We start from the raw sequence: 57,671 nt of genomic DNA, 5'->3' as shown, positions 1-57,671 counted from the left end.
CCGTCATGATCAACACGGTCACCGGGGACAACTCCATCACCGTGCGGATGACCGGGGTCAAGACAGTCGAGGTGGAATCTGTGCCGGGTGGTCGGTGGGCCGAGAATCCACCGACCCGGATCACCCTCACCGACGACAACTGTGTCCCCTCGTCGGGTGCTCCGGGGTTCACCACCTCGGATACCCGGATCATCCGGGATCTGAACGGTACAGAGATCGACCGACAGACCCGGACCACCGTCTACGACCCCTCGCCGATCATCCAGTGCGGCTGAGTCCGGTCGAGCTGGATTGACGGCCACTGGTGAGCAGGAAGGCCTGACTGAACACCTCATCGGCGGAGAGCTCGAGGGCGACGCAGATGCTGTTGAATTCGTCGAGGGACATTGATCGTTTGCCCCGCAGGTAGAGGCTGATCTGGCTGGTGGAGATGCTGACCCGTTTGCCGAGTTCAGCCTGTGTAACCTGGCGTCTGGCGAGAGCTTCGCGCAATTTGGCGGCGATTTCCGTGCCCAAAGCGGCAGGGCGGCTTCGCGGTTGACTAGACATAGGACTGAGTATCACACATGACGCACGGTTTGTTGGGCTGTCACTGTCATTAACCGCGAAGTTCGGCCCATATCCATGAATTCAGATCCATTCGGGGATGCGGACCAAGTTAGCGTCACCCTCACGTGGGGGTGCCTCGAGGTGCTTCCCCAGCATCCGGGATGCGCACGTTCTCCGGATACGGGGAACCGGCGTGGGAACGGCTCCGCGGTGGCTCCCCGCCCGGGTGCAGCTGCCGGGAATGGAGGTGGAGGCGGGCCTGCTGGCGAGCGCGTTCGGCGTGTCCGTGGGGATCTTCCCGGTCCGCGTGGACACGATCAGCTCGCTCGGCACGGGACACCATCCGGGTCCGCTGAAGGCGTTGGATGCGTCGGTCAACGAGGCCCGGGCGGACGTCCCTGACCGGATTCCAGGGGTGCACGCGATCCCGACAAGATCAAACGGCGGTCCGATAATCCTCGGCTCGTGCACGATATCGACGACCACCCCCTGCCGCACTGTCCCGAAACGAACCCGATCTATGAGGGCACGGTGTGGCCGGAGGAACTGATCCGCGGATCGGAAAGCCTCCTGTGCAAACTGCTCGACAGGCTCGGCGACGATATCGACGTGTACGCTCGCGGCCAAGACCTCGCTCTACGAGCGTAGCCTCGGCCTCGAATCCGTCACGGTTGTGAGCCCCATGGTCCTTCCCGTCGATTTCGGGTGGGGTTGCCGGCGAGCCTCCAAACGGAGCGGCGGGCCCGGCCCGCGGCCGGGGAAGTAACCGATATCAGGCACCGACCTGCACCCGTTCTCGTAAGGGGGAGAGATGGGTGACGCGGAGGAGACGACAGTGGGGAGCGCGAAAGTGGAGACGGCGAGCGGTACGTGGGAGGGGCAGGCGAGTGGCACAGACCTCCGCAAGGTCCGCCGAACGCTGATGTCCGTCGCCCTGTTCCTCGGGGTGCTGACGGTCTTCTACGCGGCACTGACTTTCTTCGCCCGCTCGTGGGAGGCCACGGCGGCCGGTCTCGGCGGGGCCGTCGGCATCGCCCTGGTCGCCTGGCTGCTGTCTCGCCGCTGGCCGGGGCAGGCCGTTCCCTCCCAGTCCGCCACGAGATTCGTCAACATCACCTCGGCTCTCGAGGGAATCGCCATCACCGTCGCCTTCATACTGGGGATCGTCGACCTTTGGTGGCTGTTCCTGCCGCTCGTGCTCACCTCGGTGGCCCTCCACTTCATTTCCATGCTCATCGCCTACCGCAGGGCCGTCGACCGGTTCGTCGTCCCGGTCACCCTCGCCGCCACCGCACTCGCGTGGAGCGCGGGAACGACGGACTTCTCCAACGAGTGGGCGATCGCCGGAGGAATGCTGTCGGGGTGCTGCGCGGGCTACGCCCTGACACTCCTGTCTCTCGCGAGAAAGCTCGGTGCTGCGGAACAATCGGACGACGCCGCCGACTCGCGCGCGTGACGGACTCCCGGCCACCCGCGCCTCGTTCGGGGGCCGGCGCCGCTTCCGTCGCTTGTTGCACCGGGGCGGGGCCTGCGCCTGTTCCGCCCTGTACCCGCCGTCGGGTCGGAAGGATGATGGTGATGGTCCGGTGTCGCTGCTCCGGTGGGCATGTCTACGGTCATGACTGGCATGAACGCTCTGGTCCGCGGCACAAGCCAACCGGCATCAGACGATCTGACGCTCGCCCCGTACCTTCTGACGGAACCCGACACGTTTTGACGCTCCCCTCGGCGGGAGCCACAGAATCGTCCGCCTGGGGCCGTCAGCCTCACCCGACTGTACCGGCGAACCACCCACCCCGACAGCCGGAAACCTGAGCTGACAAGCAAAAACGCCCATTTCGATCCACGGCCCGACCTGACCGGGCTCTGTATCAAAATGGGCGTCCAACTGGAGCCGATGACGGGAATCGAACCCGCGCCACCTGCTTGGGAAGCAGGAGTTCTACCATTGAACTACATCGGCATCGGTGTCACGCTCTCGCGCAACTACCGGACCATGATAACACGGCCTGAACGGGTCGTGAACACGGTCGCCGGCGGTCAGATCTTGATCGGCGGGTGCAGGCGTTTCATCGTCCAGCTCCGGTCGCGGCGCGCCACCAGTGCGGTCAGCACCATGCTGAGCGTGAATACGAGGAACACCGCCACGACGGCCTGCGGCAGACGGTGGTCGACGTGACCGTACATCAGCTGCCGGAAGCCGTTGACCGAGTAGGTCATCGGGTTGATCGGGTGCAGCCACTGGAACAGTGCGGGTTCGGTCTCCACCGGGTACAGGCCACCCGAGGCGAGCAGCTGCAGCATGAGCAACGCCATCGCGACGACCTTTCCCGCTCCGGGGCCGAGGGCGGCGTTGAGCAGCTGGTTCACCGCGGTGAACATCAGTGACACGAGGACGCAGAAGGTGAGCAGGCCGATCGGGTAGACCGGTTCCAGGCCGACCCCGTAGCGGGTCACCAGGAAGATCGCGGTGGCCTGGCCGACCGCGATCAGGGCCGCCGGGAGGAACCCGTCGAGTGCGGCGCGCAGCGGCGCGACGCCGCTCGCGACCGCCCGGTTCTGCAGCGGTCGCAGGATCATGAAGATGATCAGGCCACCGATGAACATCGCCAGCGAGAAGAAGAACGGGGCGAGACCCGCGCCGAACGTGTGGGAACCCACATCGTTGGTCGTCCTCAGGCTGACCGGCCCACCGAGGACACTGGCGACCCCCCTGCGTTGTTCGGTGTCCCACTTCGGCACGGCCCGGGAGCCCTCGGTCAGCTTCGTCGCCAGTTCGTCCGAGCCGTCGCTGAGCCGGTTGCTGCCGTCGACCAACCTGGTGGTGCCGTCGACGAGGAGTCCGGCGCCGTCATCGAGTTTCTGCAGGCCGTTCTGGAGTTCCCCGGTACCGGTGACCAGGCGGGAGGTGCCGTCCTCGTGCAGCTTTTCCAGGCCGGTGTCCAGCAGTTGCATACCGTCGTTGAGCTGGGTGACGCCGTTCTGCAGTTCCCCGAGCTTGCCGGGGAGGACGGACGTGCCCTCGGTTAGCTGGTTGAAGCCGGAGCGGAACGGGGCCTGCGGGTCGGAGAGCTGGTAGGCGAGCTGGCTCGTGCCGTTCGCGAGCTCGTTGAGCTGAGCGGTCGCAGGGGCGTTCTGGCCGAGTGCGTTGTGGTCGATGTCGAAGGCGACCTGGTCGAGTTGGCGGACGACGTTCTGCACGTCGGGGTTGGGGACCTGGCGGAGCTGGTCGGCGAGCTGCCGGATGTTGCCCGACGCGGTGGTCTGGATGTCGGTGACCTGGGACAGGGACGCGTTGAGCTGCTGGACCCCGGCGTCGATGCGGACCGCGCCGTCGGCGAGCTGGTCCATGCCGCCGCCGAGCTGGTCCACGCCCTGGGCGAGGGCGGTGAGCTTGGTCGCCGCGCCCTCGACCTGGTCGTTGAGCTGCCGGGTCCCGTCGGCGAGTTTGTCCGCGCCCGCGCCGAGTTTGACGACGTTCGCGTCCACCTTCGCCGCGCCCGTGCTGAGCTTCGTCGTCGCCGCCAGCGCGGAATCCAGTCCGCCGTCGAGCTTCACCGCGCCCTCGTTCAGTTGGATCGCGCCGTCGTTGAGTTTCTCCGCGCCGTCGTGCAGTTGTGTGGCACCGTCCGCGGCCTTCTCCAGGCCGGCGCCGGCGGACTGGATGCCGATGAGGACCTTGTCCACCGCCTCCTCGCCGATCCGGTCGGAGATCGCGGGCAGCATGGTGCGCAGGACGTTCTCGCCGATGAGTGTCGAGAGGTAGCCGTTCGAGTCGTTGTAGGTCGTCTGGATCACGGCCCTGCGGGCGTCGCCGGTGGTGGGGGAGGCGACCGCCTCGGAGAAGTCCGGTGTCAGCTGGACGGAGAAGTAGTACCTGCCGTCCCGCACGCCCTCCTCGGCCTCCTGCTCGGAGACGAAGTCGAAGTGGACCCGGTCCTCCTTCTTCAGCTGGTCGACGATCTGGTTTCCGGCGTTGATCTCCTCGCCGTCGACCTCGGTGCCGAGGTCGCTGTTGACGAAGGCCACGGGCATCTTGTCGACGTGGCCGAAGGGATTCCAGAACGCCCACAGGTACAGCGCCGAGTACATCAGCGGCATGAGCATGAGGACGACCATGGCGATGCGTCCGAGTTTGGAGCGCAGGAACCGGCGCAGCTCCGTACCGAGTGTGAATCCGGCGATCATAGTTCCGCCTCCTTGGCGATACGGTGGATGCGGTCCAGGTCGGAACCGGCGTGACTGGGTTGGAGATGCGACGCATCCGTGAACAGTTCGATCAGTGTGTAGTCCGGCAGGAAATCGTCGGGGAGCCGGTTGACGGCGTTGACGACGACGGGGATGTCCTCCGCGAGCCGACTCAGCACGGTCACGAGGATCAGTCGGTCGTCGAACTCGTGGACCTGCTCGAGGTCGTCCATGACGAGCATGCCGATCTCCGCGCCGTTCGCGGGCCGCAGGGCCAGTGCGATCCGGATGAGCAGCCGGTCGAGGCCGGAGATCTGGGAGACGTAGGCGTCGAGGGGCGGGAGATCACGCTCGCCGAACACGGGGCGGCAGACCGATTCGTAGTAGTCCTGGTCGGCCCGCGGCGCCCACATGATCCACGGTGTGGACCACGCACGGTGCTCGGTCAGGATCACGCGGATGCGGACGTCGCGGTCGAGCAGGTCGATGTCGTCGACTCCGGCGATGGCGACGCGTCTGCGGATCACCGAGGGCTTCGTCTCCCCGAGCACCTCGAGGGTGCCGGTGCGGGGTTTCATCCGTCCGGAGATCGTCAGGGCCAGGGCGGTACGCCCGCCGCCGCCCCTGCCGGAGAGCACGGTCAGGCCGGTGCCGGGGATCTCCACGTCGAGGGGCCCGTAGACGGGGCCCTCCTCACCACGGACGGAGATGTCGTGTGCGATGACCGCGGGGTGGGGTTCGCCGCCCTCGGGTGTGGCGCGTTGTCCGACGGTGCGTGATGACGTCGTGGCCTTTCCGGTCGACTCATCGTCGTCCCGGTGGGGATGAGGTTCGGAGGTTTCGGGGATTTCGGAGGACATGTGCGCTCCCGATGGGACAGAAGGAGGTGACGTGAATGGAACTGACGCTACAGTAGTACAACCGGAGGTTGAACTTCCACTTAGGGTCATTTTCCGAGATCAACCCGTCTCCGGTCCCCGTCGGGACGCCAACCGATAGACTCGGTGCTGTGCTGCTCTCCGACCGTGACATCCGTACCCGCATCAATTCCGGCGATCTCGTCATCGATCCCTTCGACCCGCACCTCGTGCAACCGTCGAGCATCGATGTCCGCATGGACCGCTTCTTCCGTGTGTTCAACAACTCGCGCTACACGCACATCGACCCGAAACTGCGCCAGGACGAACTGACCAGTCTCGTCGAGGTCGGCGAGGACGAACCTTTCGTCCTGCACCCGGGGGAGTTCATCCTCGGCGCGACCCTCGAGAAGTTCACCCTGCCCGCGGATCTGGCCGGGAGACTGGAGGGCAAGTCCTCCCTCGGGCGTCTCGGTCTGCTCACCCACTCGACCGCCGGATTCATCGACCCCGGCTTCTCCGGACACATCACCCTGGAGTTGTCCAACGTGGCGAATCTGCCGATCATCCTGTGGCCGGGAATGAAAGTGGGGCAGTTGGCGTTGTTCTGTATGTCGTCTCCCGCGGAGGTTCCCTACGGTTCCTCCCAACTGGGGTCGAAATACCAGGGTCAACGCGGACCAACTCCATCAAAGGCGTATCTAAACTTCCAATGATCCAGTTCGATCACGTCGTCAAGACCTTCCCCGGGGCCACCACACCCGCGGTCAGGAACTTCACCCTCGACATACCGGCCCGGTCCACGACCGTGCTGGTGGGCAGCTCCGGTTCCGGGAAGACCACCCTCCTCCGGATGATCAACCGCATGGTGGAACCCACGGAGGGGCGGGTGCTCATCGACGGCGAGGATCTCGCCGGGGTCGATCCCGTCAAACTCCGCCGCAGCATCGGCTACGTCATGCAGAATTCCGGACTGCTGCCGCACCGCACCGTGGCGGACAACATCGCCACCGTGCCCCGGCTCAACGGGGTGCCCCGGAAACAGGCCCGGGAACGGGCGGGTGAACTGCTCGAGCTCCTCGGGCTCGACGGTTCCCTCGCGAAGCGCTACCCCAGCGAACTCTCCGGCGGACAGGCGCAGCGGGTCGGCGTCGCCAGGGCCCTGGCCGACGACCCGAACATCCTCCTCATGGACGAACCCTTCGGCGCCATCGACCCCGTCGTCCGCAGGGATCTTCAGGAACAGATCCTCGACCTGCAGGAGAAGATCTCCAAGACCATCGTCCTGGTCACCCACGACATCGACGAGGCGTTCCTGCTCGGGGACAACATCGTCCTGCTCGAGATGGGGGCGCGGATCGCGCAGGCCGGAACCGCCGAGGATTTCGTCACCGACCCCGCCAGCGACTTCGTCGCCAGCTTCGTCGGCACGCAGGACCGGGAACTCACCCTGCGGGAAAGGGACGGCACGACCGTCGCCGTCGACCGGCACGGCCGGGTCAAAGGGGTGGTTCGGTGAACTGGGGCTGGATCGCCGGAAACCTCGACCGCATCGGCGAGCTGGCTCTCGCGCACGCGAACCTGAGCTGGCCCGCCATCATCGCCTCCCTGATCATCGCGCTGCCCCTGGGCTGGATCGCCAGCCGCAACCGCATCTCCCGGGAGGTACTGGTCACCGCGTCGGGCCTGCTCTACGCGGTTCCGTCCCTCGCCCTGTTCGTGGTCCTGCCGCTCATCATCGGCACGTCCGTACTTTCCCCGCTCAACGTCATCGTCGCCATGACGCTCTACGGGCTCGCGCTGCAGATCCGCACCACCGCCGACGCGTTCGACTCGGTTCCGGAACCGCAGAAGCAGGCCGCCGTCGCCATGGGATACCCCGCGTGGCGGCAGATCCTCACCGTCGAGCTCCCACTCGCCGGCCCGATCATCCTCGCCGGGCTCAGGGTGGTCAGCGCCTCGACCATCTCACTGGTCAGCGTCGGCGCACTCACCGGTGTGCAGTCCCTCGGCACCCTGTTCACCAACGGCTTCGCCCGTTCGTTCCCCACCGAGATCATCGCCGGGGTCGTCGGGACCGTGATCCTGGCGCTCGTGTTCGACGCCGTTCTCGTCCTCGCGGGCAGGCTGCTCATGCCCTGGGCGGGGAGGTGAGGCGACGGTGAACCACTTCAACGGCGCCGTTTCATTCATCGCCGACCCGGCCAACTGGCCCGGGGCCGGCGGAATCGCGGAGCGCCTCGGTGAACACCTCTGGTACTCCGTGCTCGCCGTGGCACTCGCCCTCATGATCGCACTCCCACTCGGCCTCTACCTGGGGCACACCGGGAAAGGGGCGTCCGGGGTGATCGCGGCGACCGGTGCACTGCGCGCCATACCGTCCCTCGGGCTGCTCACCTGGCTGACCCTCGAGATCAGCTTCGGGATACAGCTACCCATCGTCCCGTCCACCATCGTGCTGCTCATCCTCGCGGTCCCGCCCGTCCTCGCGGCCACCGTCTCCGGCGTGGCCACCGTATCCCGACCGGTCGTGGACGCGGCCCGGGCGATGGGCCACAACGAGGGGCAGATCATCACCCGCATCGAGCTTCCGTTGGCGGCCCCCACCATCGTCGGCGGGGTACGATCATGCGTACTCCAGGTGTTGGCCACAGCCACGATCTCGGCCTACATCGGGCTCGGCGGGCTCGGCCGCTACCTGCTGGACGGACTAGCTCTCCGCGACTACGAGCAGATGCTCGTCGGGGCCATCCTGGTGTCCGTGCTCGCCCTCGCAGCCGACGTGACACTCGCTCTCCTGCAACATCGACTACGACCGAAAGGCGTCACCTCATGACCCTCCCGAACAACCAGCTCCTCCGCCGCGCCGGCGCCGTCCTCGCAGGGCTGGCCCTGGTGTTCCCCCTCGCCGCGTGCTCGGGCTCCTCCGACCCGCTGAGTGAGGGAAGCTCCGACGGAGAGACGAAGGCCGCGCACGCCACGGACAGCATCGTCATCGGCACCGCCAACTTCCCCGAGAGCGAGATCATCGGACAGATCTGGGCCGAGACCCTCCGCAACGCCGGCTTCGAGGTGGAGGTCCGGTCCGGTATCGGTTCCCGCGAGGTCTACCTCAAGGCACTGCAGGAGGGCTCGGTGGACATCGTCCCCGAATACTCCGGCAACCTCGCCCAGTACTTCATGGCCGCCGAGGACCGGGAGCTGCCCGTCGGTGCCACCGAGGATCAGGTGCTCAACGGCCTGAACAAGGCCCTGCCCGCGGGGCTGGCCACGGGCAAGGCGGCCCCCGGTGAGTCGAAGGACTCCTACCGGGTCACCCGGGAGCTCGCCGACCAGGCCAAGCTGGTCACGCTCGCCGACCTGGCCAACCTCGACGAAATCCGGATCGCCTCGAACCCCGAACTCAAGGATCGCCCCTACGGCCCCTCCGGACTGGAGGAGCTGTACAACATCGAGGCCGACAAGATGAGCATCATCCCGATCTCCGACTCCGGTGGACCGCTGACCATCGCGGCCCTGACCACGGGGAAGGCGAATGTCGCCAACGTCTACACCACCTCGCCGACCTTCAGCACCGACGGTGAGGAGATCGACCTGGTCACCCTCGAGGATCCGGAGAACCTCATCCTGCCCCAGCACATTCTCCCGCTGATGCAGGGCAAGGCCGTCTCCGGGGAGGCACGCGAGGCGATCACCAGGATCAACGCCGACCTCACCACCGAGGCTCTGCTCGAGATGAACATCCGCAACATCGGGCCGGAGAAGGCCGATCCCGAGACCATCGCCCGGGACTTCGTCGCCGAGAATTCCTGAACCCGCGGAGTTCGCCCCCGGATGTCAGCTGCCGCTACAATCAGTGGTGATTCGCGGGGGGAGTCCGCCCCGCCGGTGGCGTCGGCACCGTAACCTGTAGGCAACGACGCCGCTGCACCCGGAGCCGTCAGTGCTGCACCGTCGCTGGACCGGGGAGGACCGACGCAGGAGAGGAGGAGCAACATGCCGACCACAGACGCAAGCTGGTGGAACCCCACCCTGAGCGTGATCGTCGTCGCGGTGATCACCGCGATCATCGTATTGATGGCGCTGTACACGATCTACTGCTACCGCAAGAGCATGCCCAAAGACTGACTCCTGCGCACCCTGACCCGGGGCCCGGACACCGTCCGGACCCCGGGTCAGGTCATTCAAACAGTGTTCACCTTCCCCTAACCCACGGGGGGTACAACTGGTGACATGAAACTGACCGTCATCGGAACCGGCTACCTCGGGGCCACCCACGCGATCTGCATGGCCGAACTCGGCCACGAGGTCCTCGGCGTGGACATCAGCCCCGAACGCATCAACGCACTCAACGCGGGTGAGGTCCCCTTCCACGAACCCGGCCTCGCCGCGAAACTCACCCGGAACCTCGCGGACGGCAGACTCTCCTTCACCACCGACACCGCGGAGGCCGCGCGCTTCGCCAACGTCCACTTCCTCACCGTCGGCACTCCCCAGCACTCGGAGGGGCGCTCCGCGGATCTCAGCCAGGTGCACAGCGCCGTCACCGCCCTCGTCCGGCATCTTCACGGTGATCACCTCATCGTCGGGAAGTCCACCGTCCCCGTGGGCACCGCGGCCGACCTCCAGCGGATGGTCGATCAACTCGCCGGCCCCGGTACGAGCGTGGAGATCGCCTGGAACCCCGAATTCCTCCGCGAGGGACACGCGGTCAAGGACACACTGCACCCCGACCGCATCGTCCTCGGCATGGCACCCGGTGGGACGGCGGAGAACCGGATCCGCGAGGTCTACGTCCGCACCCTGGATGACGGCACCCCCTTCCTCCTCACCGACCTGGCCACCGCCGAGCTCGTCAAGGGTGCCGCGAACGCGTTCCTCGCCACCAAGATCTCCTTCATCAACGCCATCGCCGAGATCTGTGATCGTTCCGGTGCCGACGTCACCCAGCTCGCCGACGCCCTCGGTCACGACACCCGCATCGGCAGGCGGTTCCTCGGCGCCGGACTCGGCTTCGGCGGCGGCTGCCTGCCCAAGGACATCCGCGCGTTCGCCTCCCGGGCCGAACAGCTCGGCGCCACCGGGATCCCCGGGCTCCTCGACCACGTCGACCGCATCAACCTCGGCCAACGCCAGTCCGTCATCGACACGGTCGCCGGATCCTTCGACGGCTGCGACGCGGCCGGACACCGCGTCACCGTCCTCGGCGCCGCCTTCAAGCCCGACAGCGACGACATCCGCGACTCCCCCGCACTGGTCATCGCGGGATCGCTCGCCCGTAGTGGCGCGCAGGTCGTCGTCCACGACCCGCAGGCGATGGAGGGTGCCCGGCGGATCCTCCCCGAGCTCACCTACACCTCGACGGCACTCGACGCCCTCAAGGACTCCGAGGCCGTCGTACTCGCCACGGAATGGCGCGAGTTCATCGAGCTCGACCCCGTCGTGGCCCGGTCCCTGGTTCGCCGGGCACTCATCATCGACGGCCGCAACTGTCTCCCGGCGCAGGACTGGGTGGACGCGGGCTGGGACTACCGGGGTATCGGCCGCGGCTGCTGACGTCCCCGGGTACCCTCCGTCTCGTCCGGGTTCCCCGTCTCCGCGGGTGGCCGCCTCCCCGGGGCGTGTGTCCGGTGGGATCCGGCATCCGAGACCGCGGAGCGGTCCGGTACTCAGTGGTCGTGGGAATGACCCCGTCCCGAACAGGTGAAAGCGGCGATAGCCGTGGTGATCGGAACGGACATGGTCAGCGCGAGCGCGCCGACGGCGGAACGCAGCAGCTCGGTCGCCATGATGTCACCGGTGAGCAGCTCCCCGAACGGCCGGTCCGCGACGGTGAGCAGGAGGAGCAGGGGGAGCGCCGCACCCGTGTAGGACAGCACCAGGGTGTACATGATCGAGGCGATGTGGTCACGCCCGACCCGGATCGCACCCTTGAACAGTCGCCACGGGGTAGCGCGCGGATCGATGGCGGCGAGCTCGTTGACGGTCGATGCCTGGGAGATGGTCACGTCGTTGAGCACACCGAGCGAACCGATGATGAAGCCGCACAGCATCAGCCCCGTGACGGAGACATCCGGCAGATAGAGCTGGATCATCAGGTTGTCCTCGGACCCCAGACCACGGAGTTGGGTACCCCTGATGGCGAACTGGGCGAGGACCGCCGCGATACCGAGAGCGATGAGCGTGCCCCCGAGCGCGGAGGACGTCTTCCAGTTCACGCCGTGCACCAGGTAGAGCGCGGCGAAGAGGACCGCGGAACCGCAGACGACGGCCAGTGCCAGCGGTGGGCCACCGCGCAGCAGTGCGGGAAGCAGGAAGACACCGACGCCCGCCAACGTGACCGCGAGACCGACGAGGGACCTCGCCCCCAACCAGGAACCGAGCAGCACCACGCCGAGCGCGGTGACGAGTCCCCAGATCAGGAGCGTGGAACCGCGCTGGTAGTCCGCGAACGTGTACCCCGCGGCGCCCTCGGCGGTGGTCTCCTCGTAGAGGAGGATCTTCTCACCCACCGCGAGATCGGGATCACCCGGTTGTCCGGAGAGCATCAGCATCGTCCGCTTGCCCTCGTTGACCCCGGAGGTGATGTCGATGATCGCCTGTTCACAGATCCGGTCGGACTCCTCCAGCGGGATGACCGGGGACGACTCGAACACCCGGCCGACCGAGGGCGAGTTGCAGGAACCGTCGGTGATGAGGGAGACGGTGCCCCCGACCTTGTCCTTCGACAGGGAGGAGATGTTCTGGAACGAGGGGGCGACGTTCGGTTTCTCCGACGACGGCCAGAGAACGACGAGCCCGGCCACGGTGCCGAGGAAGGTCAGGATGAGGAATACGCTCAGGACCCACTGAGCGGTCGTGAAGGGTCTCCTCTCGCCCTTCCGCTTCGGCAGCGGATTTCCGTCCGGGCCGATGCCGTGCGCGGCGAGGTGACCGGTGATGTTCTCTGTGGGGTCCGCGTGACTGTCGGATCGGTGGTGCCGCCCCATCGCGTGCTCCTTGGTGGGAAGTAGGGGAGAGTCGTGGTCAGTGCAACAGTAAAATGCCCGCCACGGACCTGGAACGGGGTGGCGGGCCGGCGGGCCGTTCTACCAGCGAGCCCAGTCCTCGATCCGGTCCGCGTCGATCAGGCTGAGGCTGCGGATGAACTGGTCGCTCTGGTGCCAGTCGCCGTCGAGCCACTCGACCACCATCGTGACCACGGAGACGACGTCACCGTCCCGCGCGGTCGCGAAGGTGATCACCGCGAGCCCGTCGGTGAAGGTGTCGACCTTGTAAGCCACCGGGATGGACGCGGAGTAGTCGGGAGTCTCCGGGATGGTCGACGGATCGGCGATCGCGGCATCGAGACGGGCCGGGTCCGTGCTCGGCGGAAGGAAGGTACGTGCGCTCCGGAGGGCGTCGACCCCGCCCCGGTTGACGCCCTGGAAGATGTGCCAGGCCGCGAGCGCCGCGCCCTGGGGGGTACGGCTGAAGCCGTGGGCGACACCGTCGGTGACCTGCCACGGTCCGTCCGACGCGCTGAACGGGAAGTCCCACGCGGTGTCGGTCGCCCTGTTCTCCTTGAGTCGCTGCCACTCGACCTTCGGGGCCGCGGTCAACCAGTTCTCGTCCTCGGGGTTCAGCGCTCCGCCGTCATTTTCGAACACGTCGCCGGCGGGATCCGCGGGATAGTAGACGGTGGTCCCGTTCACGTCGGTGGTGCGACGTTCAGCGGGATCCATGTCGGTGGCGTAGGCCTTCCCGGAGAGTGCCGAGGGCGCCGGTTTCTCCGAGGGCTCCGGCGGAGTACTGCTGCTCGTCGAGGTGGTGGTGGCGCTGGTGCTGCTCTTCCGGTCGCTCGTTTTCCCGGTGGACGAGGAGGTCGGCGTCGTGGACGAGCTCTTCGAGGAGGTGCGCGGAGAGGACGTCGAGCTCCCCGAGGCCGTGGCGGAGGTCGATTCAGAGGACGTCGTCGCACTCCCGGTGGCTTCCGCACCCGAGGTGGAGGTACTCGAGCTGCCGGTCTCGGGAGCCGGGGACGACGATGTCGCCGTCGTCGTGGGGGCGGAACCGGTGGAGGAAGGCTCGGTGGATCCCGGGGACGTCGTCCCGGCCGACGTTGATTCCGTGGTGGACGATCCCGTTGATTCCGTCGTGGAGGACGGGGCACTGGTCCCGGGGTCGGTGGTCGGTTGCCCCGCGGTGGCGGCGCCCGCCTCCTCGTCACCGATGTACATGTAGGCGCTGGCTGCGATCAATCCCGCGACGGTCAGTGTGGTCAGGGTGGCGAACAGACCCCGTGGGGTCAGGGTGGAACTGTCGTAACCGGAACTCTTCCGCACGCTGGTCCTCATCTCGTCATCGGTGGTGCACGATTGTCGGGGCGGAGCTGCCGCCGACGCCGGTCAGGAGACCGGCCACATGGGTCAATGATAGAGAAAACGGCCCGCGCACTGCGCCGGCTCCCGGAAAGGAACCTCTGTGGGCGGGCCGTGTCACGCCTACTGGCGGTAGTGCGCGAGGAAATTGCCCAGCCGCTCGATGGCCTCGGACAGCTGGTCCTTCGCGGGCAGCGTGACCATCCGGAAATGGTCGGGCTCGTCCCAGCTGAAGCCGGTTCCCTGGACCATCAGGATGTGCTCCTGACGCAGCAGGTCGAGCATGAGCTTCGCGTCGTCGTGGATGTCGTGGACGTTCCGGTCGATGCGCGTGAAGTTGTACAGCGCCCCCATCGGTTTCACGGTGCTGAGGCCCTCGATGGAGTTGATTCCCTCGTACGCGACGTTCCGTTGCTCGAGGAGCCGGCCCCGGTGAGCCGTGAGATCGAAGATGTCCTGGTGGGTCTCCAGGGCCGCGGGGATGGCGAACTGTGCGGGCACGTTCGAGCACAGGCGCGTACCCGCGAGGAGTTCGAGCCCCTCGATGTACTCCTTCGCGTGGTCCTTCGGGCCGGTGAGCACCATCCATCCCGCGCGCAGGCCCGCGGCGAGATACGCCTTCGACAGCCCGTTGAAGGTGATGGTGAACAGATCCGGGGCGAGGGTGGCCACACTGATGTGTTCCGCGTCGTCGTAGAGGATCCGGTCGTAGATCTCGTCGGACAGCAGCAGCAGATCGTTCTCGCGGGCGATCTGGACGATGCCCTCCAGGGTCTCCCTCGAATACACCGCACCAGTGGGGTTGTTCGGGCTGATCACGACGATGGCGCGGGTCCTGTCCGACACCTTCGAACGGAGGTCATCCAGGTCCGGATTCCAGGCGGAGTCCTCGTCGCACCGGTAGTGGACCGCGGTGCCACCGGCGAGACTGGTCGCCGCCGTCCAGAGCGGATAATCGGGCATGGGGATGAGAATCTCGTCGCCGGGGCTCAGCAGGCCCGTGGTCACCATGAGGATCAGATCGGAGACGCCGTTGCCGAGGAATACGTCGTCGGCGTCGAACTCGGGAAACCCGGGAATCTCCGCGTAACGGCGCACGATGGCTTCCCGGACCTCGGGTATCCCCTTGGCGGTGGAGTACCCCTGCGCCGGTCCGATGTTGTCGATGATGCTCTTCACGGCGGCTTCCGGTGCGTGGAAGCCGAAGATCTCCGGGTTTCCGGTGTTCAGCTTCAGGATCTCGACCCCCTGGCGCTCGAGCCGTTCGGCCTCGGCGCTGATGGGTCCGCGGATCTCGTACGCGACGTTGTCCAGGCGGCGGGCGTGTCGGATCCGCCGTCGCGTGGTGCCGTTGGTCGGGTCACTGGGAGTGGGGGTCGCATCAGTCATGGACACCATCGTGCCATCTACGGCGTCCGAACCGGGGAGCTTCGGGAAAACAGCCCCGGCGTTTTGCCGTACATAGCACAATTGCGGTGACTGATTCAGGGGGGTGAATGGGGGCGGTCCCCGCGATTCAACTGGGGGCTACCGTTCGTTCCTCACTCCACCGGCGTACCGGGCCAGGCCCTCGGGGACAACGGGTCCGTCCACGTGAAATGCGCGGGCGAGCTCGTCGAGGATCGCGTACGCGCCCGGCAGTGACTCCGAGGTGATCCACGCCGCGTCATCGGCGGGGACGGTCCGGGCCTCGAGATCCGACCAGCTCTCAGTCGCCCGGAAGCTCTCCATGGAGCGTTCCCCGCCCAACGGGCTGGTGGTGATGAAGATCCGGTCGGCGTCGACGTCCGCGACCTGCTCGGCGGTGACCTTGATGAAATCCTGGTTGCCGCGTTGCGACTTCGGCCGCGCCAGCCCGGCGTCGGTGAGCACCGTACCGGGGAAGGAGCCCGCCGCGTAGATCCTCGTCGGGCCGTTCTGGAACCGGAGAACCGAGATCGTCGGATCCGATGCCCCGGCGTTGATCTCACCGCCGATTCGTCGCGCCTCCTCCTCGTACCGTCCGAGCATGGCGGACGCCTCACCTTCCGCCCCCAGAGCTTTCCCGAGAACCAGGTAGCGACTCTTCCAGGTTGTCGGCGCGCCCTCCGACAACACCGTCGGGGCGATCTCGGAGAGCCGCTGGTAGTGCTCCCCACTGGTTTCCGCGGCCCCGACGATCAGGTCTGGTTTCAGCGCCGCGATCGCGTCGAAGTCAGGTTCCCGCGGAGTCCCCACGATCGCAGCCCCGGCGCCGAATTTCTCTGGGAGATCGCCCAGGTAGGCACCGAGTTCGGTGCCGTGCGTGTACGTCTCGGTGTACCCGACCAACGTGCCGTGCAGCATGAGCACCGCGTCCGCCCAGGGGTCATCGAGAGCGACAACGGTCCTGGCCGGGGCGTCGAGCTTCGTCGTTCCGAGTGCATGGACGATACTGATCTGCCTGCCGTCAGTCGCCTGCGGCGAGGTGACCTCCGTCGACTCCCGCGACGTGGTTCCCGGAGCCGGGGTGCCGCTGTGTGCGGCGCAGCCGGCCAGAGAGAAGCTGAGTGCTGCGGCGACGAACAGAACGCCGGCACGTCGGAATCGGGACGGTGTGGTCACGGGGAATCCTTCAGGGGGCCGCGGGAGTGCGGTCAGTCAGTGTCTGAGATACACCCCCGACGTTAACAGCGCGTGAATCGTCCCGCCGCCGGGCGCGACCGCGGGGGAACCCGTCGCGGGTGAAGGAACCGTGTGGTGTTCAGTCGTCGGATTCCCGCCCCGGTGCCTCGGTGGCCGTGGGCTCCGCCCGTTCTTCCGTTCCCGGCACGCCGGGAACTCCGCCCGGCTGCTCCGGGGTGCCGCCACCGGGAGCCCCGGGCGCACCCGGCTTCAGCGGTACCCCGCCGGGTGCGGCGGGAATCCCCGGTACCTTCGGAGCGCCTGGAACTCCCGGAACCGTGGGAGTGCCGGGTGTGCCTGGTGCGGTGGGCGCGCTGCCGCCCGGTGCCGGTGGTGCGGTGGGTTTCGGAGCGGCGGGCGCTGCGGGTGCAGCGGGTGCTCCGGGTGCTCCGGACCGGGGTGAGCCTGGTGCCGGTGGAACGGCCGGTTTCGGTGCTGCGGGTGCCTGCGGCGTGGCAGCGCCGGGTGCCTTGGGTGCGGCAGGTGCCGTGGCTCCGCCGGCTTCCCGTGGTGCTGCGGGAACCTTGGGGGCAGAGGTATTTGCGGTTCCGGAACCGGCAGGGGGAGTGCCGGGCGCGCCTGGCGCACCGGGCACGCCGGTGCCCGGTGCCGGTGGTACGGCGGGTTTCGGGGCCGCGGGTGCCGTGGGTGCTGCGGGAGCTTTTGGTGCTCCGGACCGGGTTGAGCCTGGTACCGGTGGAACGGTGGTGCCGGGTGCCGTGGGTGCTTTTGGAGCCGTCGGTTTCGTGGTCCCGGGTGCGCCCGGCACGCCGGGCACGCTGCCGCCCGGTGCCGGTGGTGCGGCGGGTTTCGGAGCGGCGGGCGCTGCGGGTGGCTGCGGTGTGGCCGTGCCGGGCGCCTTGGGTGCGGCAAATGCCGTGGTTCCGCCGGTTGCACGTGGTGCCGCGGGTGCCTTGGAGGCGGTGTTTTTCGTGGCCTCGGATCCGGCAGGGGCAGGGGGAGTTCCGGGCGCCTCCGGAGTGCCGGGGGCGGTGGTCGGCTGGGTCGGCTTCGTGGACACGGTGGGCACAGCGGGCACGCCCCGGTCGCCCTGACCACCGGAGCCGCCGCCGCAGGTGTCCTTCTTCCTCGGCTTCACCGAGGTGAGACCCAGATCCAGGATGTCCCGACGGGGAGGCGTGAGGAAGGCGCGCTCACGGGGTTCCGGTAGCTGTCCCTCGACGAGGACGGCATCGCGGAGCATCTGCGCGACATCCCGGACCTTCGGTTGGTCAGCGGAGGGCTTGTCGGAGAGGGCCTTGACCCCTCCGGTGAGCATGACGGTGCAGAAGGGACAGCCGACGGCGATCTCCTCGGCGCCGGTGGCGAGCGCCTCACTGGTGCGGTTCTCGTTGATCCGGGTGCCGATGGTCTCGTCCATGAACATGCGGGCGCCGCCCGCACCGCAGCAGAAGGCCTCGTTCCGGTTGCGGTCCATTTCCCTGAGATCATGCCCCGTGGCGCCGAGCAGCTCGCGTGGCGGGTCGAAGACCTTGTTGTGGCGGCCGAGGAAACAGGGGTCGTGGTACGTGATCGGCCTACGGTCCTCGGGGCGGCGGGGTACCGGGGTGAGGAGTTTCTCGCGAACCAGCTTGTTCAGGATCTGGGTGTGGTGGACGACGTCGTAGTGGCCGTCGAAGTCCGGGTACTCGTTGCGCAGGGTGTTGAAGCAGTGGGCGCAGGTGGTGATGATGGTGCGCTGGCCCTTCGGCACACCCTCGAACACGGTGTCGAGGGTGCTGATGTTCTCCTGGGCGAGCATCTGGAACAGGAACTCGTTGCCGGCGCGCCGGGCGGGATCGCCGGTGCAGGTCTCCCCCTTGGAGAGCACCGCGAACTTCACTCCCGCGGTGTGGAGGAGTTCGACGACGGCACGGGTCGTCTTGACCGCCTCATCGTCGTAGGCACCGGCGCACCCGACCCAGAAGAGGTACTCGGTGTCGTTGAAGTCGGTGATGTCCTCGCCGAAGACCGGGACCTCGATGCCGTCGCGGCGCGCGGCCTCGATCCAGGTGGCGCGGTCGGCGGAGTTCCGGCCCCACGGGTTGCCCTTGGCCTCCAGGTTCTTGAACAGGCCCGCCAGCTCGGAGGGGAACTCCGATTCGGCGAGGACCGCGAAGCGGCGCATGTTGGCGATGTGGTCGATGTGCTCGATGTCGACCGGGCACTGTTCGACGCAGGCACCGCAGTTGGTGCAGCTCCACAGGACGTCCGGCTCGATGGTCTGCCCCTCGCCGACGAGTTTCAGCACGTCCACACCGTCGTGGGAGGTGTCGGCCTCGAGCAGGGACGGGTCGAGGAGATAGGGGGAGTTGGTCACCATCGCGTCGCGGATGTCGGTCATCAGCAGCTTCGGGGACAGTGGTTTCGCGGTGTTCCAGGCGGGGCACTGTTCCTGGCATCGGCCGCAGTCGGTGCAGGTCGTGGCGTCGAGGAGCATCTTCCAGGAGGCGTCGCGAAGGGTGCCCGTGCCGATCGGGTCGGTGTCTGGGTCGAGCTCGTCGACGGTGCCGAGGGTGACTTTCTCACCGCGGGAGACCATCGGTGCCAGCGCGCCGAGCGCCGGCGCGCCGTCTGCGTTGCGCTGGAGGAAGATGTTGAAGAAGGCGGTGATGCGGTGCCAGGCCACGCCCCAGGACAGCTGCCGCCCGACGACGAAGAGCCATACCGTCCCGGACAGTAGTTTGATCAGGGCGAACACGCTGACCATCACGGCGCTCGCGGGGAGGAGCTGCGCGATGTGCATGGTCAGGAAATCGGACCACAGGTGCGGGCGGATGTCGTCGTAGGTGGCGATCTTCGCCGACTTCACGGCGAGCATCCCGAGTCCCTCGATGAGGACGACGCCCTCGACGAAGTGCGCGGCGCGCGCATCGGACCCGTAGAACCGGGACATGCGTTCTCGGGTGCCGGTGTGCAGCCGGGCGCCGATCAGGAAACAGATGCCGGCGACGGTGCCGATGCCGAGTAGTTCGTCGGCGAGGTGGTAGATGCCCCATTCGCTGACGATGGGCCAGCCCCCGCGTGGTCGGAAGGTCTGGATGTAGGCCTCGAACCAGAGGACGAAGCCGATGAGGAAACCGACCATGACCAGCCAGTGCGCCGCCGCGATCGCGGGTTTCCGGGCCAGTTCGCTGTGCAGGACGACTTCCCTGAACAGAGTGCCGACGCGTCGCGTGGGGCGGTCGGTGCGGCCCGGCAGGGGTTGCCCCGCACGGACGAGCCGGAAGAGTCGGCTGGCGCCCCGGAGGAAGTAGAACCACGCGGGAAGTGACAGCAGGAAACCGATGCATCCCAGTACCACCGTGGTGCTGGTCATGGTTGGGGCTGCGGCGAGCGTCATCGCGGGAGGGATCCTTGGCGTGGGCGGGAGAACGGGTGGTCAGCGCCCGTCGCGGGCGGGCTGGCTGCGTGCGGGCTTGGTGGTTTCCACTCTAAGCGGTGGCCCGGTCATCTCCCCAACAGAGTCCGCGTCCCACGTCGGCGCGATCCGCCGGTGGTGACGGGAACACGTCTGTTCAAGGGACGTCCGGGGACGGTTCGGCGTTCCTGAAAATAACGGACCCCGGCCGGTTCCGGGGTTGGAGGTGTGCGGTCGGAGGCCTTTCCCGGGGTGCCGGCTGTCGTGTCGGAGCGGTGACGCCGACGCAGTGCCTCCGGGGGACCCGGTTGTCTGCCTGCCCGGGGTGGGAGCGGAGTCGGTCCGCACGCCGCGGTCCGGTGTCCGGCTCCCCGCATGATCGACTGTGCACCTGTGGCGGGCGGCGGGCGGGGTCGGGTCGTTCCGTCCGGTCCGGAACGGCGGCTCGGGGAGCGGGGGGGGGTGTCCGGTCCTGTCGCCGACTGGCGTTGCCCGACGGTGAGGGATCGCGTACAGACCAAGATGTGTACAGAACGGTCTATTTCATTCACGAGCATAGTTTTCCCATACACACTGGTTAAAGCGTCCAAAAATGTTTAAATAGACCACTCAGTTCATAAAAAATGCCGTTTTTATGGCCGTAGAAGCGTTTCCTGTGTCAGACTTGGCCGCACCAACAGCACCCCCATCGCGGCCCCGGCTCCGGCACCACCGGAACCGGGCTTTCCAAGGAGCACCCCATGGCACCGACAACCGTCAAGGAACGGCCCGCCCGCCAGCGCAAGCCGGACGGCCAGTGGAAGATCGACGGCACCGAGCCCCTCAACGACGACGAGCGGATCAAGGCCGAGGACCCGGGGATGTCCTGCAGGCAGCGGATCATCGACATCTACTCGAAGCAGGGCTTCGAGTCCATCGCCGAAGAGGACCTCGCGCCCAGGTTCAAGTGGGTCGGCCTGTACACGCAGCGCCGCCAGGACCTCGGGGGCGAGCACACGGGCAACGCCACCAACGCCGAGCTGCAGGACAGGTTCTTCATGATGCGGGTGCGTTTCGACGGCGGCGTCGTCAGCACCACCCAGCTGCGGACCGTCGGCGAGATCTCCCGCGACTACGCCCGCGGCACCGGCGACTTCACCGACCGACAGAACATCCAGCTCCACTGGATCCGCATCGAGGACGTCCCCGCGATCTGGGAGAAACTCGACGCCGTCGGCCTGTCCACCCTCTGCGGCTGCGGCGATGTGCCGCGGGTGATCCTCGGATCCCCGGTCGCGGGAATCGCCGCCGACGAGATCATCGACGCGACCCCCGCCATCGAGGCCATCACCTCGGACTGGCTGCACCGCGAGGAACTCCACAACCTGCCGCGGAAGTTCAAGTCCGCGATCTCCGGCTCGCCCCGCCAGGACGTCACCCACGAGATCCAGGACCTCTCCTTCATCGGCGTGAACCACCCCGAACACGGCCCCGGCTTCGACGTCTACGTCGGCGGCGGGCTGTCGACCAACCCGATGCTCGCCCAGCGGCTCGGGGTGTGGGTGCCCCTCGACGAGGTGCCCGAGGTCTGGGCATCGGTGGTCAAGGTGTTCCGCGACTACGGCTACCGGCGCCTGCGCAACCGTGCGCGGCTGAAGTTCCTCGTGGCGAAGTGGGGCGTGGAGAAGTTCCGTCAGGTCCTCGAGGACGAGTACCTCGGCCGCCCGCTCATCGACGGCCCCGCCGCTCCCGTCAACCCCGGCAACCGCGACCATCTGGGGGTCCACCCGCAGAAGGACGGTCGCTTCTACGTCGGCGTCAAGCCCACCGTCGGTCACGCCTCCGGCGACCAGCTCATCGCCATCGCCGACGCCGCCGAGGCCCACGGCGTCACCCGGATCCGCACGACGGTGGACAAGGAGCTGCTGTTCCTCGACGTGGAGGAGCGGCAGGTCGAACCGCTCAAGGAGGCGCTCCACGCCACCGGCCTGTACCCGGAGCCGAGCGAGTTCCGTCGCGGCGTGATCTCCTGCACCGGCCTCGAGTTCTGCAAGCTCGCACTCGTGACCACCAAGGCCCGGGCGATCCAGCTCGTCGACGAACTGGAGGACCGGCTCGTCGACATGGACGTCCCGCTGAAGATCAGCCTCAACGGCTGCCCCAACTCCTGCGCCCGCTCCCAGGTCGCGGACATCGGACTCAAGGGCCAGCTCGTCACCGACGACGAGGGCAACAAGGTCGAGGGCTTCCAGGTGCACCTCGGCGGCGCCCTCGGGTTCGACCCCGACTTCGGCCGCAAGCTGCGCGGGCACAAGGTCACCTCCGCGGAACTCGGCGACTACGTCGTCCGGCTCGTCGAGCGCTACCGCGAGCAGCGCACCGAGGGCGAGCAGTTCCGCGAATGGGTCCTGCGCGCCGACGAGGGGGACCTGCAGTGAGCTACCGCGTCGACACGCCCAACCCCAACCGCGGCTTCCCGCAGTACTGCGCGTACTGCGGCGGAACCGACCTCTTCCCCGACGAGGAGACCGACTTCGCGTGGGCCTGCCAGGAATGCCGTCGGGTGTTCTCCGTCATGTTCCACGGCCGCAACGACCCGGCGAACCGGCCCGCGCCCGCGCCCTCCACCGCGGAGGCGCTCGCGGCGTCCCTCGAGCACCACGGACACACACCGGGGGTGCGGGTACCGTGACCGACCTCAGCCGCTTCGCCCGCCCCCGCGCCCACCGCGACCCAGAGGTCTCACCGGCCGGGGCGGCGACCACCGCACCGCTCGACCCCGGGACCCGCGCCGAACTCGCCGCTTTCGTCGACACGCACGCCGACGCCCTGTACGACGCCGACGCGGAGACGATCCTCGCGACCGTCGCCGAGCACGTTGACGGCCCCGTCGCCGTCACCATGTCCATGGAGAACACCGTCCTCGCCGAGCTGGCCTCCCGGTACCTGCCCGACGCCGACCTGCTGTTCCTCGACACCGGTTACCACTTCGAGGAGACCCTCGACGTCGCCGACGGGGTCCGCCGCCGGTACGAGCTCCCGCTGGTCACCGCGACCCCGATCCTCACCCGCGCCGAGCAGGACGCCACCTACGGGCCCGCGCTCTACCGCCGCAACCCCACGGCGTGCTGCCGAATGCGCAAGGTCGAGCCACTCGCCGCCGCGATGAGCGGCTACGTCGGATGGGTCACCGGACTGCGCCGCGCCGACTCCCCGCTGCGCGCCGACACCCCGGCCGTCACCCTCGACAGAACCGGCCGGCTCAAGATCTCGCCCCTGGTGACCTGGTCACTCGAGGAGACCGAACGGTACATCGTCGAACACGACCTCATCCGGCACCCCCTGACCACCCGTGGCTACCCGTCCATCGGATGCGCCACCTGCACCCTGCCCGTCGCCGAAGGCGAAGACCCCCGGGCCGGCCGCTGGGCCGGACAGAACAAGACAGAATGCGGACTCCACACATGACCACAACCCTCACCGACACCACGCCCGACGCCCGCACCGACCGGGGCACCGACTCGCCGCTGTCCCCGCACCTGAGGGACCTGGAGAACGAGGCCATCCAGATCCTCCGCGAGGTCGCCGGACAGTTCGACAAGGTCGCCCTGCTGTTCTCCGGGGGCAAGGACTCCGTCGTCGTCCACGAACTGGCCCGCCGTGCCTTCGCGCCCGCTCCCGTTCCCTTCGAACTGCTGCACGTCGACACCGGCCACAACTTCCCCGAGGTCCTCGAGTTCCGCGACCGCCTCGTCGAACGCACCGGCGCTCGCCTGCGCGTCGCGAAGGTGCAGGACTGGATCGACCGGGGGGAGCTCAGCGAACGCCCCGACGGCACCCGCAACCCCCTCCAGACAGTTCCCCTCGTGGAGACCATCGCCGAACAGGGCTACGACGCCGTGCTCGGTGGTGCCCGCCGCGACGAGGAACGGGCGCGCGCCAAGGAACGCATCTTCTCCGTCCGCGACAGCTTCGGCGGCTGGGACCCCCGCCGCCAGCGGCCCGAACTGTGGAACCTCTACAACGGTGGCCACCTGCCCGGCGAGAACATCCGCGTGTTCCCGATCTCCAACTTCACCGAGGCCGACATCTGGGAGTACATCGGCGCCCGGAACATCGAACTCCCCCCGATCTACTTCGCCCACGACCGTGAGGTGTTCAACCGCGACGGCATGTGGCTGACCGCCGGCGAGTGGGGCGGCCCCCGCAAGGGTGAGACCCCGGAGACCCGCCGCGTGCGGTTCCGCACCGTCGGCGACATGTCCTGCACCGGCGCGGTCGACTCCGACGCCGACACCGTCGACGCCGTGATCGCCGAGATCGCCGCCTCCACCCTCACCGAACGTGGCGCCACCCGCGCCGATGACCGCCTGAGCGAATCCGCCATGGAGGACCGCAAGAAGGAAGGCTACTTCTGATGACCAGCACCCTCACCGCCCCCGCCCCGACACAGGCGCTGCACGACCGCCAGACCCTCCGGCTGTGCACCGCGGGCAGTGTCGACGACGGAAAATCGACCTTCGTCGGTCGCCTCCTGCACGACACGAAATCGGTGCTGGCCGACCAGCTCGCCGCCGTCGAGGCGACCTCCCGGGCCAAGGGCCTGGAACACGTCGACCTCTCGCTGCTGGTCGACGGCCTGCGCGCCGAACGCGAGCAGGGCATCACCATCGACGTCGCCTACCGCTACTTCGCCACCGCGAAGCGCACCTTCATCCTCGCCGACACCCCGGGTCACGTGCAGTACACCCGCAACACCGTCACGGGTGTGTCCACCTCCCGCGTCGTCGTGCTGCTCGTCGACGCCCGCAACGGCATCGTCACCCAGACCCGCCGACACCTCACCGCCGCGGCCCTGCTCGGCGTGGACACGGTGGTCCTCGCGGTGAACAAGATCGATCTCGTCGGCTTCGACGAGTCCGTGTACCGCGCCATCGAGACCGAGTTCACGGCCCTCGCCGAGCGGCTCGGTGTGACCGGCACCTTCGTGGTTCCCACCTCCGCGCTGCTGGGGGACAACGTCGTCGAGCGCGGCACCAACACCGACTGGTACACCGGCCCCACCGTCCTCGAGATCCTGGAGACCGTGCCCGCCGGCCCCGAGGTCGGCGAGCTGGGGTTCCGGTTCCCCGTGCAGACCGTCATCCGCGATCACGCCACCGACTACCGCGGCTACGCGGGCCGGGTGACCGCCGGACGGATCCGGCCCGGCGACACGGTGCATCTCGGCTCGGGGCGCACCACGACGGTCACCGGCATCGACACCCCGGACGGGGAGGCGGAGCTCGCGCTGCCCGGCGACTCCGTCGTGCTGCGCCTGGCCGACGACATCGACCTCACCCGCGGTGACCTCATCGCCGGCGCCGACCGGCCCGACGACGTCCGCGAGTTCACGGCCACGCTCGTCGGCCTGGCCGAGAAAGCCGTCCGCCCGGGCCAGCTGCTCAAGCTGCGCTACGGCACGTCACTGGTCCGGGGCCGGGTCACCCGGATCACCGCGGGCATCGACATCGACGCCCCGGTGGACGACGTGGTTCGGGACGCCCCGGGCGAACTCGCCCTCAACGACATCGTGCGCGCCGAGATCCAGGTCGCCGAGGCCCTTCCCGTCGACGGTTTCACCGCCCGCGGTGCCGTCGGTTCCCTCCTGCTCATCGACCCCGCCTCCGGAGACACCCTCGCCGCAGGCCTGGTCGACGGCACCGACGGCGGTGGTGGCCGTGACTGACCCGCGTCCCGCACTGATCACCCTGTCCCACGGATCCCGGCACCCCCACGCCGACGCCGGCATCGCCGAGCTGACCGCGGCCGCCGGTGACCTCCTGGACCTGCCCGCGCACCCGGCGCACCTGGACCTGTCGACACCCACCCTCCCGGACGTCGCACTCCGGCTCGCCGTCGAGGGCGTCAGGGAGGCCGTCGTCGTGCCGCTGCTGTTCACCCGCGCGTTCCACGCCACCACCGACGTCCCCGAGGCGGTGCGCGCGGCGACGGCAGTTTCCGGGTTACGGATGGCCCTCGCGGACGGGCTCGGTACCGGCCCGGATCTCGTCGACGTTCTCGCGGAGCGTCTCACGGTGGACCGCCCGGACCACCACGACGCCGTCCTCCATCCGGTGGGAACGTCCAGTGCGCGGGCGACCGCTGACCTGGCGCGACTCGGGGTGGAGCTCGCCGAGCGGACCAATCGCCGCATCGACGTCATCGCGGCCACCGGACCGGGTGGCGGCCCCGGGGCGGTCCTCGACCGGGCACGGGACGCCGGTTCGCTGCACGTCCTCCCGTTGTTCGTCACCCACGGGCTGCTGCTCGACCGGCTGACCGACCGCCTGCCCGCCACCCGCCCCGGGGGCCCGGACATCTCGGTCAGCGCACCGCTCGGCCGCGACCTCGCCGGAATCGTAGCCACCCGCTACTCCGACGCCCTGACCAGTGACCGGACACCGGCATGCGTACCCTGATCCTCATCGCCCTGGCCGGTGCCATCGCACAGCTCGTCGACGGCGCACTCGGCATGGGCTTCGGCGCGACGTCGACGACCATGCTCATCCTCGCCGCCGGCCTCGGCCCCGCGCAGGCGTCCGCCGTGGTGCACACCGCGGAACTCGGGACGACCCTGGCCTCCGGGATCAGCCACTGGCGCTTCGGCAACGTCGACTGGCGGCTCGCACTGCGCCTCGGCGTCCCGGGCGCGGTCGGCGCGTTTCTCGGGGCCTACGTCCTGTCGAACCTCTCCACCGCGGCGGCCGCCCCCGTCACGGCGGGAATCCTCACCGCCATCGGGCTGCACCTCCTGCTGCGCTTCTCCCGCGGCGCACCGCACCACGCGGTCGCCACGGACACCCGCCGCCGGGGACGGGTCCTCGGACTCCTGGGCCTGACCGGGGGATTCATCGACGCCTCCGGCGGTGGCGGCTGGGGGCCGGTCACCGCCTCGACCCTGATGAGCCTCCGGCACGCCGAACCGCGCCGGGTCGTCGGAACCGTGAACACCTCCGAGTTCCTGGTGACCGCCGCCGCGACCACCGGGTTCGCGATCGGCATGCGGGAGGAGCTGCTCGCCCACCTGCCCGCCGTCGCCGCACTGCTCGTCGGCGGTGTGATCGCCGCACCGTTCGCGGCGTGGCTCGTCAGCCGCATGCAGCCCGGTCTGCTCGGCGGGGCGGTCGGCACGGCGCTCATGCTCGTCAACGCGCCCCGGGTGGTCGGTGCCCTCGACACCGCGACGTGGGTGCTCCCCACCGTCGAAGGGGTGCTGCTGGCCCTCGGCGTGGGCCTGACCTGTTGCGGCGTACGTCGGATGCGGAAACAGACCAGGGTCCGGGTCATGGATGAGGCCGCCCCGGAGGTCCCCGGCCCCGTGGAACGGGGATGCGTGGGGGCCGGGACGGCCGGCTGAGTCCACGCCGGTGTCCCGGGCCGGGGTTTCGGACACGGCGACGTGGAGGAGGTCACCCACCACCCGGATCAACGGGGTGGCGGCTGACCTCCTCCACGCACAGCCTGCGGTGACGAACAGCGGTTACATCAGCGGGACTGATCCTCGCAGAGCGCCTGGTCGGCGGGGAGGAACCAGAGTCCGACCATCTCGCCCTCCCGGTTGTAGCTGATCCGTCCCACGAGATCGGCCGCCTCGAAGTCGAGGAGCTGTTCGACGACGAGGACCTCGTCGGCGAGGCTCACCGTCTGCGCCGGGTGGCGCGCCTCGAGTTCGCCGCCGAGTGCCACGACCTGGGCCCAGGCGTCCGCCAGGGATTCCGCGTCGAGTTCGTCGCCGAGTTTCGGGCCGAGCAGGCGCGCCGCGCCCTCCCAGTCGTGGGCCGTGAGGAAGTCGAGGAAGGTCACTGCGCGGGTGACCGCCTCCTGCCGTTGGGTCGGGGTGGGTTTATTCATGGGGTCTCCTGTCCGTGGGTCGATGGGGTTGCCGAACCTCTGGAACGCCGCCTGCCGGCTGATGCCGAGGGCGTTTCCGATGCTCTGCCACGTGGTGCCCCGTTCCCGGGCCGCGTGGACCAGTGTCCCCAGGGCCTCGGTGGACAGCAGCTGCATGGTGTGCGCCGTGGCCAGGGAATGGGTGACGTCCCGGGGCGCGGTGTTCCTCGGGATGCTTTCGGTGCCGGGGGTGTCGATCTCCCGGAGTTCCGTGGCGAGCAGGGACGCGACCTGGGTGAGCAGCGTGGCCAGTGTGGTGGTGTTCAGTGGTTCCGACATGTGTAAAGGATATCTTTACATCCCGGAGGTGTCAAGGAAATGTTTACACGGCTGTGGTGGAGATGTGCGGCAGGACTGTCGGACGCGGCCGCACGGGCGGTGGGGTGTCAGGCGGGGCCCACGCCCCGACACGTCGCACGCATCCTGCACCGGATGGTGGGGCGGTCGCCGGGAACTCGCAGGTGGCGGGCCGGTGACGAAGGGTCGCCACCTCGGGTGTCCGGCTCTTCGCGTATGAGAGTGCCAGTATGCCTCAGCCGACCACCAGCTATAACTCTCGATCAGAAGCGTGGCAACGAACACTAGAATCTGCGAACCACTGTGAAACATGAAGAACACCGAACCGTGTCAAGCGCATCACCAGGTGCTAGGTGGCACGGCTAACCATCTCATCGGTGATGGGTGGGCCTAACCATGCTCAAGGCCTGCTGATCCCAGCACCGTCCACCCGGCATGTACAGGTCCGGGTCCGCATCCCTGCGCACACCAGGGCTCCTAGTTCTGGTCACGTGCCCACCGCAAAACTGGTCATGGAAAACAGATTCCATCCAAAAGCCCTAGTTGCTTGACAAAAGCGCTGCGAGACGTTTAGCCTGCGACATTCCTGTCGTGACGATGGTGAAGCGGTGTTTCCCATCAGCCAGGAACTTTACGTGGGCTGCCCCTCCCAAGTTAATGCGGACTCCTTTCTCCGAGCTGGCACTACCGGTAACCGGCCAGTTGATTAAACCAGAATTCATCCCCGAATCCTCACCGGTGGAGATGTCACTAATCGATTTGTGGCTGAAGCTTCGAGAATAAAAGGGTGCTCTGATTTTAACTAGCCTTGATGAGATGTCTCGCACGACCTCGACCTTCATGGAGTGAGCCGCCCACGCAGAAAAACCTATGACGGCAGCATCGGTAAGAGCTCCCACAACCCAGAAAGAGAAAGGGATTGGCTTCGAAATTGAAGCGACGGCAACCAAAGAAGAGACTAAGCAAATAATAGGCGGTACCACTGCGCTGAGCTTGACCATCTTGCTGGGTTTAATCAGAATCCGATCTGATTCTTTTGAAAAGTCTTCACACACGACATTCTCCCCACAGGCAACAACAATGTCTGCATGGAACCTAGCACTGTGAAACGTGAAGGGCCGGGTATCCCGGGGTCACCGCGGTCGTCTTCGTCCGCGGTGCAGGCCCGGAGAGTGATGGTCAGTCACGGCCCAGGGAACGCACGGGATTCCGCGGTCCCGCAGGGGACCGGTCACTCGCAGATCGGCACGCCGCGGGCGAGTCGGGCGATGCCGTCCCAGTCGATGGAGCCGGCCAGCGTCGCCGCGGACGCGAGTGCAGCTGCGGTGGGTGGGCCCGCGATCGTCGTCTCGGGCAGCCACCAGCCCTCCCACGAGGTGTAGGCCACGCCCCGAGCGTCGAGCAGCTCGCGGATCCGGCCCGCGTCCGCGAGTAGCGGAGTGCCCAGCGTCCCGACCCAGGCATCGGTCGCGATCCGGGTGGTGACGACCCGCGCCGCGGCCAGCGGGTCTTCCGTGCCCGTGGTGTAGACACCGGGCGTGAGGCGTCCCGCCTCCCGCGTGGCGGGGAATCCCGCGCCGGAGGCCACGTCGGGGGAGACCACGACGGCACCGTAGTGGCGGCGGAGCTCGGCGACCGTGATGTCAGCACCGACGGACACGTTGCCGAAGAGCTTCAGGTGCGGTGTCGCCGGGGTGGTGGGCTTCTCGGTGAGGGTGTCCCCCGGGGCGTGTTCGGACAGCCCGTAGCGGATCAGGCCGAACGGCGCGGGGATGCGTTCGAAAAGGTCGACGTAGATGTTGCAGCCGCACCCGACGAGCAGTTCTGCGGTCTGGATGCCGACCGGCCCGGCACCGACGACGGCGATCCTCTTGACGGGGTACATGTCTGTCCTTCCCGTACCGCAGGTCCACGGCACACCGGTCGATTCTAACCGCACCGGCGCACCGCACCGGGTCCTTTCCGTGCCTTAGAGTGTGGGGCATGGAACTTCGCGGAACAATCACCAACGGCCGGCCCCTCCTCGTCTTCGCCACCGACAGCGAGACGCAGGCCATCGACACCGACCTGCCCGTGCTCGTCACGGGCGTGGGCGTCCTGCGCGCGGCGATCGGCCTGACCGAGGTACTGACCGAGGCGCGTCTCGACGGGCGGGTGCCCAGCGCGATCATCAACCTCGGGACCTGTGGGGGGCTCATCGACGGCCCGAACGGCGTGTACGAGGTGCGCGAGGTGTACAAGCACGACTTCTCCTCCGAACTGCTGGAGGAGATCGACGGCAGGCCGGAGATCAACGCGTTGACCCTGCACACGTCCGGGCTGCTGCCCACCGCCCGGCTCGCGACGGGCGACAGTTTCATCGCCGACACCGTCATCCGGACCCGGCTCGCTGAGCGCGCGGAGCTCGTCGAGATGGAGGGCTACTGCTTCGCCCGGATCGGGCACCGCTACGGCATTCCCGTGACCCTGCTCAAGCAGATCAGCGACGGCGCGAACGAGGAGTCCGTCGGCACCTGGGCCGACGCCGTGGCGGAGGGCTCCCGCCAGCTGAACGATGCCCTGCACACCCTCGCGGACGCCGACGCTCTCGTGCAGGAGGTACCGGTCCCGGCCGTCCGGCCCTGACCCGACGCACGGAAAGTGCCCCGCACCGGTGACCTGTACGGGGCACTTTCGTTTGCGGCGCGGGTCTAGTCGTTTGCGGTCGCGCCCTTCCGGCTGAGGCGTCGGCGCATCGAGCGGATGGCCGGGCCCATGTTGATCAGCGCCCTGGATCCGGCTGCGGTCTCTGTCTCGATCTCGTCGATCGTCCGCTCGCCGGAACGCAGGCTCACGATCTCCGCGTGGTAACGCAGCCACACGGCGATGGTCGCCGCGGCGGGAACCGCGAGGAACGCGCCGACGATGCCGAACAGTCCGCCACCGACCGTGATGGACAGCAGCACGATCACGGGGTGCAGGTTCATGGCCTTGCTCTGCAGCAGGGGGGAGAGGATGTTGCCCTCGATCTGCTGGACCGCGACGATCAGGATCAGGACGAAGATGGCGGTGGTCAGGCCGTTGGAGACCAGTGCGACCAGCACGGCGATCGCACCGGCGGAGATGGCACCGACGATCGGGATGAACCCACCGAAGAAGGTGATCACGGCGAGCACGAGCGCCAGCGGGACACCGAGGACCACGAGGCCGACGCCGATGAAGATCGCGTCGATGAGGGATACGAGGGCCTGGGCGCGGATGAACCCGGACAGCGTGTTCCAGGTGCGGGTGAGCACCTCGGTGAGATGCCATCCGGCGGACCTGCCGACGTTGCGGCGCACCCACGGCAGGAAGGTGTATCCGTCCTTCAGGAAGAAGAACGTCAGCACCAGCATCAGTGCCATGGTGACGACGACGGAGGTCGCGGTGGACACACCCGCGAAGACACCGGACGCCAGTTTGTTCGCCACCCCGCCCGAGAGCAGGCCCGAGGCGCCGTCCTGGAGCTTCGCGGAGATCTCGTCTAGGACACCGTCGATCTGGTCGGTGTTGATGTTGAACGGGGGCTCACCGAGTCGGACCTGGAGCTTCTCCAGACCGGTGACACTCTGCTTGAACAGCAGTTTCGACTGTTCGGCGACCCGCGGAGCCATCGCCGCGAAGACCCCACCGATGGCGCAGAGGGCACCGACGAGAACCAGCAGGGATGAGAGGCTGCCCGGAACGCCGTGTTCCTTCAGCCAGCGCACCGGCGGCCACAGCACCGTGCACAGCAGGATCGCGAGCAGGATCGGCAGGACACCGGTCCAGATGATTCCGAGTCCGAGCCACGCGATGCAGCTGGCGACGGCCACGATGATGAACCGCAGGGCCCAGCCGGCGACCCAGCGGCCGTCCCGGCCGATGATGACGGCCCGATCGAGCCGATCGGGATCCTCCGCGGAAACTGAGTCCGCGGACCGTTCGCCGACGACCGACGCCGTGTGGTCGGTGTCGCGGTTGATGGCGTTGAAGATGGTGTCTTCGGATGACGTCGAAGCGGAGGACCGGCTCGACGTGGTGGACTCCAGCTCAGAGGTGGAATCGTCGGAGTTCCCCGGGACCCGGGGGTTGTGATGTTCGCTCATAGTGGTTGGAAACTATGCCACAGAGACCGGCCCTCTGGTAGTCCGGTGACCTCGAACTGAGGGAGGGGAGCCGTCCGGTCGACGGGTGGGGCTCCCCTCCGGTCGGGTTCCGGTCAGTTGGACAGGCCCCTGATGTACCCGAAGCGGTGCTCGGTGGTGGAGATCGCCTGCTCGAGGAGGAACGGCAGCAGCTCCCGACGGCCGTCGGCCAGCACGGGTTGATCGAGGATCACGGAGCCCGATTCGGCGGCCGCCCGGTAGAGCTCGTCGGGCACCTCGCCCAGGGCACGGACCCGGGCGGAGGCCGTGGTCGCGATCTCCGCGGCGAAGTCCTCGTCGGACAGGGCCCGGATCCTGGCGCCGAGGGCACCGAGCTCCGCGGCGGTCGCGGCCGTCGCGGACACGTCGATGTCCGTCCCGGTGATCTGACTCGCGAGCTTCATCCGGAGCAGGTCCCGTACCGCGGCCCCGGATCCGACGCGCACCCGCAGCGGCTGCAGGAGCGGCCGGTAGCGGAACACGTTCGATTCGGCGAGGAGCGCGGTGCGGTCGTGTTCCACGCCGAACTCCGTCCGCCACGCGTAGGCGTCCGCCTCCGCGGAGCGACGCAGCCAGTGGTTGTCCGCCGGGGTGAGCGTCGGGCCGAGCTGCGCCCTGAACTCGCGCAGCATCTGGGCGACCGGTGTGCTGACCGACCCGGAGTGCAGCTCGTTGAGGTCCCCCTCGGACCAGGTGCCCTGCTGCCCGATGTAGTTCGGACCGCCCGCCTTCGCACCGGCGCCGAGGGAGGAGTTCTTCCAGCCGCCGAACGACTGCCGCTCCACGATCGCGCCGGTGATGCCGCGGTTGATGTAGGCGTTGCCCACCTCGACGTGCTTGCGCCAGTAGGCGATCTCGTCGGTGTCCAGCGAGTGCAGCCCGCCGGTCAGCGCGAAGCCGGTGGAGTTCTGCCACTCGACGGCCTCCTCGAGGGACTCCGCCCGCATGATGCCGAGGACCGGTCCGAAGCACTCGTGGGTGTGGAACCAGGACCCCGGTTCGACACCGTCGCGCAGGCCCGGCGACCACAGCCGGCCGCTGTCGTCCAGCTGCCGCGGCTTGACCAGCCACCGCTCGCCCTGGTCGAGCTGCGTCAGGCCACGTTCGAGTTTCTCGCCGGGAGGTTCGATGAGGCCGTTCATCGTCGTCGAGATGTCGGTGCCGTAGCCGACGTGGAGGGACTCGACCGCGTCGACCAGCTGGTTGAGGAAACGCTTCGACCTGCCCACCGAGCCCACCAGGATCACCAGCGACGCCGCCGAGCACTTCTGCCCGGCGTGTCCGAACGCGCTCCGGTAGACGTCCGCGACCGCGAGATCGGGGTCCGCGGACGGGGTGACGATGATGGCGTTCTTGCCGCTGGTCTCCGCGTTGATGACCATGCGCGGCTTCCAGCTGCGGAACAGTTTCGCGGTCTCCGATGCGCCGGTGAGGATGACGGAGTCCACGTCCGGATGACTCACCAGGCGTTTGCCCGCCTCGTCCTCGTCGGCGTTGACCAGTTGCAGCAGATCCCCGCCGATCCCCGCCTCACGCAGGGCGGCGACGGCGATCTCCGCGCAGCGCACCACCTGGGGTGCGGGTTTGATGATGACGGCGGCGCCCGCGGCGAGTGCCGCGAACACACCCCCCATCGGGATGGCGACGGGGAAGTTCCACGGGGGAGTGACCACCACGATGCGGTACGGCTCGAACCGGACCCCGCGCACGCGGTCCAGCGCGCGTGCGGACTCCGCGTAGTAGCGGGCGAAGTCGATGGCCTCGGAGATCTCCGGGTCCGCCTCGGCGACGGTCTTGCCGGCCTCGTGCGTCATCACGGTGATCAGCTCGCCGCGGGCGTTCGCGAGCGCCCCGGCTGCCCGGTCCAGCAGCTCCGCGCGCTCGGCACCGGTTCTCGAGCCCCATTCGCGGCCCGCGTCCGCGGCCCGGGCCACGGCGGCGTCGATGGTTTCCACCGATGTCACGACATCGGACTCCGCCTCGCCAGGGTCCCGGTCCAGCGCCTCGATGGCCCACTCGCGGTTCGCGGGCAGGGAGGGGTCGGTGTCCGGTTCGCCGATGAAGTGGCCGGGCACGGAGCCCGAGGACGTGCCGGCGTTCTCCGCCGCCTCGGCGGTGCGGTCCTGGGTCCGGCGCGGGCCGGCCGCGGTGGACCAGCGCTCCGCGACCGAAGACCGGAACCGCTGGCGCTGGCTCTGCATCGGCGTGAGTCCGTCGTCGCCGGTGATCTCCGGGGCGAACAGCGCGTAGAGGAAGTTCTGCTTCGCTCCGTTCTCCTCGAGGCGGCGGACCAGGTAGCTCACCGCGACATCGAAGTCCTCGTCGTGCACGACAGGTGTGTAGAGGATCAGGTCCCCGACCACGTCCCGCACGGCGCGGGCCTGGGACGGGGCCATGCCCTGGAGCATCTCCACGTCGAGCTGGTGCTCCACGCCGCGTTCCACGGCGAGCTCGCGGGCGAGGGCGACGGTGTAGAGGTTGTGCGACGCCACACCGATGCGGACGTTGTCGGCGTGTTCCGGCTGGAGGATCCAGTCGAGGAGCCGGATGTAGTTGGCGTCGACCTCGGCCTTGGTCAGGTACGGTGCCTGCTTCCAGTCGTGGATCTCGGCCTCGACGCGCTCCATGGACAGGTTCGCGCCCTTGACCAGGCGGATCTTTATCTTCGCACCGCCCGCGGCGCGGCGCCGGGCGGCGAACTCCGCCAGTTCCTGCAGCGCGCCGAGCGTGTCGGGCAGGTATGCCTGCAGGACGATGCCCGCCTCCAGCGGCAGGAACTCCTCCTCCGCGAGCAGCTCGGTGAACAGGCGGATCGTCAGACGCAGGTCCCTGTACTCCTCCATGTCCAGGTTGATGAAGGGGTGTGGATCCCGGGACAGCGCCTTGCGGTACAGCGGCCGCAGGGTCTCCTTCAGCCGCGCGGTGTTGCCCTCGATGTCCCACGGGTTGAGCTGCGCACACACCGAGGAGGCCTTGACGGAGACGTAGTCGACGCGCGGGTTGTCCAGCAGGTCTAGGGTCCGGTTGAGGCGTGACTCCGCTTCCCGGTCTCCGAGGACGGCCTCGCCCAGGAGGTTGAGGTTCAGGCGGAATCCCCGCTCGCGGGACCGGTCGAGCAGCTTGTTCAGGGCCGAGCCCTCCGCGTCGAGAACCAGATGGCCGACCATCTGGCGCAGGCGCTTCCGGGCGATAGGCATGACGATGTCCGGAAGCCAGGGCGCGATGATCGACCCCGCGGTGACCAGACCACGGTCAACGGGACCGACGAAGTCGGGGACCGTGCCGTGCCCCTTGAGGGGGCTGGCCAGGTTGGCCAGTTCCCGGGCGGAGACGTGGTTGTCCTCGGGGCGGGCGACCCGGTCGACGAATCCCATCGTGAAGTCGATTCCGTCGGTGTCGTGCACCAGGGCGGCCAGCTGCTCGGTGGATTTCGACTCCTTCCGGGACTCGTCGGAGCCGGTGGCGTTGAGCCACGTCTCGGCACGGGTGATCGCTGCGGAGCTGACCTTCTCGACATCGCCGGTGTTGGTGGGTGCGTGGGGGAGAGGCATGAGTGGGGGTACTCGCTTTCGTGGACGGTCACCGGCGTCCCGACGGCCGTCGGTGCGGCGGGTCGGTGGGTGACTCGGGGAGCCGGGCCCCGCTGTGTCGGGGATCTGCGGTGACGCGGGCCGCCGTCGGCGGCCCTTCCGGGTAAGCCGGAGCCCGACGTGGGTGGTCGGGTGGGGCAGGGTCAGACCGGTGGGCGGTCACCGACGGGCCGGCGGCGGCCCCCGTACGCCTGGGTGGTGGTGGTCCCGCGCCAGGGAGGCCGTACGGACGGGGTGGGTGGAACCACTGCCGCGCACCGCCTTTCTGCTCGGGTACCGGGTCGTGTCCGACTCGGGGCGGAAGGGGGCGTGTGCCCCGCACGTTCCCCGCGGAGACCGTGCCCCCATCCTATGTGGCCACCCGGTTCGGGGGGAAGGGGTACGGCGAAACCGGTGCGCACCGTCGGTGCGGTGTGGGAATCATCCACCCGGCCGTGCCCCGTCCGCGGTGCGGCGGCGTGGCGGGACCCGACGTGGCCGGTCGGGACGCCCGGGAATGTGTGTGGACGCCACGTGGCTGTTCCGGATGTCGGCGGGTGGATGGTCGATGTGGGTGGTGTCCCGAGAGTCCCGGGAGGGCTGCTGCGGCAGGTCCCCGAACGTCCCCTCCGTCGCGGTTCGGTAAAAGTCCAGGTGGCGCGCCATTTTCCGGTCTGTGTTCCAGATCACCTTCAAAAAGTTGAGCGTACCGGGAACAACTTTGCGCCGGGCGCCGTTGTGATGGGTGAAGAGGTTGAGTGGCCCGCACTCAAGGGGATTGTTAACATCGTCCCCGGAAGTTGAGTCGGGGGCAGTCAACCGCCGATAGACGACACAGACATACAAAGGAGAACCATCACATGGGACGCGCAGTAGGTATCGACCTCGGGACCACGAACTCGGTTGTTTCCGTTCTTGAGGGTGGCGACCCCACCGTCATCGCCAACGCCGAGGGTTCCCGCACCACCCCGTCCGTCGTCGCCTTCGCCAAGAACGGCGAGGTCCTCGTCGGACAGTCGGCCAAGAACCAGGCCGTGACCAACGTCGACCGCACCATCCGCTCCGTCAAGCGCCACATCGGCGAGGACTGGAGCGTCGACATCGACGACAAGAGCTACACCCCGCAGGAGATCTCCGCCCGCATCCTGATGAAGCTGAAGCGCGACGCGGAGGCCTACCTGGGTGAGGACGTCACCGACGCCGTCATCACCGTCCCCGCCTACTTCGAGGACGCGCAGCGCCAGGCCACCAAGGAGGCCGGCCAGATCGCCGGACTCAACGTCCTGCGCATCGTCAACGAGCCCACCGCCGCGGCCCTCGCCTACGGCCTGGAGAAGGGTGACAAGGAACAGACCATCCTGGTCTTCGACCTCGGTGGCGGTACCTTCGACGTCTCCCTGCTCGAGATCGGCGACGGCGTCGTCGAGGTCCAGGCGACCTCCGGCGACAACGATCTCGGTGGCGACGACTGGGACCAGCGCATCGTCGACTGGCTCGTCGAGAAGTTCAAGTCCGCTCACGGCATCGACCTGACCAAGGACAAGATGGCCCTGCAGCGTCTGCGTGAGGCCGCAGAGAAGGCCAAGATCGAGCTGTCCAGCTCCCAGCAGGCCTCCATCAACCTGCCCTACATCACGGTCGACTCCGAGAAGAATCCGCTGTTCCTCGACGAGACCCTGTCCCGCACCGAGTTCCAGCGCATCACCTCCGACCTGCTCGACTGCACCAAGAAGCCCTTCAACCAGGTCATCAAGGACGCCGACATCTCCATCAACGACGTCGACCACGTCGTCCTCGTCGGCGGTTCCACCCGTATGCCCGCCGTCGTCGACCTGGTCAAGGAGCTGACCGGTGGCCGCGAGCCCAACAAGGGCGTCAACCCGGACGAGGTCGTCGCCGTGGGCGCCGCCCTGCAGGCCGGCGTGCTGCGCGGCGAGGTCAAGGACGTGCTGCTCCTCGACGTCACCCCGCTGAGCCTCGGTATCGAGACCAAGGGTGGCGTGATGACCACGCTCATCGAGCGCAACACCACCATCCCCGCCAAGAAGTCCATGACCTTCACCACCGCCGAGGACAACCAGCCAGAGGTCGGCATCCAGATCTACCAGGGTGAGCGTCAGATCGCCGCGCACAACAAGCTGCTCGGATCCTTCCAGCTCTCCGGCATCGCGCCGGCCCCCCGCGGCGTCCCGCAGATCGAGGTCACCTTCGACATCGACGCCAACGGCATCGTCCACGTCACCGCCAAGGACAAGGGCACCGGCAAGGAGAACACGATCAAGATCCAGGACGGCTCCGGCCTGTCCCAGGAGGAGATCGACCGGATGATCAAGGACGCCGAGGCCCACGCCGAGGAGGACAAGAAGCGCCGCGAGGAGCAGGAGGTCCGGAACTCCGCGGAGTCCATGGTCTACCAGACCCGCAAGTTCATGGAGGACTCCTCCGACAAGATCGGCGAGGACACCAAGGAGAAGGTCGAGGCAGCCGCCAAGGAGGTCGAGGAGGCGCTCAAGGGCGAGGACATCGAGGCCATCAAGACGGCCGTCGAGAAGCTGTCGACCGAATCCCAGGAGATGGGTAAGGCCATCTACGAGGCCGAGGCCGCGGCGGGAGCCACCCAGGCTGACGCCGGCGGCGCCGACTCGGACGTCGTGGACGCCGAGGTCGTCGACGAGGACGACGAGGAGAAGAAGTAGATGACCGAACCGATCGGTACCGACAAGAACCCGGACGAGGTTCTCGAGGGTGACGCCGTGGCCAACGATCTCCGGGAGACCGCGGACTCCGCCCACGAGCGCGCGGTGCACGAGGAGCAGGCCGTCATCGACAGCGGGAACGACGACAGCGACGAGGAGGCGACCCAGTGAGCCAGGACGAAGGAGCTATGCCGGACAACCCCGGCGACCCGGCCGCGACCGATCCGGAGGCCACGTCCCCGGAGAGCGCGGAGTCGGCCGTGGCCGACGCCGAGGCTGCCGCTGACGCGGAAGCCGCCGACGCCGAACTCGATGAGGCACTCGCCACCGTCGCAGCCGACGAGGCCGCCGGGGACGCGGAAGCCGCAGCGGACGGGGAACCGGATCTCTCGGCCGAACTCGCCGAGAGGACCGAGGACCTGCAGCGGGTCACCGCGGAGTACGCCAACTACCGGCGTCGCACCGAACGTGACCGGCAGGCGGTCATCGCCTCCGCGAAGGCATCCGTCGTCAACCAGCTGCTCGACGTCATCGACGATCTCGAGCTCGCGGAACGGCACGGCGACCTCACCGGGCCCCTGAAGTCCGTCAACGACAAACTCCGTGGGGTGTTCAACCGGCTCGACGTCGCGGAGTTCGGTGCCGAGGGCGACGAGTTCGACCCTGAACGGCACGAGGCCGTCCAGGACCTGTCCGAGGGTGACGACAAGGTCATCGGGACGGTCCTGCGCCGTGGCTTCGCGATGGGGGACCGGCTGTTGCGCACCGCGATGGTGATCATCACCGATCCCCGGGAGTCCGCTCCCGAGGCCGACGCTGTCGGGGACGACGACACCGCCACGTAGTGATGTGGCGGCGGGGCGGTGGCGACGCCGCCCCGGTGTCCGGCCCGCTGTGGCGGACACCGGACACCACCGAACAACTAGAATGACCTTGAACCCGTGCATGACACGGAGGGAGGAGATGCCCAATGGCCGAGCGTGAATGGGCTGAGAAGAACTACTACGCGGACCTGGGCGTCTCCTCGTCCGCATCAGCCGAGGAGATCAAGCGGGCGTACCGCAAACTCGCCCGGGACAACCACCCGGACAACCATCCCGGTGACAAGAACGCGGAAGAACGCTTCAAGCGCATCGCCGAGGCCTACGACGTCGTCGGTGACGAGAAGAAGCGCAGGGAATACGACGAGATGAAGGCCATGCTCGCGTCCGGGGGACTGCGCGGCTTCGGCGGAAAGGCGGGGTCCGGCTTTCCGGGTGGGTTTCGCCAGGCGCAGGGGGACTTCGACGTCTCGGATCTCTTCGGAGGAGATGGAGGATTTACTGCGGAAGGGGGTCTGGGTGATATCTTCGGTGGCTTTTTCAACCGCGGCCACGGTCCTCGCCACGCAGCTCAACCGTCGCGGGGGGCCGACGTCGAAACTGACATCACACTTGATTTCCGGGAAGCTGCGCAAGGGGCGACGATCCCCGTAGAGCTCAAGGGTCCGGCACCGTGCACGCGGTGCCACGGCTCCGGTTCCCGCTCCGGGAAGACCAGCCGCTGCGACAGCTGCAGCGGCACCGGCTTCACGAGCGAGAACCGCGGTGCCTTCGGGTTCTCCGCCCCGTGCCCGGACTGCGGCGGCAGTGGCCAGAGCATCTCCGATCCGTGTCCGGACTGCTCCGGAACCGGAACCGTCAACCGGACCCGGTCCATCACCGTCCGGGTGCCAGCCGGGGTCATCGACGGACAGAAGGTGCGGCTCGCGGGCCAGGGGGAGGCCGGTCCCAACGGGAGGCCGTCGGGAGACCTCTTCGTCACGGTCCACGTCCGCGGGGACAAGGTGTTCACGAGGTCCGGAACCACGCTCGAGGTCGAGATACCGGTCTCGTTCGCGGAGCTGGCCCTCGGCGACACGATCACCGTGCCGACCCTCGACTCGCCTGTCCGGGTGAAGGTCCCGGCCGGGACACCCGATGGCCGGACCCTGCGGATCCGTGGCCGGGGAATCCCGAAACGGGACGGGACGAAGGGGGACCTCATGGTCACGGTGAAGGTCACGGTCCCGGAGAATCTCGGGCCCGCGGCGACCAGCGCGCTGCGCGCCTACGCGCAGGCGGAGAAGGAATCCGGATTCGATCCCCGCGCGAACTGGGCGGGGTCGGCGTAGACGACGCGTGGGTCGGTCGGATGCCGGAGGCGCATCCACGCCGACCCGGCACCCGGACCGGTACCAGACAGGGCCGGCCATGACACCCAGACGAGGAGGTGAGGGAGCGATGCCGCACAGTGACCGGCGGTTCCAGCCCCGGGACGGCACCTCCCCGGAACACGAAGAGGTTTTCGTCATCTCGGTGGCCGCGGAGCTCGCGGGAATGCACGCGCAGACCCTCCGCACCTACGACCGTATGGGGTTGGTGACCCCGATGCGCACCCGCGGTGGGGGGCGCCGCTACTCCCGCTCCGACGTGGCGCTCCTCAGGGAGATCCAGCGCCTGAGTCAACAGGAGGGCGTGAACCTCGCGGGCATCAAGGCGATCATCGACCTGACCCAGTCCAACGAGCGTCTGCGCCGGGAGGTGGAGACGCTCAGATCCGACAACCAGCGGTTGAGCGAGGCACTCGAGCGGGAACGCCGGACGCCCCGGACCAGGGGCGAGCTCGTCGAGGTCCCCGAGTCCACCGCGGTCGTCATCTGGGAGCCACGAAGGAAACGGCGCAAACGACACTCCTGAGGTACCGGGAACCGGGATCGCACCGGACCACCGTCCGGGCGCGGTCCCGGTTTCGTTTCGGGGGTTGGATGCTCCATCCGAAGCAGTAAAAACGGCGACGTTCAATTCCTGAAAATAACGTGAGAAACGTCATTAATACCCCCAAATGGGGTATTTGCAACGGCTGCATTGGCATCTTTCACAAAATGTGAAGAAATGGCTAGTCGGCGAGGGGTTCTGGCCGTGACGGCGATGTTGTGTTCCGCCTCACTGTGTCCGGTAGCGCATTTAGTGATGTGGGACACAGAAAAATGTGGTTAGTGTGGGGTCCACTGCACGGTCGGAACCACCGAATCGCGCCGGTGGGAATTCATCCCCCGCGTGAGTCTCGGAGGGCCGGTCGCCATCGCCGAACAAGTGAGGATCCCAATGACTGTCTACGCCAATCCCGGAACCGAAGGTTCCATCGTCTCCCCCAGGGAGCGCTACGACAACTTCATCGGTGGCGAGTGGGTCGCCCCGGTCGACGGCGAATACCTGGACAACATCAGCCCGATCACCGGTGAGGTCTACACCCGCTTCGCCGCGGGCAAGGCCGCGGACATCGAGAAGGCGCTCGATGCGGCCCACGCGGCGGCGCCGGGCTGGGGCAGCACCCCGCCCGCGGAGCGGGCCCTGATCCTGCACCGGATCGCCGACCGGATCGAGGAGCACCTGGAGGAGCTCGCCGTCATCGAGACCTGGGACAACGGCAAGCCGGTGCGCGAGTCCCTCGCCGCCGACCTCCCGCTCGCGGTCGACCACTTCCGGTACTTCGCCGGCGTCACCCGTACGGCCGAGGGGCGACTGTCCGAGATCGACGACAACACCGTGGCCTACCACTTCCAGGAGCCGCTGGGCGTCGTCGGGCAGATCATCCCCTGGAACTTCCCCATCCTGATGGCGACCTGGAAGCTCGCCCCGGCGCTGGCCGCGGGCAACTGCGTCGTGCTCAAGCCCGCGGAGCAGACCCCCATCTCGATCATGCACCTGATGGAGGTCATCGCCGACATCCTCCCCGCGGGTGTCGTGAACGTGGTCAACGGTCTCGGGTCGGACGCCGGAGCGGCCCTGTCAGGTTCCGACCGGATCGCGAAGATCGCGTTCACCGGATCCACCGAGGTCGGTCGTCTCATCAACAAGGCCGCGGCGGACAAGATCATCCCGGTCACCCTGGAGCTCGGCGGCAAGTCCCCGAACGTGTTCTTCGCCGATGTCCTCGACAGGAAGGACGACTTCCTGGACAAGGCGGTCGAGGGCATGGCGATGTTCGCGCTCAACCAGGGCGAGGTCTGCACCTGTCCCTCCCGTGCACTGGTGCAGGAATCCATCATCGACGAGCTCATGGAGTTGGTCGTCGCCAAGGTCGAGAAGGTCCGGATGGGCAATCCGCTGGACACCGACACCATGCTCGGCGCGCAGGCATCCGAGGAGCAGATGCAGAAGATCACCGGCTACCTCTCCTCCGGTCCCCAGGAGGGTGCCGAGGTGCTCACCGGTGGTGGGGTCGCCAGGATCGACGGTCTGAACGGCTTCTACATCCAGCCGACGATCTTCCGCGGCGACAACACGATGTCGTGCTTCCGTGAGGAGATCTTCGGGCCGGTCCTCGGTGTCACGACGTTCACCGACTTCGACGACGCGATGCGCATCGCCAACGACACCAACTACGGCCTCGGTGCCGGTGTCTGGACCCGAGACAACAACACCGCCTACCGCGCCGGGCGTGCGATCCACGCGGGCCGCGTGTGGGTGAACAACTACCACTCCTACCCGGCGCACGCCGCGTTCGGCGGGTACAAGGAGTCCGGCATCGGGCGTGAGAATCACGCCATGATGATGGCCCACTACACCCGAACCAAGAACATGCTGGTGTCCTACGACACCAAGCCCACCGGGCTCTTCTGAGCCCGCTCGGCCCCGGCCGGTCGATGACCGGTCCGGTGCCGCGCGCACGTCTCCGCCATTTTTTCCGGTCAGGTTCACACGGTGCCCCGCACGGTGTGGCCTGGCCGGAGGCATTTCCCCCCACTGTTGAAAATAGTTGCCAATTAGCCAAATTACAAACGGACCCCCGCGTCCACCCCCACAGGAGGATTTCCACATGAGTCACGCACCCGAAAAGTTCACCGCCGCCGTCGTCGACGAGTTCGGCCCCGAGGTCACCGTCCGCGAGGTCGACCTCCCGGAGCCCGGCCGCAACCAGGCCCTGGTCAAGCTCCAGGCCTCCGGCATCTGCCACACCGACCTGCACGCCGCCGAGGGGGACTGGCCGGTCAAGCCCCCGCTGCCCTTCGTTCCCGGCCACGAGGGCGTCGGTGAAGTGGTCAAACTCGGGCCCGGCGAGCACGACGTGGAACTCGGTGACATCGTCGGCAACGTCTGGCTCTGGTCCGCCTGCGGTACCTGTGAGCAGTGCCGCACCGGCTGGGAGACGCTGTGCAACGACGCCGAGTACGGCGGATACACCGTCGACGGTTCCTTCGGCGAGTACATGCTCGTCGACACCCGCTACTGCGCCCGGATCCCGGAGGGTGCCGATCCGCTCGAGGTCTCCCCGATCCTCTGCGCAGGCGTCACGGTCTACAAGGGCCTGAAGATGACCGAGACCCGCCCCGGTCAGTACGTCGTGATCTCCGGTGTCGGTGGCCTCGGCCACATCGCCGTCCAGTACGCCGTGGCCATGGGCATGCGCGTCATCGCGGTCGACATCGCCGACGAGAAGCTCGAACTGGCCAAGAAGCACGGCGCGGAGTTCACCATCAACGCCCGGGAGAAGGATCCGGCCGAAGCCGTCATGGAGTTCACCGGTACCGGTGCCCACGGCGTGCTGGTCACCGCCGTCCACGAGGCCGCCTTCGGGCAGGCCATCAATATGGCGCGCAAGGGCGGGACCATCGTGTTCAACGGCCTGCCCCCGGGAGAGTTCCCCGCCCGCATCTTCGACATCGTCTTCAAGGCGCTCACGATCCGCGGTTCCCTCGTGGGTACCCGCCAGGATCTCGAGGAGGCCCTGGATTTCTACGCCCGCGGCCTGGTCAAGCCCACCATCGCCGAGTGCAAGCTCGACGACGTGAACAGCGTCTTCGAGGACCTGCGCAAGGGCAGGATCGACGGACGCATGGCCATCCGCTACTGAGCGGACACCATCACCCGGACATGAGCTGATCCGGTCCCCGGCCCCGCGCCTTCCCCTCGTGGAGGAGGCCCGGGGCCGGGCCCATTCATCCCCTACCGTCCCTCAGTGCGACCGCAACCGCCGTAACGCATCGAGTACGGCCGGATCCTCGAAGTAGTCACTGTGGCCGCCTTCCGCGGGAATCACCTCGGCACCGAAACCGGCGCTCGCGGGATCCCGTCCGTGCACGCCCGCGACAGCGGAATTCACGAGGCCGATCGGATCAGTGGGGCTCCTGGCGGCGAGGATCCGGGGATCCGGGGAGTTCAGCTGCAGCTCGTCCGCCCCGGCCACCCCGGTTCCCGGACTCCCGAGGAACATGATGGCGTCCGCGTCGAGTCCTCCGCTGCTTCCCGCGGCGGCCAGCCCGGTCACCAGGGATCCGTAGCTGTGGGCCACCACGGTCCGGTGCACCGACGAACCGCGACGCTCGGTGAGCGAGTGCATGAACGTCCGGAGCTTCGCCGCGCCCAGCCGCGCCGAGATGTCCTGCCCGCCGTCGATGACCGTTGCCGGGGGCCGGTACCCGTTCCACACGATGACCGCACCGCCCACCTCCCGGTGGAGGGCACGTCCCCGGTCGAGGGCGCCCGCCACAGACTCCGGGTCGCCGGAACCGACGCCGGAGACCATCGTGATCACGGATTCGGCGGAGTCGATGTCACCGAATGCGGCGACCAGGTGCCCGTCCCCGGTCTCCAGGACGACCATGCCGGGGAACCGGTCGGCGAGGTCCCTGAGCCCGTCGTCCGCATCGGCCATGTTGAGCTCGTGCAGGTCGGTGGCGGAGACGGCGGGGGTGGCCGGAAGCGGCAACCGCGCCGGGGCCGGTGTGTACACGTCCTCCAGGGCCGCCACGCACCGCTTCCTCCGCTCGTCGAACGGAGTCAGGGGAAGGAGCAGCTCGAGGCGGGCCGCGCAGTGCCGGTCGAGGAGGAGCCCCTCACGTCTTATCCGGCCCAGCATGAGATTGAATACCTCGGACTCCTCGAGCAGGTCGTCCGTGAGCGCGATGACCACGCCCGCCACCTCCGCGAGCCCTCTGGTCCGGGCGGCCCCGATGACGCGGTCGTACTCGTCCTCCAGTGCGGACTGGAGGGAAGCGACCCGGGAGAGAACGGAGACGGCGGTCCCGATGAGTTCCGCGGTGGCGTCCCGCAGCGCGGAGACGCGCTCCTCCCTGCCCTCCGCCGCGGCGAAGGAGGAGCCGCGCAACCCCCGGTGTGCGGACGTGGCCCACTGTCGCCTGTTGGTGTCGTTCGAGCGGACGATCACCGACCTGCCCCGGTCGAGATCGATCGCGACTGTCGCGAGGGTCCGCGACCAGGGCAGTGGCAGCAGGCGACTAGACATGGCCGATCCCGTCGAGGTCCCCGGCGCCGGAGGCGTCGGATTCCCGGAGCCGGGAGACCAGGGTCCGGACACCGGAGCGGAGTTCGGTGATCTCCGCCGACGTCTCGCCGAGCACCCGGGACCAGGAGTCCACCAACCGGGACAGCACCGCGGCGGTCATCGAGCCGTGGGGTAGCTCGGGGAGCGGCACCCGTGGATCGTCGGGTGCCCGCAGCGGACGGGCCGCGTCCTCGGAGAAGATGATCCGGTTCACGTGGAGGGGCCTTTCGCTCGGGCGCCGATGGGGGTGGCGGCGGAACACGGGGTGGTCAGGCCCAGGGTCGGCGATCCGGGTCGCCGGCGCGCGGCCGTCCGGGCCGGGCTGTGGACAACACGGTCGGGGAGTGTCCGATCCACCGGAGGTGCGGTGTCGGGGCCGAATCCCGGCGGACGGTCGCGGAAACCCCTATCGTGGACCCATGCGAGCAGCTCTGGTCCAGATGCAGTCCACCGGCGACGTCGATGCGAACCTCGACGCCGTTCTCCGGCACGCCCGTACCGCGGCGGGGGAAGGTGCCGAACTCATCGTCTTCCCCGAGGCGACGATGCGTGCGTTCAAGACGGGACGCCTCGACACCGTGGCGGAGCCGGTCGACGGGCCCTTCGCGACGGCGGTGCGTGAGCTCGCCGAGGAACTCGGCGTCACGGTCGTGGTCGGCATGTTCACACCGGCCGACACCGTCGAGGTCGACGGAAAGACCGTCAACCGGGTGCACAACACCGCGCTGCTCACCGGCGGGGGACACCACCTCGGGTACCACAAGATCCACTGCTACGACGCCTTCGGTTTCCGCGAATCGGACACCGTCCGCCCCGGGGACGAACTGGTCACGGTCGCCGTCGGCGGTCTCACCGTCGGACTCGCCGTCTGCTACGACGTCCGTTTCCCGGAGCAGTTCACCGCACTCGCGGAGAACGAGGGCGTCCAGGTGATCGTCCTGCCCACCTCGTGGTCGGACGGCCCGGGGAAACTGCAGCAGTGGCGGGTGCTCACCGGGGCCCGCGCGCTGGATTCGACCTGCTACGTGCTGGCCGCGGGGCAGGCGCGCCCCGGCGGGGAGGATTCCGCGGGGGAGAACGACGGGCCGACCGGGATCGGTCACTCGGCGATCATCGGTCCGGACGGACTGCGCATCGTCGAGGCCGGTTACGGCGAGGACATCATCTACGCCGACATCGACGCCGACACGGTGGAGAAGACCCGGAGGTCGATCCCCGTGCTCGGCGCGAAACGGCGGTTCTGAGGCCTCACACCGGATCGTGCCGGATGTTCTCCGCCGGGGTGCCCGCCGCCCGCATCGCTGCGGCGACGTCGGTCACGATGTCGTCAGGGCCGGCGATGAGTACGTCCCGGTCCTCCCAGGTGCCGTAGCCGGGGACCACCTCCGCGAGGGAGCCGGTCTGCCGCATGTGCAGGCCGCGCGGGGCGGTCGAGTGCTCGGTGGGCCGCACCCACCACGGGTCGATCTCCCGGGTGACCACCGGGGTGACCGACAGCCACGGCGCTCCCGCGACCAGCTGCCAGAGCCCCCGGAGATCGTAGAGTTCGCCGGGGCTGTCCGCCCCGAAGAACAGGTGCACCCGGCGGTTTGTCCCGCGCATCAGCATGTCCAGGATGAGTGCGCGCACCGGGGCGAGGCCCGTGGAGTGCGCGACCATCAGGATGTCGCGTGACCCGTCGGCGGACAAAACGCCGAGCGGAGCACCGATCCGCCAGCGGTCACCGGGCTCCGGGGACGCGAGGAGACGCCCGATGGTGTCGTCACGGTCCGCGAAGACGTGGAACTCCACCTGCCCGAAGTCGTTGGCCGGGATCGCCGGCGACAGGTGCCGCCACAGCCCGCGGGTCGTCGTGTCGCTGGTGACGGGAAGGTACTGCCCCGCGGTATAGGGCAGCGGTGACTGCGCGATCAGCCGGACGACGGACACCCGGGCGCACCGCCGCTCGACCTCGACGACCTCGGCGGGCCAGGAATCCGGGACTCCGGCGACGTCGCATTCCGCGGCCGCCTCCGCCATCACCCCGAAGCACCGGGCGATCGCGGTATCGGCACCGGCGACGAGCTCCGGCGGGAGGTTCGCGATGATCCGTCCCACCTCCGCCCGTGCGGCACCCGACAGCGATGCGTAGTGCGCCGTGGGCATACGGTACCGGCGGTTCTCCCGTCCCAGTTGCGCGAGAATGGTGCGCACCCGCTCCTGGAGGGAGCCGTCGACGGGGGTGTTGACCAGGACCCAGTCGAGCACCGTCGGCAGATCCGCGTGCACGTCGTGGCTGTCGACCGGGAACAGCTCCCGGTCGCTCGGGTGCTCCCGGAAGAAACGCGCGTTGACCCCCTCGCGGAAGCTCTCCGCGTGGATGCGCAGCCGGATCGCCACCGGCTTCAGGGTCTCATGGTGCACACGTGTCATTGTGCCCCAGAAAAACACGTGTCCCCGCACCGGTCACCCTTTTTTCGGTGGGATCCGTGGTGCGGGGAGTGCGCGGGGTGGCCTAGTAGTACTCGCCCTGGCGGTAGTCCCAGCTCAGGAAGAACTCGGAGAGGTTGTTCATGATGCGGTCGCCGTCCAGACCGTTGCGGATCAGGACCGGGCACGGGGTGATGGAGCGCTCGCCCTTCTGCTCGGGGACGAGGTTGCCGTCCTTGTCCACCAGGGACACCATGACGCCCTGCTCGTGGCGGGAGTCCTCGTCCTTGTCGGGCTGGATAGAGGCGACGTAGTCGTCGGCGGCGACGATGTAGTCGGCCTCGGACTCGATGCGCTCACCGATGAACGCGACCTGGCCGCGGTTGCCGATGCCGGAGGGGTTGGCGGAGGAGGCGAAGGTGACCTTGCCCTGCTCCCAGTTCTTCGCCGCGATCTGCTCGGCGGGGCGGCCGAAGCGGATGACGAAGCAGCTGGTGCCGCGGCCGTCACGGGCCAGCTCGCGCACGGTGTCGTCGGGCATCTTCGCGATGGCGTCCTCACGCCAGGGCAGGATGCAGCCCAGCAGGATGTCCTGCTCCCAGTGGCGCTCGTAGAACGCGATGATCTCGTCGTTGACCTGGGCCAGCTCCTTGAGCTCGTCGATGCTCGCGCACAGGACCACGGCCGGCTTGTTGCGCTTGCGCTGCTTGGCGTCGAACTTGCGCTCCAGGCCCTCGCCGTCGGTGGCCATGAGGATGTAGCCGACCTTGGTGGCGCAGACGATCAGGCCGCCGTCGGCGGAGATCGCCTCGAAGGCCTCGGGGATGATCTCGCCGGTCCACTGGGTTTTGGGCGTTGCTTCTGCCATTTTCTTCGGTGTCCTTTCTTCGGGTCACTGCGATGGGCGCGATGGTGGTCACGACCGCGCCGGTGTTTCAATATGTGGAATGTGAGTCCTACTCTATGGGATTGACGCCCGGTGGGCAACGTGGGGGATCGGAGGAGGGGAGGTGTCGGCCGTCCCCGTGGGGTGGGCTGCAGGCGGGTATGGGGAGGGCGGCACAAAGTTGAGTCCTCGACTATAAAGGTGGCGAGCCGAAAAAAGTTTGGGTTGAGTGGAACAGACTCAACCCTTGTGGCGTTGTACGGAGTGAAAGGCCGGTCCCCGGGGCAGGATCAGGGTCGACCGGCGACGGAACAGTTCACGACAAAACGACACGTAAGAAGAAGGGACAGACGGAGAACATGAGTTCTTTCACCCCCACCACCAAGACCCAGGAGGCGATGCAGGCCGCTCTGCAGGCCGCCTCCGCCAACGGCAACCCGGACATCCGGCCCGCCCACCTGCTCGTCGCCATCCTCGACCAGGCCGACGGCATCGCCGCCCCGGTCCTCAAGGCCGCGGGCACCGACCCCGACGCCGTTCTCGCCGAGGCGAGGGCCCTCGTCGCCGGTTACCCGAAGGCCCAGGGGGCGAACCTGGCGAACCCGAACTTCAACCGGGACGCCCTCAACGCGCTCACCGCGGCCCAGGAGCTCGCCGGTGAGCTAGGTGACGAATACGTCTCCACCGAGGTGCTGCTCGCCGGAATCGCCCGCGGCGCCGGCGAGGCCGCCGACCTGCTGAAGAAGCACGGCGCGACCTACGACGCCATCAAGGGCGCCTTCACCACCGTGCGTGGCTCCACCAAGGTCACCACCGAGGATCCCGAGGGGCAGTTCCAGGCCCTGGAGAAGTACTCCACCGACCTGACCAAGCTCGCCCGCGAAGGAAAGATCGACCCCGTCATCGGCCGTGACTCCGAGATCCGCCGCGTCGTGCAGGTCCTGTCCCGCCGCACCAAGAACAACCCGGTGCTCATCGGCGAACCCGGTGTGGGCAAGACCGCCATCGTCGAGGGCCTGGCCCGCCGCGTCGTCGCCGGCGACGTGCCCGAGTCCCTGCGCGGAAAGACCCTGGTCAGCCTTGACCTGGGATCCATGGTCGCCGGCGCGAAGTACCGCGGCGAGTTCGAGGAGCGCCTCAAGGCGGTGCTCGACGAGATCAAGAACTCCGACGGGCAGATCATCACCTTCATCGACGAGTTGCACACCATCGTCGGTGCCGGAGCCACCGGCGACTCCGCCATGGACGCCGGAAACATGATCAAGCCGATGCTCGCCCGCGGTGAACTGCGCCTCGTCGGCGCCACCACCCTCGAGGAGTACCGCAAGTACGTGGAGAAGGACGCCGCACTCGAGCGACGCTTCCAGCAGGTCTACGTCGGGGAACCCTCCGTCGAGGATGCCATCGGCATCCTGCGTGGGCTGAAGGAACGCTACGAGGTGCACCACGGCGTCCGCATCCAGGACTCCGCCCTCGTCGCCGCCGCGACCCTGTCCGACCGGTACATCACCTCCCGATTCCTCCCCGACAAGGCCATCGACCTCGTCGACGAGGCCGCGTCCCGCCTGCGTATGGAGATCGACTCCTCCCCGCAGGAGATCGACGCCCTCGAGCGCGTCGTCCGCCGCCTCGAGATCGAGGAGATGGCCCTGTCCAAGGAGAAGGACGCCGCCTCGAAGGACCGCCTGGACAAGCTCCGCCAGGAACTCGCCGACGAACGCGAGAAACTGAACGAGCTGAAGGCGCGCTGGACCAACGAGAAGTCCGCCATCGACAAGGTCCGCGGTGCGAAGGAGGAGCTGGAGCGCCTGCGCCAGGAATCCGAGATCGCCGAACGCGACGGCGACTACGGTCGCGTCGCCGAACTGCGCTACGGCCGCATCCCGGAGCTGGAGAAGGAGGTCGCCGAAGCGGAGAAGAGCGTGGACAATCCGGGCGAGAACCAGCTGCTCACCGAGGAGGTCACGCCCGACGTCATCGCCGAGGTCGTCTCCGCGTGGACCGGTATCCCCGCGGGCAAGATGATGCAGGGTGAGACCGAGAAGCTCCTCGCCATGGAGAGCGTGCTGGAGAACCGCGTCGTCGGCCAGTCCGAGGCCGTCGAGGCCGTCAGTGACGCCGTGCGCCGCTCCCGTGCCGGGGTCGCCGACCCGAACCGGCCCACCGGCTCGTTCCTCTTCCTCGGCCCGACCGGCGTCGGTAAGACGGAGCTGGCGAAGTCGCTGGCCGAGTTCCTCTTCGACGATGAGCGGGCCATGGTTCGCATCGACATGTCCGAGTACGGGGAGAAGCACTCCGTCGCCCGGCTCGTCGGCGCGCCCCCCGGATACGTCGGCTACGACGCCGGCGGCCAGCTCACCGAGGCCGTCCGCCGTCGTCCGTACACCGTCGTGCTCTTCGACGAGGTGGAGAAGGCGCACCCGGACGTGTTCGACGTGCTGCTCCAGGTCCTCGACGAGGGGCGGCTGACCGACGGCCAGGGCCGCACCGTGGACTTCCGCAACACGCTGCTCATCCTCACCTCCAACCTGGGTGCGGGTGGCACGAAGGAACAGATGATGGAGGCGGTGAAGCACACCTTCAAGCCCGAGTTCGTCAACCGTCTCGATGATGTGGTCACGTTCAACCGGCTCTCGGAGGAACAGCTCACCCACATCGTGGAGATCCAGGTCCGGCAGCTCGCCGCCCGACTCGCCGCCCGCCGCCTCGTCCTCGAGGTCGACGACCCGGCGAAGGCGTGGCTCGCTGAGCGCGGCTACGACCCGGCCTACGGTGCCCGCCCGCTGCGCCGCCTGATCCAGCAGGCCATCGGCGACAAGTTGGCGAAGGAACTCCTCGCAGGCACCATCGTCGACGGCGACACCGTGCAGGTCACCCTCGCAGAGGACGGGGAGACCCTGAAGGTCAGCCCGCAGCGGTAAGTGCATTGGTGGTGCCCCGGCTGTTTAAACGCGGCCGGGGCACCAGTATGAGATGTACTATTCTGTGGCTATGACCTCGGCTCCCGACAAAGAACCCGACGCCAGTGGCGATGGCGTCCAGCCGGAGAAAAAGACGATCAACCGCTGGAAAATGTACGTGAAACTGCGGACAGTTCTCGTCGGTGCGCCCTTCGTTCTTCTCCCCGCGGGGCTCATCGGAACCGGGTGGAAACGAATAGCAGCGGACATTCAGGTGATACGGGGATGCTACGGCGGATATTATAGCTTCGGGTTCGTGATTGTTGTCTTGGGTTTGGGATTGTGGCTGCTTGAACCCATCGAACCGAATGACAAAGACGGTGCTTCGGGAGTCGCCGATCCGAAAGCTCCACACTCCAGATTTTCGTGGATTGAAATCTTTTTTGTTCTTTTCTCCCTCCTGTCACTGGCGGGAGGAATACGCGTAGTCACGGTCATGCAGGAGGAGGGTGACGGACAACTTGCTGCGGGGCTGTTTGCAGCAAGTGGGCTCGCGCTGTCTGTCTGGGCAACCCAACGCCGCTCCATCGAACAGCAGGAGCGGGAGGACAGGCGACAGAACGATCGACTGGAATCCGAGTCACTGCGGGAGAGTCGACAACTCTCCGTCCAGCAGCGCATGGACATGTCGAAGAAGCTGCAGACCTCCATTGAACACCTAGCCAACGACAGTGAAGTCGTGCGCGCAGCCGCCATCTCCGAGCTGATGTTCCAGATCGACGACTGGAACGCCCTCATTAGAGGAGAGATCACGGAAATCGAAGCCCGGAAACTCCACGATGCGAAAGAGCGGGTGGAGCAGCTCAAAGCTGAAGGCCTGCTCCGGAGGCAGGAGCTCTTCGATCTGGCGATGAAGGACTACGTTGAAGGTCACCAGTACCCACACAACGATTCATCGAGTGAGAATGCCGGAAAATATGGGAAACGGGAGCTCCGTGAGGGGATCATCGCTGCTCGCCGGCGAGGATTGAAATCAGCCCAGAAGGGATCATTCGATGGGGTGAACTTTGAGGGAGTCAGGCTCCCGAATCTTCCTTTTTCTCGCCTATTAGTTCCGGCGAACACAGAAAAAAACGAAGAGGAGAAACGCATACAGACTTGGAAGAGTCATTTGAGAGGTGTTGATTTGGGGTCCGCGCATCTGGAGGGAGCGAACCTGGCGCGTGCTCATCTGGAAGAGGCGAACCTGGCGCGTGCTCATTTGGAAGAGGCGAACCTGGTGTGGGTTCACGCTGTCAAAGTGAAACTGGGGAAAGCCAACCTAGCGCGAGCGAACTTGGAGTGCGCTAACCTGCACAAGGCGGATCTGAAGGATGCTCACCTGGAGGGTGCGTCGCTGTGGGGATCCATTCTTGAGGGAGCGAACTTGAGGGGTGCCCATTTGGAGGGGGCGAAGCTCGCCGCCAAGAATAACGATGGGTCATTGTCTATGCCCTGCACCTTCGACGAAAAAACTCAATGCCGGGGCGCCACCTACAGCTCCACCACGGTTTTCCCCGAGGGCTTCGATCCGGAGGCTCACGGTATGAAACTGGTCGATGATCCGGAACCGGAGGACGAAGACTAGCGCTCTAGCGGCGGCTTCCGCGGTCTGAGTGCCAGGTCCAAGAACAGGCGAGTTCTGCCCCCTCCACCCGTCGTACCCCGTACCTCACTATTTGTGGTCGTAGGCTGGCCCGTCTCCACCTCCGCACCCCATCCCCCAACACCGGAACTTGACTACTCTGGGGCGCATGAGCCTTCTGATCACGCCCACTGAACTCGCCGACGGAATGCAGACCGGAATCAAGACGACGCTTCTGGCGTCGATGTGGTTGCCCGGCCCCGAGGACGCCGGCTTCGAGTACTACCGCGGTAAGCACATCCCCAACTCGATCTTCTGTGATCCGGCGCGTGCGTTGGCGGCGGCGCCGTCGAGCAAGCTGGGTCGGAACCCGCTGCCGGACCCGGCTATCCTCCAGAAGTGGTTCCAACGGTGGGGTCTGAATGACAAGCACCGCGTCGTGGTCTACGACGGCGGCCGTGGCCTCATGGCGTCACGTGCGTGGTGGATCCTCACCTGGGCGGGTGTGCCGGACGTCCGGATCCTCGACGGGGGTCTCGCGGCGTGGATCAGGGAGGGGCGCCGGCACGCCGGTGGTCCGGGTAATCTGCCGCAGAAGTGCACGCTCCAGGTGAACCCGGGGCAGCTGCCCGTGGCGACGATCGACGAGGTGAAGAACTTCGACGGCCTGCTGCTCGATGTCCGGGAGGAGAACCGGTTCCGGGGTCGTAAGGAACGTCTGGACCTCAAGGCCGGCCACATTCCGGGCGCGGTGAACCTCCCGACCCGCCGACTGACCCATGAGGACCATTCCCTGCGCAGCCCGGAGGAGATCCGTGCGGAGTTCGAGGCAGTCGGGGTGGATGATCCGTCCAAGGTGATCATCTACTCGGGTTCGGGTCTGCACTCCGCCCTGGCGGTCGCTGCGATGCACCACGCCGGTATGCCGGGGGCCGCGGTGTACATCGGCGGCTGGTCGCAGTGGTGTGCAACGCCGTCGAATCCGGTGGCCACCAGCGTCTGATTTTCCGGCTCCTGAGTGCCCCACCTGATCTTCGCCGACCGGGTGGGGCACTTTTCGTGTCCGGTGTGGCTGATCGTCTGGGAATGGATACTGCGTACCGGGGGTACCAACGAGTGAGGTGTGGGTGCCGAGGGGAGGTTCTGCTAGTCGGTGAGATGGTAGATCCGGGTGGGTGTGAAGTATCGGAGATTGTGTGCGGGGATTCAACCGGTTCCCGCGCGATCATTCAGCCAGGTACGTCGGACAGTTTCTGTGATTGGGCAGGTTACCAATCGGGCCACCTGTTTCTAGGGGAATAGGCTTGATGGTTTCAGTGAGCGATGGTGTAGATGGCCGGCTTTCCGAGGATCTTTCGGCGCCTTTTTAGAAAGTAGCGGTTTCGGTATATTTAGCTCTCCTGTTTTTAATGAAAATTTTCTTGGCTTGCGACGAAGGCGCGTGACGGTCAACGACGGGAGGATGAGAGACCGCGGGTCCGATCCCGGTTGAGTTGGTGCCACGGTACTCTGTGGTGACGGCTTTCAGTGCTGGTGAGTGGAAATCCTGTATTTCCTGGACGTCTCCGGCATCGTAATAGCAGCGGGTTCCGCCGAAGTGACGGTGGAGAAGGAGGCCGGTTTCCCGGGCTCCTCCTCCTGTGGCTGGATCATCCCGATTCCGATACCGGTACCCGGCGTGAAGTTGAGCACCGGGCCACAGGATCCGGCTGCGTCACCGGCGCCGACGGCGCCGGACTCCACGGAATTGCAGACTGGCGTTTTCCCGGATACGCCGGATGATCCGGAGACGGGACGCCCCGCGAAGGGGCTGCCCGTCACCGGAGCCAACGTACTGGTCGCACTCGGCACCGGAGCGGCACTCGCCCTGGCCGGATTCGACCTCGTGTTCGCGGCTCGCCGCCGCCGGGACGGGTAGCCGGTAGCGCCTGCATGACCCGCCCACCTCCGTCCGGAGGTGGGCGGGTCATGTCGTTCCGGGGCCGGTGCGCCCACCGGTGGGGGTCACCGTCGAAAATGACCGCGTATGTGTACGGAACCGGGCGCGTGGGGCGCTAGACTCGGACCCAAATGCTAACCGAAACTCTCCTCCTGCTCGCCGGGGCCTCCGCCACCGGTGCCGTCGCCCTGACGCTCGCCGCGAACCGCCGGGATGCGCTCGCCCGCCGGGAGGACGCCGTCGACGTTGACGGGTCCCACGGGTCTGTCCCCGACACGGACACCGACCTCCCCGGGGACGGCGCTGCCACGTCTGTCACCGGGGCGGAGTCGACCGGGGAACGGGAACCTGACGAAGACACCCTCCTCCCGCAGCATGCTCCAGAACCTGACCGTGCGGAGGCGACGGTCTCGGAGGATGTTGAACCCCGTGGCCCCGTGGACGGCACGGACGTGATCGACGTGGAGGTCGAGGACCAGCTGCGAGATGTGCCGGTCCTGACCCCGGACGAACGGGACGACCGTCTGCAGGAGACGGACACTCCCGATGAGGTCCCGTCCATCCCGGACTCCCCCGGAGAGAAGAGCCGCGTTCCGGCGCCGGTGACCGGCAACCACGGCGGTCTGCACCTGCCCGGCTCCGCGCGCCGGAACCGTCGCCGGTGGGCCGCGGCCAACGGCTACGACTACAGCAGGGGCGACGCGTTCCTCACCGATGAATGGAGCTTCGGTCCCGCCGGTACCGGAGCCGCAGCCAGGGATGTCGTCAGCGGTATGACCTCCGGACACGAGTTCCACCTGGTGGACCTGGGGCCGGAGACGGTCCTCGCGTTCCGGCGCGTCACCGGCAGCGCGGTCGTCGTCGAGATCTCCCGCACCACGGATGACCGGGAGAGCTCCTTCCAGTTCGGGGACTTCGCGGTGTTCTGCGCGGAGCCCGATGTCGCACGCCGGTTCGTCGACGAGCGGGTCACGGCCGCGATGGAGGCGCTCCCCGCCGCGGTGACGATGATCTGGACTGAGTCGCGCTGGGTGATCGCGCAACTCGTCCGGAGGAGTTCTCCGGAGGACTGGGATGCCGCGCTCGAGCCGATGGCACTGTTGGCTGACGCTGCGTGCACCCTTCCGCCGCGCCCCGGTGCCACCCCGCTCCGGGACACCGCGGGACTGGATCCCTCCCGGCCGCTACCTCCGCCCCACCTGTCGCAGGTTCATTCCGGAGCGGATACGGAAGAGGTGGCGGAACCGGTCGTGTCCCCGGTAAAGCCGTTGGTCCATCGCCCGGAGGCACCGGTGGAACTGCCCAGCCGGTTCCGTCCCGAGCAGCGCGGTACCGTTGAACCGCGCGCCGTCGGTGGTGATGAGATCGACGCCATCGCCGACGGACGGGACGCGGCCCCCCAACCCGGCGGGGTGCGCGTTCCGCGGACCTTCCGAACCGGTCCGAGCATCTTCACCGATTCCGGGGCCGACGAAGAAGCCCCGGACACCGAAAAACCGACTACCCCCGAGGAGCGCTGAACACCCGTGACCCCGTCGTCCGCCGAAGCCCGTGGAGAACTCGCTGAACTGGTCAAGGAACTCGCCGTCGTCCACGGCCGGGTGACCCTCTCATCCGGCCGGGAGGCCGACTACTACGTGGACCTCCGGAGGGCCACGCTGCACCACCGGGCGTCGAGGCTGATCGGCCAGCTGCTGCGTGAACTCACCGCGGACTGGGACTACGTCGCGGTCGGCGGCCTGACTCTCGGGGCGGATCCCGTGGCCACCGCCGTCATGCACGCCGACGGGCGGGTGATCGACGCGTTCGTCGTCCGCAAGGCGACGAAGAAGCACGGCATGCAGCGTCGGATCGAGGGCCCGGACATCGTCGGGAAGAAGGTGCTCGTCGTCGAGGACACCACCACGACCGGCAATTCGCCGCTCACCGCCGTGGAGGCGCTGCGCGAGGCGGGTGCCGAGGTCGTGGGGGTCGCCACGGTCGTCGACCGTGCCACCGGTGCGGACAAGGTCATCGCCGACGCCGGACTCGA

The 57,671-nt window shown here is 67.6% G+C and carries 50 protein-coding genes, 1 tRNA gene and 1 pseudogene (2 of these 52 cut by a window edge); 33 read left to right on the top strand and 19 right to left on the bottom strand.

From position 1 onward, the window contains the following. On the top strand, positions 1-275 hold the final stretch of the coding sequence (locus tag KRX55_RS08710) for a VanW family protein (protein WP_218407361.1). Its footprint begins 1,441 nt before the window's first position; 275 of the gene's 1,716 nt are visible here — the last part of the coding sequence; its start codon lies beyond the left edge, outside the window; the stop codon is at positions 273-275. On the opposite strand, the gene KRX55_RS08705 is transcribed toward KRX55_RS08710, so the two are convergent. Further along, on the bottom strand, positions 259-549 hold the full coding sequence (locus KRX55_RS08705; RefSeq protein WP_441303235.1) for a helix-turn-helix transcriptional regulator: 291 nt from the start codon (positions 547-549) through the stop codon (positions 259-261). The two genes, KRX55_RS08710 and KRX55_RS08705, sit on opposite strands and share 17 nt — an antisense overlap. A gap of 465 nt (positions 550-1,014) precedes the next feature. On the opposite strand from KRX55_RS08705, the gene KRX55_RS08700 reads away from it, so the two are divergent. After that, the gene (locus tag KRX55_RS08700; RefSeq protein ID WP_218407359.1) at positions 1,015-1,197 is read left to right on the top strand and encodes a hypothetical protein; all 183 of its coding nucleotides are present in this window, start codon (positions 1,015-1,017) and stop codon (positions 1,195-1,197) included. 187 nt (positions 1,198-1,384) lie between these two features. After that, a complete protein-coding gene (locus KRX55_RS08695; protein ID WP_218407358.1) occupies positions 1,385-2,005 on the top strand; it encodes a hypothetical protein in 621 nt (206 codons plus the stop codon). A 433-nt stretch (positions 2,006-2,438) separates the two neighbouring features. On the opposite strand, the gene KRX55_RS08690 is transcribed toward KRX55_RS08695, so the two are convergent. From KRX55_RS08690 to KRX55_RS08680, 3 genes are all read right to left on the bottom strand, one after another. After that, positions 2,439-2,512: transfer RNA gene (locus KRX55_RS08690), tRNA-Gly, on the bottom strand. A gap of 77 nt (positions 2,513-2,589) precedes the next feature. Further along, complete coding sequence (locus KRX55_RS08685) at positions 2,590-4,737, bottom strand: YhgE/Pip domain-containing protein (RefSeq protein WP_218407357.1); 2,148 nt, start codon at positions 4,735-4,737, stop codon at positions 2,590-2,592. Next, the gene (locus tag KRX55_RS08680) at positions 4,734-5,597 is read right to left on the bottom strand and encodes an ATP-binding cassette domain-containing protein (protein WP_255567700.1); all 864 of its coding nucleotides are present in this window, start codon (positions 5,595-5,597) and stop codon (positions 4,734-4,736) included. Before KRX55_RS08680 ends, KRX55_RS08685 begins: the two co-directional genes overlap by 4 nt. 149 nt (positions 5,598-5,746) lie before the next feature. On the opposite strand from KRX55_RS08680, the gene dcd reads away from it, so the two are divergent. From dcd to KRX55_RS08650, 7 genes are all read left to right on the top strand, one after another. Further along, entirely contained in the window at positions 5,747-6,310 is a 564-nt protein-coding gene (dcd, locus tag KRX55_RS08675; protein WP_218407356.1) for a dCTP deaminase, read from the top strand. Further along, on the top strand, positions 6,307-7,113 hold the full coding sequence (locus KRX55_RS08670; RefSeq protein WP_218407355.1) for an ABC transporter ATP-binding protein: 807 nt from the start codon (positions 6,307-6,309) through the stop codon (positions 7,111-7,113). Before dcd ends, KRX55_RS08670 begins: the two co-directional genes overlap by 4 nt. Continuing rightward, complete coding sequence (locus KRX55_RS08665; RefSeq protein ID WP_218407354.1) at positions 7,110-7,748, top strand: ABC transporter permease; 639 nt, start codon at positions 7,110-7,112, stop codon at positions 7,746-7,748. The genes KRX55_RS08670 and KRX55_RS08665 overlap by 4 nt, the downstream gene beginning before the upstream one ends. Before the next feature lie 7 nt (positions 7,749-7,755). Then, positions 7,756-8,430 carry an ABC transporter permease gene (locus tag KRX55_RS08660; protein ID WP_218407353.1) on the top strand — a complete coding sequence of 225 codons (675 nt, stop codon included), beginning with the start codon at positions 7,756-7,758 and terminating at the stop codon, positions 8,428-8,430. Further along, a complete protein-coding gene (locus KRX55_RS08655; RefSeq protein WP_218407352.1) occupies positions 8,427-9,407 on the top strand; it encodes an ABC transporter substrate-binding protein in 981 nt (326 codons plus the stop codon). The genes KRX55_RS08660 and KRX55_RS08655 overlap by 4 nt, the downstream gene beginning before the upstream one ends. A gap of 183 nt (positions 9,408-9,590) precedes the next feature. After that, positions 9,591-9,722, top strand: coding sequence for a hypothetical protein (locus tag KRX55_RS11875; protein ID WP_255567699.1), 132 nt, complete (start codon positions 9,591-9,593; stop codon positions 9,720-9,722). Positions 9,723-9,827: 105 nt separating this feature from the next. Next, positions 9,828-11,150: a UDP-glucose dehydrogenase family protein gene (locus KRX55_RS08650; RefSeq protein WP_218407351.1), complete on the top strand. Its 1,323-nt coding sequence runs from the start codon at positions 9,828-9,830 to the stop codon at positions 11,148-11,150. 113 nt (positions 11,151-11,263) lie between these two features. On the opposite strand, the gene KRX55_RS08645 is transcribed toward KRX55_RS08650, so the two are convergent. Both KRX55_RS08645 and KRX55_RS08640 read right to left on the bottom strand, forming a co-directional pair. After that, positions 11,264-12,583: a YibE/F family protein gene (locus tag KRX55_RS08645; protein ID WP_218407350.1), complete on the bottom strand. Its 1,320-nt coding sequence runs from the start codon at positions 12,581-12,583 to the stop codon at positions 11,264-11,266. A 99-nt stretch (positions 12,584-12,682) separates the two neighbouring features. Continuing rightward, on the bottom strand, positions 12,683-13,318 hold the full coding sequence (locus KRX55_RS08640) for a hypothetical protein (RefSeq protein WP_218407349.1): 636 nt from the start codon (positions 13,316-13,318) through the stop codon (positions 12,683-12,685). An 88-nt stretch (positions 13,319-13,406) separates the two neighbouring features. On the opposite strand from KRX55_RS08640, the gene KRX55_RS08635 reads away from it, so the two are divergent. Beyond that, positions 13,407-13,817, top strand: a complete 411-nt coding sequence (locus tag KRX55_RS08635; protein WP_218407348.1) for a hypothetical protein — start codon at positions 13,407-13,409, stop codon at positions 13,815-13,817. A 260-nt stretch (positions 13,818-14,077) separates the two neighbouring features. Here the strand turns inward: KRX55_RS08635 and KRX55_RS08630 are convergent, their stop codons facing one another. The 3 genes from KRX55_RS08630 to KRX55_RS08620 all read right to left on the bottom strand — a co-directional run bounded on the left by KRX55_RS08630 (position 14,078) and on the right by KRX55_RS08620 (position 19,940). Continuing rightward, complete coding sequence (locus tag KRX55_RS08630) at positions 14,078-15,352, bottom strand: pyridoxal phosphate-dependent aminotransferase (protein WP_370625802.1); 1,275 nt, start codon at positions 15,350-15,352, stop codon at positions 14,078-14,080. A 129-nt stretch (positions 15,353-15,481) separates the two neighbouring features. Further along, on the bottom strand, positions 15,482-16,537 hold the full coding sequence (locus KRX55_RS08625) for an ABC transporter substrate-binding protein (RefSeq protein ID WP_218407346.1): 1,056 nt from the start codon (positions 16,535-16,537) through the stop codon (positions 15,482-15,484). A gap of 139 nt (positions 16,538-16,676) precedes the next feature. Next, complete coding sequence (locus KRX55_RS08620; protein ID WP_218407345.1) at positions 16,677-19,940, bottom strand: (Fe-S)-binding protein; 3,264 nt, start codon at positions 19,938-19,940, stop codon at positions 16,677-16,679. Positions 19,941-20,698: 758 nt separating this feature from the next. Between KRX55_RS08620 and KRX55_RS08615 the strand changes: the two genes are divergently transcribed. From KRX55_RS08615 to KRX55_RS08590, 7 genes are read left to right on the top strand one after another with little or no spacing between them, the layout of a single operon-like run. Further along, positions 20,699-22,375, top strand: a complete 1,677-nt coding sequence (locus KRX55_RS08615; protein WP_218407344.1) for a nitrite/sulfite reductase — start codon at positions 20,699-20,701, stop codon at positions 22,373-22,375. Further along, on the top strand, positions 22,372-22,629 hold the full coding sequence (locus tag KRX55_RS11870; protein ID WP_248113870.1) for a hypothetical protein: 258 nt from the start codon (positions 22,372-22,374) through the stop codon (positions 22,627-22,629). Before KRX55_RS08615 ends, KRX55_RS11870 begins: the two co-directional genes overlap by 4 nt. Then, on the top strand, positions 22,626-23,405 hold the full coding sequence (locus tag KRX55_RS08610) for a phosphoadenylyl-sulfate reductase (protein WP_370625801.1): 780 nt from the start codon (positions 22,626-22,628) through the stop codon (positions 23,403-23,405). The genes KRX55_RS11870 and KRX55_RS08610 overlap by 4 nt, the downstream gene beginning before the upstream one ends. Then, positions 23,402-24,355, top strand: coding sequence for a sulfate adenylyltransferase subunit CysD (gene cysD / locus KRX55_RS08605; RefSeq protein ID WP_232958464.1), 954 nt, complete (start codon positions 23,402-23,404; stop codon positions 24,353-24,355). Before KRX55_RS08610 ends, cysD begins: the two co-directional genes overlap by 4 nt. Beyond that, positions 24,355-25,665, top strand: a complete 1,311-nt coding sequence (locus KRX55_RS08600) for a sulfate adenylyltransferase subunit 1 (protein ID WP_218407343.1) — start codon at positions 24,355-24,357, stop codon at positions 25,663-25,665. The genes cysD and KRX55_RS08600 overlap by 1 nt, the downstream gene beginning before the upstream one ends. Next, positions 25,658-26,398, top strand: coding sequence for a sirohydrochlorin chelatase (locus KRX55_RS08595; protein WP_218407342.1), 741 nt, complete (start codon positions 25,658-25,660; stop codon positions 26,396-26,398). Before KRX55_RS08600 ends, KRX55_RS08595 begins: the two co-directional genes overlap by 8 nt. Then, positions 26,386-27,336 carry a sulfite exporter TauE/SafE family protein gene (locus KRX55_RS08590; protein WP_218407341.1) on the top strand — a complete coding sequence of 317 codons (951 nt, stop codon included), beginning with the start codon at positions 26,386-26,388 and terminating at the stop codon, positions 27,334-27,336. The genes KRX55_RS08595 and KRX55_RS08590 overlap by 13 nt, the downstream gene beginning before the upstream one ends. Positions 27,337-27,464: 128 nt before the next feature. On the opposite strand, the gene KRX55_RS12060 is transcribed toward KRX55_RS08590, so the two are convergent. The 4 genes and pseudogenes from KRX55_RS12060 to KRX55_RS08575 all read right to left on the bottom strand — a co-directional run bounded on the left by KRX55_RS12060 (position 27,465) and on the right by KRX55_RS08575 (position 30,051). Further along, positions 27,465-27,830 (bottom strand): DUF3887 domain-containing protein, encoded by a 366-nt coding sequence (locus KRX55_RS12060; protein WP_370625805.1) that lies wholly within the window; start codon positions 27,828-27,830, stop codon positions 27,465-27,467. 30 nt (positions 27,831-27,860) lie between these two features. Then, positions 27,861-27,953: pseudogene (locus KRX55_RS11865) on the bottom strand (DUF3887 domain-containing protein); the annotation flags it as partial. Between the two features lie 752 nt (positions 27,954-28,705). After that, positions 28,706-29,167 carry a hypothetical protein gene (locus tag KRX55_RS08580; RefSeq protein WP_218407339.1) on the bottom strand — a complete coding sequence of 154 codons (462 nt, stop codon included), beginning with the start codon at positions 29,165-29,167 and terminating at the stop codon, positions 28,706-28,708. Between the two features lie 230 nt (positions 29,168-29,397). Beyond that, a complete protein-coding gene (locus KRX55_RS08575; RefSeq protein ID WP_218407338.1) occupies positions 29,398-30,051 on the bottom strand; it encodes a hypothetical protein in 654 nt (217 codons plus the stop codon). A 98-nt stretch (positions 30,052-30,149) separates the two neighbouring features. Here KRX55_RS08575 and KRX55_RS08570 point away from each other — a divergent pair, with 98 nt between their 5' ends. Continuing rightward, positions 30,150-30,791: a nucleosidase gene (locus KRX55_RS08570; RefSeq protein WP_218407337.1), complete on the top strand. Its 642-nt coding sequence runs from the start codon at positions 30,150-30,152 to the stop codon at positions 30,789-30,791. 65 nt (positions 30,792-30,856) lie between these two features. On the opposite strand, the gene KRX55_RS08565 is transcribed toward KRX55_RS08570, so the two are convergent. Both KRX55_RS08565 and KRX55_RS08560 read right to left on the bottom strand, forming a co-directional pair. Then, entirely contained in the window at positions 30,857-32,272 is a 1,416-nt protein-coding gene (locus KRX55_RS08565) for an AI-2E family transporter (protein ID WP_218407336.1), read from the bottom strand. A gap of 113 nt (positions 32,273-32,385) precedes the next feature. Beyond that, positions 32,386-35,862, bottom strand: a complete 3,477-nt coding sequence (locus tag KRX55_RS08560) for a proline dehydrogenase family protein (RefSeq protein WP_218407335.1) — start codon at positions 35,860-35,862, stop codon at positions 32,386-32,388. An 878-nt stretch (positions 35,863-36,740) separates the two neighbouring features. Here KRX55_RS08560 and dnaK point away from each other — a divergent pair. From dnaK to adhP, 7 genes are all read left to right on the top strand, one after another. Further along, positions 36,741-38,576, top strand: coding sequence for a molecular chaperone DnaK (gene dnaK / locus KRX55_RS08555; RefSeq protein WP_218407334.1), 1,836 nt, complete (start codon positions 36,741-36,743; stop codon positions 38,574-38,576). Continuing rightward, positions 38,577-38,747, top strand: coding sequence for a hypothetical protein (locus tag KRX55_RS08550; protein WP_218407333.1), 171 nt, complete (start codon positions 38,577-38,579; stop codon positions 38,745-38,747). Further along, positions 38,744-39,421: a nucleotide exchange factor GrpE gene (grpE, locus tag KRX55_RS08545; protein ID WP_218407332.1), complete on the top strand. Its 678-nt coding sequence runs from the start codon at positions 38,744-38,746 to the stop codon at positions 39,419-39,421. Before KRX55_RS08550 ends, grpE begins: the two co-directional genes overlap by 4 nt. A 125-nt stretch (positions 39,422-39,546) precedes the next feature. Then, positions 39,547-40,728, top strand: coding sequence for a molecular chaperone DnaJ (dnaJ, locus tag KRX55_RS08540; RefSeq protein WP_218407331.1), 1,182 nt, complete (start codon positions 39,547-39,549; stop codon positions 40,726-40,728). Between the two features lie 109 nt (positions 40,729-40,837). Beyond that, the gene (locus KRX55_RS08535; protein ID WP_255567697.1) at positions 40,838-41,293 is read left to right on the top strand and encodes a heat shock protein transcriptional repressor HspR; all 456 of its coding nucleotides are present in this window, start codon (positions 40,838-40,840) and stop codon (positions 41,291-41,293) included. A 408-nt stretch (positions 41,294-41,701) separates the two neighbouring features. After that, positions 41,702-43,219: an acetaldehyde dehydrogenase ExaC gene (gene exaC / locus KRX55_RS08530; RefSeq protein ID WP_218407329.1), complete on the top strand. Its 1,518-nt coding sequence runs from the start codon at positions 41,702-41,704 to the stop codon at positions 43,217-43,219. Positions 43,220-43,415: 196 nt separating this feature from the next. Then, entirely contained in the window at positions 43,416-44,450 is a 1,035-nt protein-coding gene (gene adhP / locus KRX55_RS08525) for an alcohol dehydrogenase AdhP (RefSeq protein WP_200256387.1), read from the top strand. A 102-nt stretch (positions 44,451-44,552) separates the two neighbouring features. Here the strand turns inward: adhP and KRX55_RS08520 are convergent, their stop codons facing one another. Together KRX55_RS08520 and KRX55_RS08515 are read right to left on the bottom strand one after the other, a co-directional pair. Then, positions 44,553-45,842, bottom strand: coding sequence for an alpha/beta hydrolase (locus KRX55_RS08520; protein WP_218407328.1), 1,290 nt, complete (start codon positions 45,840-45,842; stop codon positions 44,553-44,555). Next, positions 45,835-46,095: a hypothetical protein gene (locus tag KRX55_RS08515; protein ID WP_218407327.1), complete on the bottom strand. Its 261-nt coding sequence runs from the start codon at positions 46,093-46,095 to the stop codon at positions 45,835-45,837. Before KRX55_RS08515 ends, KRX55_RS08520 begins: the two co-directional genes overlap by 8 nt. A 205-nt stretch (positions 46,096-46,300) precedes the next feature. On the opposite strand from KRX55_RS08515, the gene KRX55_RS08510 reads away from it, so the two are divergent. Continuing rightward, the gene (locus KRX55_RS08510; RefSeq protein ID WP_218407326.1) at positions 46,301-47,125 is read left to right on the top strand and encodes a carbon-nitrogen hydrolase family protein; all 825 of its coding nucleotides are present in this window, start codon (positions 46,301-46,303) and stop codon (positions 47,123-47,125) included. 4 nt (positions 47,126-47,129) lie between these two features. Here the strand turns inward: KRX55_RS08510 and KRX55_RS08505 are convergent, their stop codons facing one another. Then, positions 47,130-48,284, bottom strand: a complete 1,155-nt coding sequence (locus KRX55_RS08505) for an FAD-binding oxidoreductase (protein WP_218407325.1) — start codon at positions 48,282-48,284, stop codon at positions 47,130-47,132. Positions 48,285-48,375: 91 nt separating this feature from the next. Beyond that, complete coding sequence (locus KRX55_RS08500; protein WP_218407324.1) at positions 48,376-49,158, bottom strand: L-threonylcarbamoyladenylate synthase; 783 nt, start codon at positions 49,156-49,158, stop codon at positions 48,376-48,378. 377 nt (positions 49,159-49,535) lie between these two features. On the opposite strand from KRX55_RS08500, the gene clpB reads away from it, so the two are divergent. The 6 genes from clpB to pyrE form a co-directional block, all read left to right on the top strand. Continuing rightward, positions 49,536-52,097 (top strand): ATP-dependent chaperone ClpB, encoded by a 2,562-nt coding sequence (clpB, locus tag KRX55_RS08495; RefSeq protein WP_218407323.1) that lies wholly within the window; start codon positions 49,536-49,538, stop codon positions 52,095-52,097. A 70-nt stretch (positions 52,098-52,167) separates the two neighbouring features. Continuing rightward, entirely contained in the window at positions 52,168-53,703 is a 1,536-nt protein-coding gene (locus KRX55_RS08490; RefSeq protein WP_218407322.1) for a pentapeptide repeat-containing protein, read from the top strand. A 166-nt stretch (positions 53,704-53,869) separates the two neighbouring features. Further along, complete coding sequence (locus KRX55_RS08485; protein WP_218407321.1) at positions 53,870-54,703, top strand: sulfurtransferase; 834 nt, start codon at positions 53,870-53,872, stop codon at positions 54,701-54,703. Positions 54,704-55,237: 534 nt separating this feature from the next. Next, positions 55,238-55,618, top strand: a complete 381-nt coding sequence (locus KRX55_RS08480) for a hypothetical protein (protein WP_218407320.1) — start codon at positions 55,238-55,240, stop codon at positions 55,616-55,618. 152 nt (positions 55,619-55,770) lie between these two features. Continuing rightward, positions 55,771-57,159, top strand: a complete 1,389-nt coding sequence (locus tag KRX55_RS08475) for a hypothetical protein (RefSeq protein WP_218407319.1) — start codon at positions 55,771-55,773, stop codon at positions 57,157-57,159. 6 nt (positions 57,160-57,165) lie between these two features. Beyond that, positions 57,166-57,671, top strand: the 5' portion of a protein-coding gene (gene pyrE, locus KRX55_RS08470) for an orotate phosphoribosyltransferase (protein WP_218407318.1). 43 nt of this gene lie beyond the right edge of the window; the window shows 506 of its 549 coding nt (coding positions 1-506); the start codon lies at positions 57,166-57,168; its stop codon lies beyond the right edge, outside the window.

The organism is Corynebacterium sp. TAE3-ERU16 (assembly GCF_019209935.1).
Taxonomy (GTDB): Bacteria; Actinomycetota; Actinomycetes; order Mycobacteriales; family Mycobacteriaceae; genus Corynebacterium; species Corynebacterium antarcticum.
Note: the sequence above shows the minus strand (reverse complement) of the source record. Positions and strands in the feature narration are given on the sequence as shown.

Excerpts from the sequence above, each read along its gene's own strand:
- KRX55_RS08705 (WP_441303235.1), bottom strand. The coding sequence starts at position 549 with ATGTCTAGTCAACCGCGAAGCCGCCCTGCCGCTTTGGGCACGGAAATC.
- KRX55_RS08685 (WP_218407357.1), bottom strand. The coding sequence starts at position 4,737 with ATGATCGCCGGATTCACACTCGGTACGGAGCTGCGCCGGTTCCTGCGC.
- KRX55_RS08680 (WP_255567700.1), bottom strand. The coding sequence starts at position 5,597 with ATGTCCTCCGAAATCCCCGAAACCTCCGAACCTCATCCCCACCGGGAC.
- KRX55_RS08670 (WP_218407355.1), top strand. The coding sequence starts at position 6,307 with ATGATCCAGTTCGATCACGTCGTCAAGACCTTCCCCGGGGCCACCACA.
- KRX55_RS08655 (WP_218407352.1), top strand. The coding sequence starts at position 8,427 with ATGACCCTCCCGAACAACCAGCTCCTCCGCCGCGCCGGCGCCGTCCTC.
- KRX55_RS11875 (WP_255567699.1), top strand. The coding sequence starts at position 9,591 with ATGCCGACCACAGACGCAAGCTGGTGGAACCCCACCCTGAGCGTGATC.
- KRX55_RS08650 (WP_218407351.1), top strand. The coding sequence starts at position 9,828 with ATGAAACTGACCGTCATCGGAACCGGCTACCTCGGGGCCACCCACGCG.
- KRX55_RS08645 (WP_218407350.1), bottom strand. The coding sequence starts at position 12,583 with ATGGGGCGGCACCACCGATCCGACAGTCACGCGGACCCCACAGAGAAC.
- KRX55_RS08640 (WP_218407349.1), bottom strand. The coding sequence starts at position 13,318 with ATGGATCCCGCTGAACGTCGCACCACCGACGTGAACGGGACCACCGTC.
- KRX55_RS08630 (WP_370625802.1), bottom strand. The coding sequence starts at position 15,352 with ATGGTGTCCATGACTGATGCGACCCCCACTCCCAGTGACCCGACCAAC.
- KRX55_RS08620 (WP_218407345.1), bottom strand. The coding sequence starts at position 19,940 with ATGACGCTCGCCGCAGCCCCAACCATGACCAGCACCACGGTGGTACTG.
- KRX55_RS08615 (WP_218407344.1), top strand. The coding sequence starts at position 20,699 with ATGGCACCGACAACCGTCAAGGAACGGCCCGCCCGCCAGCGCAAGCCG.
- cysD (WP_232958464.1), top strand. The coding sequence starts at position 23,402 with ATGACCACAACCCTCACCGACACCACGCCCGACGCCCGCACCGACCGG.
- KRX55_RS08600 (WP_218407343.1), top strand. The coding sequence starts at position 24,355 with ATGACCAGCACCCTCACCGCCCCCGCCCCGACACAGGCGCTGCACGAC.
- KRX55_RS08590 (WP_218407341.1), top strand. The coding sequence starts at position 26,386 with ATGCGTACCCTGATCCTCATCGCCCTGGCCGGTGCCATCGCACAGCTC.
- KRX55_RS12060 (WP_370625805.1), bottom strand. The coding sequence starts at position 27,830 with ATGAATAAACCCACCCCGACCCAACGGCAGGAGGCGGTCACCCGCGCA.
- KRX55_RS08580 (WP_218407339.1), bottom strand. The coding sequence starts at position 29,167 with ATGGTCAAGCTCAGCGCAGTGGTACCGCCTATTATTTGCTTAGTCTCT.
- KRX55_RS08575 (WP_218407338.1), bottom strand. The coding sequence starts at position 30,051 with ATGTACCCCGTCAAGAGGATCGCCGTCGTCGGTGCCGGGCCGGTCGGC.
- KRX55_RS08570 (WP_218407337.1), top strand. The coding sequence starts at position 30,150 with ATGGAACTTCGCGGAACAATCACCAACGGCCGGCCCCTCCTCGTCTTC.
- KRX55_RS08565 (WP_218407336.1), bottom strand. The coding sequence starts at position 32,272 with ATGAGCGAACATCACAACCCCCGGGTCCCGGGGAACTCCGACGATTCC.
- KRX55_RS08560 (WP_218407335.1), bottom strand. The coding sequence starts at position 35,862 with ATGCCTCTCCCCCACGCACCCACCAACACCGGCGATGTCGAGAAGGTC.
- dnaK (WP_218407334.1), top strand. The coding sequence starts at position 36,741 with ATGGGACGCGCAGTAGGTATCGACCTCGGGACCACGAACTCGGTTGTT.
- KRX55_RS08550 (WP_218407333.1), top strand. The coding sequence starts at position 38,577 with ATGACCGAACCGATCGGTACCGACAAGAACCCGGACGAGGTTCTCGAG.
- dnaJ (WP_218407331.1), top strand. The coding sequence starts at position 39,547 with ATGGCCGAGCGTGAATGGGCTGAGAAGAACTACTACGCGGACCTGGGC.
- KRX55_RS08535 (WP_255567697.1), top strand. The coding sequence starts at position 40,838 with ATGCCGCACAGTGACCGGCGGTTCCAGCCCCGGGACGGCACCTCCCCG.
- exaC (WP_218407329.1), top strand. The coding sequence starts at position 41,702 with ATGACTGTCTACGCCAATCCCGGAACCGAAGGTTCCATCGTCTCCCCC.
- adhP (WP_200256387.1), top strand. The coding sequence starts at position 43,416 with ATGAGTCACGCACCCGAAAAGTTCACCGCCGCCGTCGTCGACGAGTTC.
- KRX55_RS08520 (WP_218407328.1), bottom strand. The coding sequence starts at position 45,842 with ATGTCTAGTCGCCTGCTGCCACTGCCCTGGTCGCGGACCCTCGCGACA.
- KRX55_RS08510 (WP_218407326.1), top strand. The coding sequence starts at position 46,301 with ATGCGAGCAGCTCTGGTCCAGATGCAGTCCACCGGCGACGTCGATGCG.
- KRX55_RS08500 (WP_218407324.1), bottom strand. The coding sequence starts at position 49,158 with ATGGCAGAAGCAACGCCCAAAACCCAGTGGACCGGCGAGATCATCCCC.
- clpB (WP_218407323.1), top strand. The coding sequence starts at position 49,536 with ATGAGTTCTTTCACCCCCACCACCAAGACCCAGGAGGCGATGCAGGCC.
- KRX55_RS08490 (WP_218407322.1), top strand. The coding sequence starts at position 52,168 with ATGACCTCGGCTCCCGACAAAGAACCCGACGCCAGTGGCGATGGCGTC.
- KRX55_RS08485 (WP_218407321.1), top strand. The coding sequence starts at position 53,870 with ATGAGCCTTCTGATCACGCCCACTGAACTCGCCGACGGAATGCAGACC.
- KRX55_RS08475 (WP_218407319.1), top strand. The coding sequence starts at position 55,771 with ATGCTAACCGAAACTCTCCTCCTGCTCGCCGGGGCCTCCGCCACCGGT.